Below are 57,671 nucleotides of genomic sequence, written 5' to 3'. Positions count from 1 at the left end.
GATTGCCACATGGGCGGGCAAATATATCCCCCTCGCGCCGCCCGCCCCGCCGCGCGGCGCCCCCGAAGGGGTGATCCGCGTCAGCGAGGCCGATCCGGACGGGTTCTTGCAAGATGTGCAAAACGGCCCCTATCACCATTTTCTGGCCGACGAGCCTTTGGCCTATGGCGGGGCCAATCGCGGCCCCTCGCCCTACGGGCTTTTGGGCGCGGGGCTGGGGGCTTGCACCTCGATGACCATCCGCATGTATGCGCGCAAAAAGAAATGGCCCCTCACCCATGTCAGCGTCGATGTGTGCCACGACAAGGTCCACGGGCAAGACAGCGCCCTTGGCGCGGGCGGCAAGATCGACAGCTTTCGCCGGTTGATCCGGCTGGAGGGGGATTTGACCGCCAGCCAGCGCACCAAGCTTTTGGAGATCGCGGATAAATGCCCCGTGCACCGCACGCTGGAGCGCAGCTCGCGCGTGGTGACCGAATTGGCCGATTAGGCGCGGCGCTTAGGTGAGGAGACGCGTGTAAGTGCTTGTCATCACGTAGTCTTTGCGCGGTCCTGTGACGCGCCATCTGGCGTGCCACTGCGGCGTGGGTGCGGGCTCGATCTGGCCCGCAGCGTCCCCCAGAGCCGTGAAATCATAGCCCACGTCATAGACATCAGGCGGGCAATCGTGATGGGCCACGGGCGCGCGCATCTGCGCATCAAAGCTGTGAAAATAGCGCCCGTCGTCAAACAGCACGTCAATCACGCTGCCCGCGCCCTGCCGCCATAAATAGCGCCGCGTGGCGGCAAAGCTTTGCGCGCCGATGCGCATCTGCCCCGCTTCGGTCAGGGCCAGCGCCGCGCCCTCCCATGCGAAATTCGCCTCGCCGTCAAATTGCGCATCCGGCCCCAGCGCATCCTTGATGCGCCGCGCGATGCGCCAGCGCCCAGCGAAATGCTGCAATCGAAGTGCTGCTTGTGCCATCTGCCCTCTTTTGCCCCTCTGCTGGCCTCTTCTGCGCTGTGCTTCCCTGTGCCGCGCCCGTCTCTTGCGCCTGCAAGGCGAGCTGCCCTTGCCGCGCCGCGCCCTGCCGTTTAAAGACACGGGCGAGACGCTGCCCGCAACCAAAATGATAGGTCTTTGCCCATGATCCCCCGTTATTCTCGCCCCGAAATGGTCGCCATCTGGTCGCCTCAAACCAAATTCCGCATCTGGTACGAGATCGAAGCCCATGCTTGCGATGCGATGGCCGATCTGGGCGTGATCCCGCGCGAGAATGCCGATGCCGTGTGGAAGGCCAAGGATGTGGAATTCGACGTGGCGCGCATCGACGAGATCGAAGCCGTGACCAAACATGACGTCATCGCGTTCTTGACCCATCTGGCCGAACATGTCGGCTCTGAAGAGGCCCGTTTTGTGCATCAGGGCATGACCTCGTCGGATGTGCTCGACACCTGCCTGAACGTGCAACTGGTACGCGCGTCGGATATTTTGATCAAAGGCGTCGAGGCGCTTTTGGAGGCGCTCAAACGCCGCGCGATGGAACATAAAATGACCGTCCGCGTCGGGCGCAGCCACGGTATCCACGCCGAGCCGACCACCATGGGCCTGACCTTCGCGCGCTTCTATGCCGAAATGGACCGCAACCTTGCCCGCCTCAAGGCGGCGCGCGAAGAGATTGCCACCGGCGCGATTTCCGGCGCGGTCGGCACCTTTGCCAATATCGACCCGCGCGTCGAAGAGCATGTCTGCGCCAAACTGGGCCTGTCGCCCGAGCCGATCTCGACCCAAGTGATTCCGCGCGACCGCCATGCGATGTTCTTTTCGGTGCTCGGGGTGATTGCCTCGTCGATCGAAAATGTCGCCATCGAAATCCGCCACATGCAGCGCACAGAAGTGCTTGAGGGGGCCGAGTTTTTCTCGATGGGTCAAAAAGGCTCCTCGGCGATGCCGCATAAGAAAAACCCCGTGTTGACCGAAAACCTCACCGGTCTGGCGCGTCTGGTGCGTATGTCGGTGATCCCCGCGATGGAGAATGTGGCGCTGTGGCACGAGCGCGATATCTCGCATTCCTCGGTCGAACGCGCCATCGGGCCGGATGCCACGATCACGCTTGATTTCGCCTTGGCGCGATTGACCGGCGTGATCGACAAGATGTTGGTTTTCCCGCAAAATATGCTCGACAATATGAATAAATTCCCCGGTCTTGTGATGAGCCAGCGGGTGCTTTTGGCGCTGACCCAAGCGGGGGTGAGCCGCGAGGCGGCCTATTCCATGGTGCAGCGCAATGCGCTCAAAGTATGGGAAGAGCGCACGGATTTCCGCGAAGAGCTTTTGGCCGATAAAGAGGTGGTCGAGGCGCTTGGCGTCGAGGCGATCAACGAGAAATTCGACATGGATTACCATACCAAAAACGTCGATGTGATCTTCAAACGGGTCTTTGGCGAAAGCTGATCCGCGCAAATACCGGCCGCCCTTTGGCGCCTCTTGGCCCCCGCGCAAGGAGACTTCGCGCGGGGGCTTTTTTGTGGTAGGATCGGCATAGAAACATGAGAAAGGACGCCGAAATGAAACTCCTGAAAGTCACGTTTTTCGCCTCTGTTCTGGCTGTGATGCCTGCTTTGGCCTCTGCCTGCGCCGCCTCCAAACAGGCCATGTCTTGCGCCGAGGGCATGGTTTGGGACGACAGCGCCCATAGCTGCATCAAACAGACCAACACCTGAACTCAACGGGCGGAGCGCGGAAATTTTCCCGCTCTTTTCGCCGCTGAGAAAGGAATAATTCACCCTTCCCTGCTTATCTGACGCAAACGTCTATGAGGGACAGGATGAACAACCTGACACCGCTGGCACAGCTGCCCTCGCCCGGAGCCTCGGGCGGCAAGGGACGGCTGACCCGCAAGCAGAAAGCTGCGATCATCGTTCGACTATTGTTGAACGAAGGGGCCGAAGTGCGGCTCAAGGATCTGCCCGAGGATATGCAGATTTCCTTGACGCAGCAGCTTGGCACGATGCGCCATATCACCCGCGATGTGCTCGCGGGGGTGATCTCTGAATTCGCCGACGAGCTTGACAGCATGGGGCTGACCTTCCCGCGTGATCTGGCGGGGGCGTTGGACCAGTTGGACGGGAAAATCTCGCCCCATACCGCCGCGCGTTTGCGCAAAGAGGCGGGCGTGCGCCAATATGGCGACCCGTGGGAGCGGATCAAAGGATTGGGCGTCGAGGCGCTTTTGCCGATTGTCGAAAACGAGAGCACCGAGGTGGCCGCCGTGATGCTGGCCAAGATCGACGTGTCGAAAGCCGCCGAATTGCTCGGCCGTCTGCCCGGGGCCAAGGCGCGGCGCATCACCTATGCGGTCTCGCTCACCGGTGCGGTGACGCCCGATGCGGTGGACCGGATCGGCCTGTCGCTGGCCGCGCAGCTTGATGCGCAGCCCGAGCGCGCCTTCTCCGACGGTCCGGTCGAGCGCGTCGGCGCGATTCTCAATTTCTCGCCCGCCGCAACGCGCGACGATGTGCTCGAAGGGCTGGATGAGGAAGATCAGGTTTTTGCCGATCAGGTGCGCAAGGCGATTTTCACATTTGCCAATATCTATCAACGGCTTGCCCCGCGCGACATCCCCAAGGTCATCCGCGAGATCGATCAGGCCGCATTGGTCACGGCGCTGGCGGCGGCCTCGGCGCAGGGCGGCGAAATGGCCAAATCAGCCGAGTTTGTTTTGGAAAACATGTCCAAACGCATGGCCGATTCCTTGCGCGAGGAAATCGAAGGCGCGGGCAAGATCAAAACCAAAGACGGCGAAGAGGCGATGACCGAGGTGATCAACGCGATCCGCGAGATGGAAGCCAAGGGCGAGGTCTTGCTAATCGCGGGGGACGAGGACGAAGAAGAGTAGCGGCGCGCGGGCCTGCGTCGTCAGCCGGCAGCAGCGGGCCGCTGGGTTTACTTGACGCGGGCCGCGGCAAGGATCGCACCAGGGCCGCGTTTGGCCACCTCTTGCACGATCACCACGGCGGGCGCATCACCGCCGATTTTCACATCCATCATCAGAGGCGCGCGCCCGTCCCACTCGCCGACACGGCTCCATTCGGTGACGATATTGGCGTAATCTACTGTTCTGCCTGCATTTTCCCCGCGCAGGATCTTGACCGAGGCGCTCGGCGTATAGCGCACCACTTGCACCACCATGGGGCGCGACGCGCGCAATGCGGGGGCCGACACCTGCATACGCGCGCCCGAGCGCGCGGCGCTCAGGGTCAGCGCGGGCGCTTTGGCGCCGTGGCGCGCGATGAGCGCGGCGACATCCTTGGCATGGGTGCCGACCACATGATCGGTGCCGCCGACAATCATCTGCGGCGTATAAATCGAGCGGTGTTTGGCTTGGCGTGCATAGGCGCGTTGGCGCGCGGTAAAGGCGGGATCGGCGAATTTGTCTTTCCAGCCGATGTAATCCCAATAATCCACATGCAAGGACAGGGCGATGACATCGGCGCGTTTGGCCAGATCGCGCATCAAGGCATCGGCAGGCGGGCAGGACGAGCAGCCTTGCGAGGTGTAAAGCTCGATCACAACGGGGCTGCGCTCTTGGGCGGCGGCGCGATCCGCGCCCCAAATGCCCCCTGCCGCGATCAGCGGCGCGGCCAGCGCACAAAGGCGCAGCATACCGGCCAGAACCGCGCGGCGCGATGCAAGCGCAAGGGTCGCGCTTTGCGGTTTGGACGAGGAGATGCGGTGGATCAAACCCATGAAGATGCGCCTTTATTCTTGTGGTCTTCTCTTCTTAGACAGGCGCGATTGAAATAACCAATCAAGGTTTCGAGAGAGCGCGTGCCTGCGGCGTGAGAGGCACAGGGGGGCCAAGCGCTGCGCTTGGAAATGTTTAATTTTCTGCTGCCTGCTGCCTGTGCAATCACGCTCAATAACGCCCTAAGTCTGAACAGGGGGTAAAAATTGTGTGCAATGGTATACAAAACCGCAATTCCCCTCTTGATTGCACCGCGCCAATACGGCAGAAGCGAGCCAGCACAACCCTGTTTCACACCGAAAGGGAGGCCAACCATGCCCATCACAGTCGGACAAGACACAGCCAAGACACGCAAAACGCTCAGTGTCGGCGGCTCATCCATTTCCTATTACTCGATCCCCGCCGCGCAAGAGGCCGGACTTGGCGATTTCTCGCGCCTGCCTGCTGCTTTGAAAGTGGTGCTGGAAAACATGCTGCGCTTTGAAGACGGCGGGTTTTCGGTTTCGGTCGATGACATCAAGGCTTTCGCCGAATGGGGTGCCAAAGGCGGCAAGAACCCGCGCGAGATTGCCTATCGCCCTGCCCGCGTGTTGATGCAGGATTTCACCGGCGTTCCGGCGGTTGTGGACCTTGCGGCGATGCGCGACGGCATCAAGGCCCTTGGCGGTGATGCGCAAAAGATCAACCCGCTCAACCCTGTTGATCTGGTCATCGACCACTCGGTGATGATCGACGAGTTCGGCAACCCGCGCGCGTTCCAAATGAACGTCGACCGCGAATATGAACGCAATATGGAGCGTTACCAGTTCCTCAAATGGGGTCAGGGCGCGTTCAACAACTTCCGCGTTGTGCCCCCCGGCACCGGGATTTGCCATCAGGTGAACCTCGAATATCTGGCGCAAACCGTTTGGACCGACACCGACCAGAACGGCGATGAAGTCGCCTATCCCGACACATTGGTCGGCACCGACAGCCACACCACGATGGTCAACGGTCTGGCGGTTCTGGGCTGGGGCGTTGGCGGGATCGAGGCCGAGGCCGCGATGCTTGGCCAGCCGATTTCGATGCTCATCCCCGAAGTCATCGGTTTTGAATTGACCGGCGCGATGGTCGAAGGCACCACCGGCACCGATCTGGTGCTCAAGGTTGTCGAGATGCTGCGCGAAAAAGGCGTTGTCGGCAAATTCGTCGAATTCTACGGCGCGGGTCTGGACCGTCTGCCTCTGGCCGACCGTGCGACCATCGCCAATATGGCGCCCGAATACGGCGCGACTTGCGGCTTCTTCCCGATCGACGGCGAGACCCTGCGCTACCTGCGCAACACCGGCCGCGACGAAGAGCGCGTGGCCTTGGTCGAAGCCTATGCCAAGGAAAACGGCTTCTGGCGCGATGCGGATTACAGCCCGATCTACACCGATACATTGACGCTCGACATGGGCACCATTGTTCCGGCGATCTCCGGTCCCAAGCGCCCGCAAGACTATGTCGCGCTGGATCAGGCCGCTGCGGCCTTCATGAATGTCGTCTCCGAATATCGCGGCACCGATGCGACCGCAGATGCGCAGGACATGGCCGCCGAAGGCCCTGCCCCGACCGCCCCTGCCGATCCGCGCAAATCCCACCCCGTCAAGGGCGAGGATTATGAGCTGACCGACGGGTCGATCGTGATTGCCTCGATCACCTCCTGCACCAACACCTCCAACCCCTACGTGATGATCGGCGCGGGTCTTGTCGCTCGCAAAGCGCGCGCATTGGGGTTGAACCGCAAGCCTTGGGTGAAAACATCGCTCGCCCCCGGATCGCAGGTCGTGTCGGAATATCTTGAGGCCGCGGGCCTGCAAGAGGACCTCGACGCGGTCGGCTTCAACCTTGTCGGTTACGGCTGCACCACCTGTATCGGCAACTCCGGCCCGATCCAGCCCGAATTGTCCGAAGCCATTGCCGCAGGCGATTTGATCGCCACCTCGGTTCTGTCGGGCAACCGCAACTTCGAAGGGCGCATCTCGCCCGACGTGCGCGCCAACTACCTCGCCTCGCCCCCCCTCGTGGTGGCCTATGCTTTGGCGGGCGATATGAATATCGACATCTCCAAGGATCCGATTGCGCAAAACGCCGAAGGCAAGGACATCTACCTCAAGGATATCTGGCCGACCAACCAAGAGATCGCCGATCTGGTCGAGCAGACCGTCACCCGCGAAGCCTTCATGTCGAAATATGCCGATGTGTTCAAAGGCGACGAGAAGTGGCAGGGCGTCGAGACCGTCGACAGCGAGACCTACAACTGGCCGCCCGAATCGACCTATGTGCAAAACCCGCCCTACTTCCAAGGCATGGGCGCCGAGGCCGGTGTGATCTCCGACATCTCGGGCGCCAAGGTTCTGGCGATCTTGGGCGATATGGTCACCACCGACCACATCTCGCCCGCAGGTTCGTTCAAGGACAGCACCCCTGCCGGTCAATATCTGACCGAACACGGCGTGCCGGTGCGCGAATTCAACTCCTACGGCTCGCGCCGCGGCAACCACGAAGTCATGATGCGCGGCACCTTTGCCAACATCCGCATCAAGAACGAGATGCTCGACGGGGTTGAAGGCGGCTATACCCATGGTCCCGACGGCGCGCAGACCTCGATCTTTGACGCCTCGATGGCCTATCAAGCCGCAGGCACGCCTTTGGTCATCTTCGCAGGTGAGCAATATGGCGCGGGCTCCTCGCGTGACTGGGCCGCCAAAGGCACCGCGCTTTTGGGTGTGAAGGCCGTGATCGCCGAGAATTTCGAACGGATCCACCGCTCCAACCTCGTTGGCATGGGTGTGATCCCCTTCGAATTCACCGGCGGCGACACGCGCAAATCGCTGGGCCTGACCGGCAAGGAAACCGTGTCGATTTCTGGTCTGGCAGGGGATTTGAAGCCTTTGTCCAACGTGCCTTGCGAGATCACCTATGCGGATGGCACGACCAAAACCATCCAGCTCAAGTGCCGCATCGATACAGCGCCCGAGATCGAATATGTCGAGAACGGCGGCGTGCTGCACTATGTGCTGCGTAACCTCGCCAAGTCGTAAGACAGTGACGTAAAAACAAAAGGGCCGCGTCAGAGATGACGCGGCCCTTTTTGTATCTATGCCGTGTATCTGCGCTCTGCATCTACGGCGCGCATCTGCGGTTCTGAAAGGCCCGCGCCTGACGCATGCGGCGCAGCCAGTTCTTCTTCAGGCACCTTTGCGGCGGCGCAGCCCAGCCAGCAAGCCAACCCCCGCGAGCAACATGCCGCCCGCTGCGGGCAAGGGCACGCCGCTGACCATGATGTCATCAATGCGCACATTGCCGCCGCCGCCATGGGACAGCGACAGTTGCACCGAGATCAAGGTCGGCGAGAGCGAAAGCGTCCCCGTCAACCCGTCTGCGGCGTAGATGGTGATCAGCGGGCCGACATCGGCAAAAACCGTGAAGGAATTGCCTCCGCCCGCGCTATTGAAGGCGTAGGACAGGCCGTGGAAATAGAACGCGCCATCCGCAGAGGTCATGGCAGCATCGCTATAGGCGCCATTGTTGAGCATCAAACAGGCCCCGCCGCCGGGGCAATTGCTGCTCTCGTTAAGATTGGCGCTGTCAAACGTGAAGCCATCCTCGGTATAGCTACCGGTGCCAGCCGATGTGCCAAAATCAATGGTTTCGGATGGAACGGTCAGAGCCGAAGCGCCCGTGGCAGAAAGGCTAAGCCCTGCCAAAAGCGCAGAAATAAGTGCAGTCTGTTTCATCTAAATTGTCCAAATATTGCAATATAATTGCCACAAATATAACATAATTTGAATAGGTCTGCAATTGCGCCCTATCGTGCCGCCCAAGCACCGATCCCCGCGTCAGAGGCCTGCCTGCTGCCAGTCCAAAAGTGAATAATTAACAAAATGTTAATGCCCGCGCGCGCCGGCACCAATTTCCCCAAGGTCAAAGACGCGGGGGGCGGCGGCAAGTCAGGATCGCCTGCCCCCGAAACCCGCCTGCCCGCTCGCGCGGTGCGCCCGCCGGAGAACCCGATTCGCTGCGGCTAAGGCTCAGTCTTGCGATGCCGCTTTGGCCGCCTCGATGGCGGGGCGGATTTGATCGGTGATGACCCTTTGGGTGATCGGTCCGGCAAAGCGCAGAACGATGCGCCCTTCGCCGTCGATCACATAGGTTTCGGGCACGCCGTAAACGCCCCATTCGAGCGCCATGCGCCCCGCGTCATCGGCGCCCACGGCCGCGTAGGGATTGCCCAGTTCGGCCAGAAATTCGAGGGCATTGCCTGGCTTGTCCTTATAGTTGACGCCGAAAATTTGCACCCCTTCGGCGGCCAGAGCCTCCAGATTGGGATGCTCCACACGGCAAGGCGCGCACCATGAGGCCCAGAAATTGACCAGATGCAGCCTGCCATCGCGCAGGTCCGCATCGGCAAAGGCGGGCAGATCGCCCAAGGGCACGGCGCTCACGGCGGGGGCCTGTTTGCCGATCAGGGCCGAGGGCAGCGCATCGGGGTCTTGGCGCTGCATCCCGACGTAGAACATCACGGCGAGGCCTGCAAAAATCAGCGGCGGGGCGGCCATCAGCGGCGAGAGTTTAGCCATTGCGCTTCACCCGCTCTTCGATCTGCGCCAATTGGCGGCGCGCGCGGCGGGCGCGGATCACGCTCATCGCGACCAAAGCCGCCAGCAAGGCGATGGACACCGCGTAAGAGGCCAGAACCTCGGTGGCATATTTTCCCAGATCAACCATCAGCCATCGAGCCTTTCACGCGCCATCAAAGCCCGCATCCGGCGGGCGCGAATTTCGGTTTGCGTGCGCAAGAACACCAGCGCCACAAAAAGCAAAACAAAGCCCGCGATGCACAAAAGCAGCGGGTAATAGAACACATCGGCGACATTCTCTTCCTTGTCGAGGCTGAGCGAGGCGCCTTGGTGCAACCCCTGGTTCCAGAAATTCACCGCATAGCGCGAGAGCAGCGCAAAGACCGAACCGACAAGGCACAAGATGCCGGTCAGATCGGCGGCGGTGTCGTCATCCTCGATCGCCGACCACAGCGCCATATAGCCAAGGTAGAACAAAAACAGGATCAAAAACGAGGTCAGCCGCGGGTCCCATTCCCACCATGTGCCCCACATCGGTTGACCCCAGATCGCCCCCGTGGCCAGCGCGATCACCGTCATCACCGCCCCCACCGGCGCGGCGGCTTTGGCGGCCAAGGCGCTGACGTGGTGGCGGCGGATGATCCAGACCAGCGAGGCCACCAGCATCATCATCCACGCGTTGATCGCCATCAAAGCGGCGGGCACATGCAGGTAGATGATCTTGACCGTCGATCCTTGTTTGTAATCATCGGGCGTGAAGAAAAACCCCCATACCAACCCGCCCACCAATGCGGCCAAGGCCAGCACCGACAGGGCGGGCAAAACACGGTCGGTGGTTTCGATGAATTTCTTCGGGTTCGCATAGGACCAGATCGATGCCATTCTTCCTCCTTGCCTGCGCCGCTCAGCGCAAGTTTACCCTCAATACCGCAGCCGAGGCAAAAGGCAAAAGCGCGATTGTGCCGCAGGTGATCCCCGCCAAAAGCACCAGCGGCGTGGCGTAATCCATGCCTGTCGCGCCGCGCCGCGCCGCCTCTGCGCCAAAGATCAGCGTCGGCACATAGAGCGGCAGCACCAACAGGCTCATCAGCAGGCCGCCGCGTTTGATCCCCACGGTGAGCGCCGCGCCAAAGGTGCCGATGACGCTGAGCGCGGGCGTGCCCAGCAACAGCGAGAGCAGCAGCGGGGCAAATCCTGCGGCGGGCAGGTTGAGCAGCACCGCCAAGAGCGGCGTGATCAAAACCAAAGGCAGCGCCGTGGTCAGCCAATGCGCCAAGGCCTTGAGCGAGACGATGGCCTCCATCGGCAAAGGCGCGGTGGCCAGCAGGTCCAGCGATCCATCCTCCCAATCCAGCGCGAAGAGCCGGTCGAGCGACAACAGGCACGCCAGTAGCGCCCCGATCCACAAGACACCTGGCGCGATGCGCGACAAAAGCGCGCTTTGCGGGCCGACGGCAAAGGGGATGAGCACCACCACAATGAGGAAAAACGCAAGCCCAAGGCCAAAGCCGCCCCCCGCGCGCACCGCAAGGCGCAGATCACGCATCAGCAGCGCCCTCACAAGAAGGCCTCGTCGAAATCATCCATGGCGGGGGCCTTGGCGCGGAAGGGCGCGACGTCGAGCACCCGCGCCTCGGCCAGCCCGAGGTCGATATGGGTCGCCATCAGCGCCATGCCGCCGCCCGCCAGATGGGCGCGCACCGCATTGGCAAAGAGCGCGACCGAGGCCGCATCAAGCGAGACCGTCGGCTCGTCCAATATCCAAAGCGCCCGCCCCGTCACCCTGAGCCGTGCAAGGCCAAGGCGGCGTTTTTGCCCCGCCGACAGCGTGCCGGCCAAGCGCTCCGCCAGCCCCTCAAGGTCGAAATCCGCCATGGCGGCGCCGACGCGGTCGCGGGCGGCGAAAATATCGGCCCAAAAGCGCAGGTTTTCCGTCACGCTCAGCGCCGCTTTGATCCCGTCGGAATGGCCCGCATAGGCCATGTCCTCGCGCTCCATGCTGATGCGCCCGCCAAGGGCGGGTTGCAATCCGGCGATGGTGCGCAAAAGCGTGGTCTTGCCGCAGCCATTGGGTCCGCGCAAAATCAGCGCCTCGCCGCGATCCAAGGTGAACCCCACCCCCTCAAGCACGGCCAGCCCGCCGCGCGCGACGGCGAGGTTCTCAACGCAAAGCTGGGTCGGTTGCATGTTCATGGCAGATGCTTAACCTATTGCAGCGACGCTGCAAACTGCGTCACACCGTCAACAGCGCCGCCGCCACGCGCCGCCCGTCATTGACGAGGACATTATAGGTGCGCGCGGCGGCGGGCGAATTCATCACCTCGGCGCCCAATCCGGCCGCTTCGAGACGCGCGCGCAGCGGCGCGGGGATATGGGCGATCTCGGCGCCGGTGCCGATGAACAGCACATCCACCTGCCCCGCCAGCGCCAGCAAAGCCGCCTCATCCTCCAGCCCGCCCCAAAGCCGCGCGCCGGTGGCTGTGACGATCACATGACCCATCAGCGCCTCGTTTTTGATGCGAAAGAACCCGGGGCCATAGCTGTCGATCGGCACGGCGTCCTTATAGGTGACTTCGGTGAGTTGCATGACCGCCCTCCTGCTTGTGCGCGCGTGGCTCAGGCGTCCACATCGCCGAACTGCGTGCCCGCCGCGCCGGTGTCTTGCTTGGACCAATCGCGCTTCACGCCGAGCCATTCCAGCACCGTCGAGGCCACAAAGACCGAGCTATAGGTGCCGACAAAGATGCCCCAGATCATCGCAAAGACAAAGCCGCGGATCACATCCCCGCCCAGCACAAACAGCGCGATCAGCGCCAATAGCGTGGTGACCGAGGTCATCATCGTGCGGCTGAGCGTTTCGTTGATCGACAGGTTGAGCACCTCGCGCAGGGGTTTGGTTTTGTATTTGCGCAGGTTCTCGCGCACGCGGTCAAACACCACCACCGTATCGTTGAGCGAATAGCCCACGATGGTCAAAAGCGCGGCAATGATCGCCAGATCAAAGCGGATTTGCAGCACCGCAAACACCCCGATGGTGAGCAAGACGTCATGCACCAGCGCCGCAACCGCCCCCACGGCGAATTGCCATTCAAAGCGCAGCCAGATGTAGAAGAGCACCGCCGCAATCGCCAAAACCACCGCCAAAAGCGCGGTCTGGATCAATTCGCCCGACACTTTCGGCCCGACCGATTCGACCGAGACGAATTTGATATCGGGCGCGGTCTCTTGCAATGCGCCTTCCACGGCGAGGATCATCTCTTGCGAGACGGATTCTTCGCCGTCTTGGGCCTGAATACGGACCATGGCGACGTTTTGATCGGCGTCGAAAGTCGGGTCAAAGACCTCGGTGATGGTCACATCGCCAAGGCCCAGCGTATCAATCGCCCCGCGATAGGCGGCGATATCGACCGGCGTCGCGCTTTGCGTGCGGATCGTGGTGCCGCCGCGGAAATCGATGCCGAAATTGAGCCCTTGGGTGGTGAAGCTGAAGGCCGAGACCAGAAGCAGCAAGACCGAGGCCCCGATGGTGATGCGCCAGCGGCGGAAGAAATCCCAATTGGTGGTCTCGGGCACCAGTTTGAGGCTGCGGCCGGTCAGCACCTGTTTGGGGCGCTTGCGCTCGAACCAATAGACCACAAACAGGCGGGTGACGAAGATGGCGGTAAAGACCGAGGTCATGATGCCAAGGCCCAGCGTGATGGCAAAGCCGCGCACAGGGCCGGAGCCGACCATATAGAGGATCAGCGCGGTGATGAAGGTGGTGATATTGGCGTCGACAATCGCCGAAAGCGCCTTTTCATAACCAAGCTCGATCGCGCGCGCCGCGCCTTTGGCGGTTTTCATTTCCTCGCGGATCCGCTCGAACACCAGAACATTGGCATCGACCGCCATGCCGATGGTCAAAACGATCCCCGCAATCCCAGGCAAGGTCAGCGTCGCGCCGATCATCGAGAGCAGGCCAAAGATCAGGGCAACGTTGGCCAAAAGCGCCAGATTGGCAAAGATGCCAAAGGTGCCATAGCTGAGCACCATGAACAGCAGCACGCCCGCAAAGGCCACGATACAGGCGATTTTGCCCGCCTCGATGCTATCGGCGCCCAATTCCGGCCCGATGGTGCGTTCTTCAAGGAAATCGAGCCCTGCAGGCAAGGCCCCCGCGCGCAAGAGCACGGCCAGTTTGGTGCTTTCCTCGACCGAGAAATTGCCGGTGATAATGCCCGACCCGCCCGCGATATGACTTTGGATCACGGGGGCGGAGATCACCTCGTTGTCGAGCACGATGGCAAAGGGGCTGCCGATGTTTTCGGCGGTGTAATTGCCGAATTTGCGCGCGCCGGTGGTGTCGAAACGGAAGTTCACCGCAGGGCGGCCATTCTCGTCAAAGCTGGGCTGCGCATCGACAAGGTCTTCGCCGCTGACGACAAAGGCTTTTTCGATGATGTAATAGGTGCCCGCGTCATCGACCGAGGGCAAAAGCACATTGCCGACACCGGCGCGGGTGTCGGGATCGGTGGTGCGGCTGACGACGGGATTGAAGGTCAGCTGCGCGGTGACGCCGATGATCTGTTTGAGCTCGGCCGCGCTGCCGATCCCGGGGACCTGAATCAAGATGCGGTCGCTGCCTTGGCGCTGGATCGTCGGCTCGCGGGTGCCGACCTCGTCGATGCGGCGGCGAATGATTTCAAGGCTTTGCTGCATGGTGCGCTCGTCGGTGGCGAGCTTTTCCGCCTCCGACAAGGTGACGACGATATCGGTGCCTTGCACCTCGACATCAATGTCCGAGGCCCCCGCGCCGGAAAGCGAGACAACAGGGCGGGCCAAGCCGCGCACCAATTCGGCGGCGCGCGCCGCGCCTTCGGCATTGCCGATGCGCACGCGCAGGGTATCGTCCGAGGCCGGTTGCAAACGGATGGTGCCGACGGTGGCCCGTTCGGCGCGCAAAACATCGCGGATTTCGGGCCACATGGCTTGCACGCGGGTGCCGTAAACATCGGTGAGCTTCACCTCGGCGAGCAAATGCGCCCCGCCGCGCAGATCGAGGCCAAGATTGACCAGACCGGAGGGCAGGAAGGAGGGCCAAAGCGCCGCATCCTCGGCCAGTTCGGCGTCGCTGAACTGCGGCTTGTCGGCGGCGCGATCGCCCGCGGCGCGCGCCTCGATGATGGCCACGGCGTCATTGTGCCGCTCCACGCGCGGGTAGAACCCGTTGGGCAGGGCCAAAAACAGCCCCAGCGCCACCAATCCCCAGATCGTGATGCGTTTCCACAGATCAATTTGCAGCATATCGCGGCCTTCCTCGTCTTACTGTTCTTGCAAAAGCGGCGGCGGCGCGGCGCCGATGTGCTTTCGTCCCTGCCCTTGCTGGCGCGGCCTTGACTTGACCCGTAGGTCGGATGTGGCGGCCAGCCCCCAAAGGGCGAAAAAGGGGCCGTAGCCCCCTTCCCTGATACTTGCCTTGCGGCCCTATGCGCCTGCGGCGGGTTCGGTTTTCGACAAAACCTGCGCGATGGTGCTTTGCACGGCGCGGACCTTGACGCCATCGGCCAATTCGATCTCGACCTCATTGTCGTCCTTGACCTTGGTGACCTTGCCGATCAATCCGCCTTGGGTGACGACCATATCACCGCGGCGCAGGGCGGCGACCATCGCCTGATGCTCCTTGAGCTTCTTTTGCTGCGGGCGGATCATCAGGAAATACATGATCGCAAAGATCAGGATCAGCGGAACAAATTGGGCCAGATTGCCACCTTGCATGGGGACGTCCTCTTTTTATGTTTGGCGCGGACACCCCCGCGCGGATTGTTGCGGAACCTATGTGCGGCGCGGCGTATTTGCAAGGCGTCACAGGCGGCAAATGCACGCTTTGCACGGCAAAAGCGCCGCCTCTTGGCGGGGCGGCGGCGCGGCGCGGCCTTTGCGGGCGGCGCGGGCGCGCGGATACGGTTCCGCCGCGCGGCAAAATCGGTCATAAGACGGGCCAAGTGATTCATTCCCAAGGATGCAACCCCATGCATGACATTCGCGCGATCCGTGACACCCCCGAGGCCTTTGACGCAGGGCTTGCCCGCCGTGGGGATGCGCCGATGTCGGCCCAGATTCTGGCCCTCGACGAGGCGCGCCGCGCCTTGATCCACGCCGCCGAAACGGCGCAGGCCGAGCAAAACAAAGCCTCCAAGGAAGTGGGCGCCGCCAAAGGGCGCGGCGATGAGGCCGAATTCGAGCGTCTGCGCGCCCTTGTCGGCGACAAAAAAGCCGAGATCGCCCGCCTCACCGACGAGGCCAAGGCCAAGGACGCCGCATTGACCGATATGCTGGCGCGTATTCCCAACCTGCCCGCCGCCGATGTGCCCGACGGCGCGGATGACGGCGATAACGTCGAGGTGGCCAAATGGGGCACGCCGCCAAGTTTTGATTTCGACGCCAAAGAGCATTTCGAACTGGCCTCGGTGGCGGCCTCGATGGATTTCGATCTGGGCGCGAAACTCTCGGGCGCGCGGTTTGTCGTGCTGCGCGGCGCGGTGGCGCGTCTCCACCGCGCTTTGGCGCAATTCATGATCGACACCCATGTCGATAAAAACGGCCTTGTCGAGCATAACACCCCCGTGTTGGTGCGCGACGAGGCGATGTATGGCACGGATAAATTGCCCAAATTCGGCGATGACAGCTATCAGACCACCAACGGGTGGTGGATGATCCCGACCTCCGAGGTCACGCTGACCTATTCGGTGGCGGGCGATATTTTGGACGAGGGGGCCCTGCCCCTGCGCATGACGGCGCATACTTTGTGTTTCCGCTCCGAGGCCGGATCGGCGGGGCGCGACACCTCGGGCATGCTGCGCCAGCACCAGTTCGAAAAGGTCGAGATGGTGTCGATCACCCATCCGGACGAGAGCGACGCCGAGCAAAAGCGCATGTTGCGCTGCGCCGAGGCGCTTTTGGAGGATCTCGGCGTGCCTTACCGCACCGTGCAGCTTTGCACCGGTGATATGGGGTTCGGGGCCAAACGCACCTATGACATCGAAGCCTGGCTGCCGGGGCAAAATGCCTACCGCGAGATCTCATCGGTCTCGACCACGGGCGATTTTCAGGCCCGCCGCATGAACGCGCGGTTCAAACCGGCGGGCGGCGGCAAGCCGGAGTTTGTCCACACGCTGAACGGATCGGGCCTTGCGGTCGGGCGCTGTCTCATCGCGATCTTGGAAAACGGCCAACAAGCCGATGGATCGGTCAAGCTGCCCGCGGTTTTGGCCCCCTATCTGGGCGGCAAAACCGTTTTGGGCGTGGATGGCGCGCTGGCGTGATCGCGGCGCGCGCGGCGCTGTGCCCGAGGCGGGCGCCGCTCTTCGCCGCGCCGTTATCCACAGAAGGCGCGGCTTGGGCCGCCGCATCGGCGCGCCCCCTTCGCGGGCGTATGGTGTTGTGCAAACATCGGCGGCGGCATGGAAATCCGGCGCAATCCCCTATATGGTATATTTGAAATCCATATTTGTGTTGAGATTTGTGTTAAGCAGGCCTTAACCAGTTTTCGCCATGCTCGATCAGCGCGCGGCGCATCGATCTGCGAGACGGCTCAGCACGCGTTCAACCGGCGCTGCAAGCGTCAGGAAGTCTTTGATGTCACATCGCTCTTGGAAAGCCTATCTGCTGCTCGTCGTGAGCTTGACCTTCGCCCTCTCGCCTCTGGTGACCAGCGGGTTCAACGGGTTCGAGCCCGATCAATTCCCCATTGCGCAAACCAATCCGCCCGCGCAGCCCGCCGGATATGCCTTTGCCATTTGGGGCGTGATCTATTTGGGGCTGATTGCCAGCGCGGGGTTTGGCCTGCTCAAGCGCCGCCATGATCCGTGGTGGGAGCAGACCCGCGCGCCGCTGATCGTGTCCTTGGCGGTCGGCAGCTTGTGGATCCCCGCCGCGCAGCAAGCGCCGCTGCTCGCCACGGTAATGATCTGGATTATGGCGCTCGGCGCGATTGTCGCGCTGTTGCGCGCGCCCGATGAAAGCCCTTGGGCCTTGGATGTGCCCTTGGGGCTTTATGCGGGTTGGCTGACGGCGGCGGCCAATCTGTCGGTGGCCTTGGTATTGGCAGGCTACGGGGTAGTGGGGCCGCAAGGCGCCGCGTTGATCAGCCTGTCGGCGACGGCCTTGATGACATTCTACGTATTGAAGCGCAAACCGATGAGCCGCGGATACGGGGCGGCGGTGGTTTGGGCCTTGATCGGGATCTGTGTCACCAATTCCGGCACGAGTTTGCAAAGCAGCAATGTCTGGGTGCTGGCGCTGTGCACCTTGGTGATCGGGGCGATCGCGGCGCAGCTGTCGAGCGCCTCCAAACCGCCCGCCCATGGCGCCGCTTGGGCGCAGCGGCGCGAATAGCGCCAAGGCTACGCCGCCCTTCAAGCAAAGGGGCGGCCGCTCAGCGCGCCGCCCCCTGAGGGTTTTGACCCTCTTGCATCCGGCGCGCATCTGCCGCGCACCGCCCAACGCCCGCGCTATTTCTCGGAGCGTCTGCTGCTTCCCATATGTTTGCGCAGCTTCGAGGGCGCGGCTTTTTTGCGGCCCTTGAAGGGGTTGGCATCGTTTTGCGAGCGCATATAGAGCCGGATCGGCGTGCCGGGCATATCGAAATCCGTGCGCAGCCCGTTGACCAGATAGCGCGTATAGCTCGCCGGCATTTTATCGGGATGCGAGCACATCACCACAAATCCGGGCGGGCGGGTTTTGGCTTGGGTCATATAGCGCAGCTTGATCCGTTTGCCCTGCGGCGCGGGGGGCGGATGCGCCTCGACCATGCCCGCCAGCCAGCGGTTGAGCTGCGCCGTGGTGATGCGGCGGTTCCACACCTCATAGGCGCGCTCGATCGCGCCGTGCAGCCGGTCGAGCCCCTTGCCGGTTTTGGCCGAAACGGTCACCAAAGGCGCGCCGCGCAGTTGCGGCAAGAGACGCTCGAAGCTTTCGCGCAGATCGCGCAGCTTGTTTTGCTTATCGCCTTCCAGATCCCATTTGTTCACCGCCACGATCACCGCACGGCCCTCGCGTTCGGCCAGATCGGCAATGCGCAAATCCTGCTGCTCGAAGGGGATCGCCGCATCGAGCAAAACGATCACGATCTCGGCGAATTTCACCGCCCGCAGCCCGTCGGAAACCGACAGTTTTTCCAGCTTATCCTGCACCTTGGCGCGTTTGCGCATACCGGCCGTGTCGAAGAGCTTGCACGGGATACCGTCCCAATCAAAGCGCAAGGAGATGGCATCGCGGGTGATGCCCGCCTCGGGTCCGGTGAGCAGACGGTCCTCGCCGATGATATGGTTGATCAGCGTGGATTTTCCCGCATTGGGGCGACCCACCACGGCGATCTGCAGCGGCTTTTTCTCGGTCGGCATCGGATAGGGCGGGATCTCTTCCGCGTCCCAATCCTCGTCCTCGAACTCTTCGGGCAGGTCGACATCGACCTCGGGCTCTTGCGCTTCGGCGCGCTCGGCAAAGGCGTCGTGCAGCGGCATCAACTCGACATAAAGATCATGCAGCCCCTCGCCATGTTCGGCCGAGAGGCGGATCGGCTCGCCCAGCCCGAGGCTATAGGCCTCGATCACTCCTGCATCGGCGGCGGCGCCTTCGGCCTTGTTGGCGGCCAAAATCACATGGGCCGAGCGTTTGCGCAAGATATCGGCAAAGACCAGATCGGAGGGCGTGATCCCCATGCGCGCGTCGATCATGAACAGGCACACATCGGCCATATCGACGGCGCGTTCCGTCAGGCGGCGCATGCGCCCTTGCAAGCTGTCGTCGGTCACCTCTTCGAGGCCCGCCGTGTCGATCACGGTAAAGCGCAGGTCGGCCAGTTTGGCCGCGCCCTCGCGCAAATCGCGCGTCACGCCCGGTTGGTCATCGACCAAGGCGAGGCGTTTGCCGACAAGGCGGTTGAAAAGCGTGGATTTGCCCACATTGGGGCGGCCCACGATGGCGAGAGTGAAACTCATGACTTGGCTCCGAGGAAGGTCAAGCGGGTCTCTTACATCTAATGCGGCGCGGCGCAAACCCCAAATTGGTTTTGGCGCGCGATGCGGCGCGCAGCGCGGTGTTGGAGCGCGGCGTGCAGGGGCGCGCAAGGGGCACAGGCACGGGCGCGCAGACCTGCGGCGCGGATCAGTCAAAGACGGCCCAAGCGGGATGCGCGGTCGAAGCCCCGTCCGCGCGGCGCGCGGGACAGGGGTCAAACGCGCGCAGCTATGCTGCGGCCCGCCGCGCGCGCCCTAGCGCAGCGCGAGAAGCTGGCCTTTGGTATTGACCACATAGGCGGTTCCGCCCGCAACGACCGGATCGGTGGTCGCACCGCCAGGCAGGTCGGTTTGCGCGACAAGATCGCCCGATTTGGGATCATAGCTGCGCAAAATCCCGTCCGAGGAGGCCACGAGCAAGCGGCCACCGGCCAGAACGGGGCCGTGATGGGCAAAAATCTCGCGCTGCCGCTTCGGGCGGCCTTTGGTGAAAAACGGCAGCTTGACGCTCCACACCCGCTCGCCCGTGGCGGCGGTCAGGCGGACCAATTCATTGCTGTCGTTGATGGCAAAGACATCGCCGCCCGCGACCCAAGGCGCGCTTTGGGCGCTTTGCTCGGCGGTCCACAAACGCTCGCCGCTGCCCAGATCAAGCGCGATGAGACGGCCCGAATTGGTGCCCACATAAACCGTATTGCCCGATATCACCGGATCGCCGGTGATGTCGGAGATTTCCGCGCGGGCGAAACCGGCGCGTTTGCCCGTGAGCAGCGCATCCCAACGGCGCAGCCCGCCTGCGGCAAAGGTCGCCTGCACCTCGCCCGAGCCAAAGGCGAAGAGCGCGAATTGGTCGGTCACGGCGGGGGCCGGAGCGCCCATGATATTGTTGATGTCGGGCGTCGCGTCGATTTGCCAACGCACACGGCCTGTGCGCCGCTCGATTGCCCAACCGGTCGAATCGCCCGCGACGAGATAGATCAGATCGCCTTTGACGGTGGGGGTGCCGCTGCCGGTGGCGTCGAGTTTTTGTTGCCAAAGCTGCGCGCCCGTGGCCGCGTCCAATGCGGTCAGGCGGCCAAAGCCCGAAGAGACGTAAAGCGTGCCATCCGCATAGGCCAGACCGCCGCCGGAGGCGTCTTTGCCGCTGTCATGTGCGGGGACAAGATCGGTGCTCCACAGCGGTACGCCAGCGGTTGATGTGGCGCTGACCAAGGCTTGGCTGTCGAGCGTATAGATGCGCCCGCCTGCGACGACGGGATCGGCGGTGATGCGGCCGCGGCGGCTGTCGCCTTGGCCGATATTGGCGCTCCATACCAATGCGGGGGTAGCCGACAAAGCGGCGTGATCGGTACGCGTTGCGGGGCTTCCGGGCCCTTGAGTCCAATCGCTGTTCTGGCGCATCGTGGGCAGGTTCACAGCGGCGACAGTGTTTTCGGGCAGGGCCACGTCGGTGTTTTCAACGCCGCCCAGAATGGCGCGCGGGTTCTCGCGCTTGCCTTGCAAGATGATCTCGCTCTCGTCGCAGCCGCTCAGAACGGTTGCGGCAAGCAGGCCGCCCATCAGCCCTGTGATCCACTTCTTTTGCATCGCTGCTCCTGACATCTATCGGGTCTGACTGCCCGTTTGTGCGCCGACCTTACCGCGATGCGCCGCGCGCGCCAAGTCCCCTCAAAGAACGGCGGCGCGGGGCTGCGGGGCGCATCGGCACGCGCGCCCCTTGGCCGTAGAGAGTGGCGGTAAGTGGCCGGTTAGTTCTCCAAGCGGGTATCGTCTGCGGTGCTGGCGCCAAGGCTGACCGGTGCGGCAGGCATCTCGCCGCCCAAGGCGATCACCAGCCCCGTCGCGCGGCGGCGCAGTCCGTTGCCGGTTTCGGCGTCTTGCAGCAAGTCCGAGAGCCGCGCCAAAGCGGCCTCGGTATCGCCCGCCTCGACATCCAAAAGCGCCAGCCGCTCTTCGGCCAGAAGACGCAGCGGCGCGCCCGCCACGGCCAGCGCCTCATATCCGGCGCGGCGCTCTTCGATGGAGAGCGTGGTATCTTGCACCGACAGGGCCTTGAAGGCTGCGATCTGGCGATAAATCTGCGGAACGTCCTGTTGCGCGGCCAAAGCCTTGAGCGCCTGCGCGGCCTGCTCGGGCTCGCCCGCCTTGTCGAGTTCGGACGCGCGCAGCATCGCAACCACCGCGCCGCTTTCGTCATTGTCGGGCGTGATCGCCTCCAACGCCGCCGCGCGCGCGGCGCTGTCGTCGCTTTGCAGCGCGGCAAAGATGCGATCGCCCAAGTCTTCCGCCGAGGCGCGGGCGCGGGCCTTGCTGATCTCGTTATAGGCGGCCCCGCCCACGATCAGCAAAACCGCCAGAACCGCGATCCAGCCATAGCGTTTCATCAAACCGAAAAGCCGGTCGCGGCGGACCTCTTCGGTCACTTCATCAATAAAGGAATCGGTATCGCTCACTGTGCTCGCCCCCCAAAGGTTTTGCCCCTCTTAACGCAGGGGGGTGCGCCTGCCAAGACCAAGGCCGCGCCCGACGTGTGCCGTGCGCGGCGTTGCGCCCCCGCACGCCCCCGCGCGCCGCAGGGCTTGGCAAGCGGGGCCAATCAATGTAAACACCGTAAACATTGCACCGCTTTGCCCCATTCTGCCCTTACTCTTGCGCGAGTTGTTTTGCACTATTTTGCAGCACGACGCCAAACACCGCCCCGCCCCAGCCGTGCCAAGATCGGCGCGCTTGCCCTGACCTACAGAAAGTCCTATTCTGAACCGAACAGTTTAGCACCCGCCGCCCGCTGGCCCCTGCGCCCGCGATCCCGATTCACCCGAGGCCACAGATGGCCGGTGCGCCAAGCGCACCAAGCCCGAAACGCAACCCAATTTCAAACCCCTTCCGATGCCGCGATCCGATGCGGCCTGACGATACCCGCAAATGCCCCGTCCGCCCAAGCTTTGGCCGTGCCAAGCTCCGTGGCGCATAGCGCGAGGCAGACGGGTTCAAAAGGACAGACCACCGATGCGCCCTATCCCGATCCTCACCGCCATTCTCGTGACGGCCTTTTTGTTCCTTGTGGTTCTCAAGCGCGACACGCTGATGGAATTCGCCGGTGTCACCCCAGCCGCCGCCGACACCGAGGCTGCCCAAGCAAAGACAGATGCCGCCCCCGAGAGCCGCGCGCCCACCGCCGCCTCGGGCAGCAAGGCCGTCGGCGTGATTGCGGTGCATTCCGCCGCCCAAGAGATCGGCAGCGCCGTGATTTTGCGCGGTCAGACCGAGGCCGCGCGCGAGGTAGAATTGCGCGCGCAGACCTCGGGCACGGTGATCTCCGAGCCATTGCCCAAGGGCACGGTGGTTGGCGAGGGGCAATTGCTGTGCGAATTGGATCCGGGCACGCGCGAAGCGGCGCTGTCGGAGGCCGAAGCCGCCGTGGCCTCGGCGCAGATCGAAATGACGCAGGCCGAGAAGCTGTCCAAAGACGGCTATGCCTCGCAAACCCGCCTCTCCAGCGCCCGCGCCGCGATGCAAAGCGCGCAGGCACGGCTCGCAGCGGCGGCCAAGGATATCGAGCGGCTTCAGATCGAGGCGCCTTTTGCGGGGCTGCTGGAGGCCAACACCGCCGAGCTTGGCACGCTTTTGCAAGCGGGCGGGCTTTGCGCCACGGTGATCCAGCTTGACCCGATCAAGCTGGTCGGCTTTGTGCCCGAAACCGAGGTCAACCGCGTGACGCTTGGCGCCATGGCGGGGGCGCGGCTCACCGACGGGCGCGAGGTCACCGGCACGGTGAGCTTCCTGTCGCGCTCTGCCGATCCGCAAACCCGCACCTTCCGCACCGAAATCGAGGTGCCCAATGCCGATATGTCGATCCGCGACGGGCAAACCACCGAGATATTGATCGCGGCGGCGGGGACCATGGCGCATCTGGTGCCGCAATCGGCGCTCACCTTGGCCGATAGCGGCGCCTTGGGCGTGCGCATCATCACCGAGGACAACACCGCCAAATTCGTGCCCACCCAGTTGCTGCGCGACACCGCCGAAGGCGTCTGGCTTTCCGGCCTGCCCGATCAGGCAGACGTGATCATCATCGGGCAAGAATATGTCACCGATGGTATCACCGTGCGCGCCAGCTTTGAGCCCGTCACATCGGGCAATGCTGCGGAGCTTCAACAATGATCGGGATCGTCGACTGGGCCGCACAGCGCGCCCGTATGGTCATCGCCTTTATCGCCCTGTCGATCCTCGTCGGGGCCTATGCCTATGCGACCTTGCCCAAAGAGGGCGAGCCGGACATCGAAATCCCCGCGCTGTTCGTCTCGGTCCCCTTCCCCGGTATTTCGGCGGCCGATTCCGAAACCGCGCTGGTCAAGGTGATGGAAACCGAACTGGCCGATCTGGACGGGCTGAAGAAAATGTCGGCCACGGCGGCAGAGAATTATGCCGGTGTGGCGCTGGAGTTCGAATTCGGCTGGGACAAGACCTCGATCATCGCCGATGTGCGCGATGCGATGTCCACCGCCGAGGCGCAATTCCCTGACGGTGTGGAAAAATACACGATCAACGAGATCAATTTCTCCGAGTTCCCGATCATCATCGTCAATATGACCGGCGCCGTGCCCGAACGCACGATGACCAAATACGCCAAGGACCTGCAAGACCGGCTTGAGGCGCTAGAGCCGGTGCTTGAGGCCGGTATCGCGGGCAGCCGCGACGAGATGGTCGAAGTGGTGATCGATCCTTTGCGGCTCGAATCCTATAACGTCACGGCGGCCGAATTGATCAGTGTCGTGCAAAACAACAACCAGTTGATCGCGCCAGGCGAGGTGGAAACCGCGCAGGGCACATTCGCGGTCAAGATCCCCTCTTCCTTTGACGAGCCGCGCGACATCTATGCGTTGCCGGTGAAAACCAATGGCGACCGCGTGGTGACCTTGGGCGATCTGGCGCAAATCCGGCTGACCTTCGAGGACCGTCTGGGCGCGGCGCGTTTCAACGGCGAGACGACCGTGGCGCTGCAGGTGGTCAAGCGCAAGGGGTTCAACCTTCTGGACACCACCGCATTGGTGCGCGCCACGATCGAGGAGGCGCGCGCCGAATGGCCCGCCGAATTGCGCACCGCCGTCGAAGTGGGCACCTCCAACGACCAAAGCCGCGTCGTCGGATCGATGGTCGAGCAATTGCAAGGCTCGGTGCTGACCGCCATTGCCTTGGTGATGATCGTGGTTCTGGCCTCCTTGGGCATGCGCCCCGCGCTTTTGGTCGGCTTTGCCATCCCGACCTCGTTCCTGTTGTGCTTTGCGCTTTTGGCGATGATGGGGATCACGATTTCCAACATTGTGATGTTCGGCCTGATCCTCGCGGTGGGGATGCTGGTCGATGGCGCGATTGTGGTGGTGGAATATGCCGACAAACGCATCGATGAAGGCTCCGGCCCGATGCATGCCTATGTCGAGGCGGCGCAGCGGATGTTCTGGCCGGTGGTCAGCTCCACCGCAACCACGCTTTGCGCGTTTTTGCCGATGCTCTTCTGGCCCGGGGTGCCGGGGCAATTCATGGGAATGTTGCCGGTCACCTTGATTTTCGTGCTCTCGGCCTCGCTTGTTGTGGCCTTGGTCTACCTGCCGGTTCTGGGCGGGGTCACGGGGCGGATGAGCCGCCTGTTCGGCAATGTCGCCGATAATTTGCGCGCCGCCGCGCCGTGGTGGCTTTGCGCAGCCTTGGTGCCGCCGTCGCTCTACCTGATCTTCATCGGGTTGATGCAATTGCTCAATCCGGCCTATTTGTTCGGCCCTGTCGGCACGGGGATTATCGCGCTTTTGCCTGGTGCGGTATTGACCATGCTGGGCACCACGGCCTCGTCGATCACGCTGAGCGCGGCGCGTATCGAGCGCAAGGCGAAACGCGTGCGCGGAGGCCGCCGCCGCACGCCCTTTGGCGTGTTCATCAAACTCATCGCGGGCAATCCGGTCATGCCCTTGGTCACCATCGCAGCGGTGATTTTTTTCGTGATGTCCGTGATGACCTATTTCGGCGCCAACAACAAAGGCGTCGAGTTTTTCGTCGAAAGCGAGCCGGAGCAAGCCATCGTCTATGTGCGCGCCCGCGGCAACCTGTCGCTTGAACAAAAGGACGCGCTGGTGCGCCGCGCCGAAGAGGTGGTTCTCGCCCATCCTGGCGTGCTCAATGCCTTTGCCTTTGCGGGCGACGGCGGGCTCAACAACAACACCGGCGGGGCGCAGCCGCCCGTCGATACCATCGGTCAGGTGCAGCTTGAAACCATCCCGTGGGAAGACCGCGCGGGCGTTGCCGAGCTTGACGGTGATGTGGTGATCGCCGAATTGACCGAACGCTTGGAACAATTGCCTGGCACCAAGATCGAAATTCTGGCGCAGGCGCGCGGTCCGGCCTCGGCCAAACCGGTGCATCTTCGGATCAAGGGCGACGATATGGACGCGCTTTTGGCCGCCACGGCCAAGGCCCGCGAACAGTTCGAGCAAACCGCCGGCCTGACCCTCGTTGAGGATACGCTGCCCCTGCCCGGCATTGATTGGCAAATCAACGTCGATGTCGAAAAGGCCGGACGCTACGGCGCCGATGTGGTCACCGTGGGCGCGATGGTGCAATTGGTCACGCGCGGCATTTTGCTCGATACGATGCGGGTGGACAGCTCGGACGAAGAAATCGAGATTCGCGTGCGCCTGCCGCAACAGGACCGCGTTCTATCGACCCTCGACACGCTCAAGGTACGCACCTCCGGCGGGCTGGTGCCCTTGTCGAATTTCATCACCCGCGAGCCGGTTGCCAAATTGGCCAAGATCAACCGCGTCGATCAAACCCGCTATTTCGACGTCAAGGCGGGCGTGGCCTCCGGTTTGGTCAAGCTGGTGGACAGCGCCGAGACGCCAAAAATGCTCGCCGTGGCGCGCAGCTATGAGACCGAGGCCGAAGCGCCCGCGGGGCATGATCTGGTGCAGATCGGCGGCGAAGGGCCCTATTTCGACCCGATCAGCTTTGCCGAAGGCAGCGATCTTGGCAGCCTCTCGCGCTTGGCGCAGGCGGGCGACGTGAGCGCCGTTCCGGTGACCCCGAACGAGCGGATCGAAACCCTCACCACATGGCTGCAAAGCGCCGATCTTGGCGATGGCATCTCTTATGAATGGACCGGCGATCAAGAAGACCAAGCCGAATCCGGTGCCTTCTTGATGAAGGCTTTTGCGGGGGCCTTGGGGTTGATGTTCATCATCCTGCTGGCACAGTTCAATTCGGTCTATAACTCGGTTCTGGTGCTTTTGGCGGTGGTGTTGTCCACGGCGGGGGTGCTGATCGGGATGCTGGTGATGGATCAAAGTTTTTCGATCATCATGACCGGCACGGGGATCGTCGCCTTGGCGGGGATTGTGGTGAACAACAACATCGTTTTGATCGACACCTACCAAGAATACAGCGCCTATATGCCCCGTATCGAGGCCGTGGTGCGCACCGCAGAGGACCGTATCCGCCCTGTTTTGCTGACCACCATCACCACGATGGCGGGGCTTGCGCCGATGATGTTCGGCCTGTCGCTCGATTTCAGCCAAGGCGGCTATAGCATCGACAGCCCCACCGCGCTTTGGTGGAAACAACTGGCCACGGCGGTGGTCTTCGGCCTCGGGATTGCGACGGTTCTGACCTTGGTGTTCACGCCTGCGATGCTGTCGCTGCGCATCTGGGCGGTGACCTATGTGGGATGGATCGCGCGGGCGCTCAAGGCGCTCTCCTTGGGCCGCGCCAGCAAGGCGGCGCAGGACCTCGCCCTGTCGCGCGCGGCGCGGCGCGTCAAGGCGCCCGAGCTGATCTGGGAAATCGAAGCGGCAGCGGGCGGGCCGGTGACGCCTGCGGCAAAGCCCGCTGCCAAACCCGCCTCGCGCGTCAAAGCCGCCGAATAACGCAAGCCGTTGGGCCCGCATGCCCCTCGCCCGCCCGCGCGCTCGCGAGCGGGTTTTTTGCGCATAAAGGCGCCTGCGGCCAAGCATACTTGACTTTGGCGCCATGCTGCGCAAGCATCATGCCATCGGACAACCGATTTATTTTAAAGACCTCGCCGCGATATTTCAGTCGGCCACTTACCAATATTCAAGACTGCGGGGCGGGTTACGTCCGGTTTTTGCACATCTATTTTCAGGAGTTTACTCATGACCATTAAGTCAATTTTTCTAGCGGCGACAATCACCTGCGCGGCCAGCGCCAGCCATGCGGCCAGCGTATCGGCAACCCTCACCAATGAAGGCGCAGCCCCAGGGGCGAGCGGCACAACGATGTTTCGCGCCGATCTCACCGGCCTTGGCCTGAGCGAGATTGCCGCCATCACGGTCACCGATTCCAACAGCGGCGTCGGCGGCTCTCCGGGGGCCTATTCCGGCTTTGATCTCGATGCGATCTTCCTTGATGTGGACGGCGATGCGACCACGGTGGGCGACCAATATTACGCCAGCGGCTTTACCTTCTCGGCGGGCACATTGCGCGCGGGCGGCTTGGCCTCCAACACCACCGGCCCGACCAACGGGTCGGCCTCGGCCAATAGCGTCGACGAAGCCTTTGCCACGCTCGACACCTTTGATGCGATCTTCTTTGGCGCCGGTTCGCTGACCTTGGGCGACGGGGGCGAATTGACCGCGCTCTTCGATCCCGAAATTCTGGTCGGGCCTTCGCTCTATCTGTTTGTCGGCGAGGTCGGGCTTGGCTCGGGCGAAAGCCTCGCGGCCTCGATCACCGTGGCCGATGTGGCCCCTGCGGTGCCGCTGCCCGCGCCGGCTTTGATGCTTTTGTCGGGGCTTGGGGCCATGGCCTTCGGCAAGCGGCGCAAAGCCAAAGCCAAAGCGGCCTGACGCGCGCAAAGACACCAAAGGCGGGCCCCATAAGCGGGCCTGCCTTATTGCGCGTGCATATGCTGCGCCGCAAAGCGCCTAGGCCGCCTCCTCATTGGCTTGGCGTTGCCACAGCTGCCAATAGCGGCCCTGACGCGCCAAAAGCTCGGCATGTGTGCCTTGTTCGGCGATCTCTCCGGCCTCCAGCACGACAATCTCATCGGCCTCGGCAATGGTCGACAGGCGGTGCGCGATGGTGATCACCGTGCGCCCCTGCCCCGCGCGCGCCAAGGCGCTTTGGATTTCGGTCTCGGTTTGCGTATCCAGCGCCGAGGTCGCCTCGTCCAAAAGCAAGATCGCAGGGTCTTTGAGCAAGGTGCGGGCAATGCCGACGCGCTGTTTCTCGCCGCCCGACAGCTTGAGCCCGCGCTCGCCCACTTGGGTGTCATAGCCTTCGGGCAGGGACATCACGAAATCATGGATTTGCGCATCGCGGGCGGCGGCGACGATCTCGTCTTGTGTCGCGCCATCGCGGCCATAGGCGATGTTATAGCGGATCGTATCGTTGAACAGCACCGTATCTTGCGGCACCACGCCGATGGCGGCGTGCAGGCTGTCTTGGGTCACATCGCGGATGTCTTGCCCGTCGATGCGAATGGCCCCGCCGGTGACGTCATAAAAGCGAAAGAGCAGCCGCCCGATGGTGGATTTTCCGCCTCCCGACGGCCCGACCAAGGCCAAGGTCTTGCCCGCTGGCACCGTGAGGGACACGCCTTTGAGGATCGGGCGCTCGGGGTCATAGGCAAAGCGCACATCCTCCAAGCTCACCGCGGCCCCGCCCACCTTGAGCGCACCTGCGCCGTCGCGGTCGGTGACTTCGGAAGGCTGGTCAAGCAGCAAGAACATATCGCCCATATCGACCAAGGCCTGCCGGATTTCGCGGTATACGGTGCCAAGGAAGTTCAGCGGCATGGTGATCTGGATCATATAGGCGTTGACCATCACAAAATCGCCGACCGTGAGCGTGCCCGCCTGCACCCCCATCGCCGCCATGACCATCACCGTGACCAACCCCGCCGTGATCAGCAGCGCCTGACCGAAATTCAAAAACGCCAAGGACAAAGAGGTGCGCACCGCCGCCTCGGCATAGCGCTCCATCGCCCTGTCATAGCGCGCCGCCTCGCGCGCCTCGGCGCCGAAATATTTCACCGTCTCGAAATTGAGCAAGCTGTCGATCGCCTTTTGGTTGGCGTCGGTGTCTTGGTCGTTCATTTCCTTGCGCAGTGCCACGCGCCATTCGGTGACCTTGAAGGTAAAGGCAACATAGGCGGCAATCACCCCCACGACGACCACCAGATACCAGATGTCGAAAACCACCGCCAAAACCGCGGCCACCATCACCAGCTCCAAAATCAGCGGCCCGATGGAGAAGAGCAAGAACCGCAACAGGAATTCGACGCCCTTGACCCCGCGCTCCATGATGCGGCTCAAACCGCCGGTCTTGCGGCTGATGTGATAGCGCATCGACAGGCGGTGGATATGGGTGAAGGTTTCAAGCGCCAGCATCCGCAAGGCCCGTTGCCCGACCCGCGCGAAAATCGCATCGCGCAATTGTTGGAACCCGTTGCCCATGAGCCGCGCCATGCCATAGGCCACCGTGAGCCCGACTGCGCCAAAGCCCAAAAGCATGCCCGCATCGGCGCTCTCGCCGCTCAAATGATCAACCGCGGATTTATAGAAAAACGGCGTGGCGACGATGATCAATTTGGCAATCACCAACATCGCCATGGCCAGCACCACGCGCTGTTTGACCCAAGGGGCCTCATCGGGCCACAGATAGGGCATGACCCGCCGCACCGTGCGCATGGCGTTTTTGGGGGCCTCGGTGGTGGTCAATGTGGCGTGGCGTCTGCGCATCTGGGATCTTTCGCAACTGGCGGGCTAGAGGGCTGTGCGGGTTGACCTGCGCCCATAAGGCGCGGGGTCCCGCTCACAGATAAGCCCCAAGGCGCGCAAAGGCCAGAGCCGCCCCGTGATTAGCACAGCTTCGCGTCGCCGCGCCTCCCGCGCGGCCCTTTTCGCGCGGCCTTATTCAACTGGGATGTCGAACACCTGCCCAGGATAGATGAGGTCGGGATCGCGGATCTGGGCGCGGTTGGCATTGAAAATACGCATATATTCGACGCCCTCCCCGTAGTTTTGCGACGAGATTTCCCAAAGCGTCGATCCAGGTTGAACGGTGACAACACGCAATTGCGTGGGCGCGGCGGCGGGTGCCGGAGCCAGTGTCGAGGCTGGTGTCGAGGCCGTTGTCGAAGCCGGTTTGGCCGTGGGGTCTTGGGCTGCGACGCTGGCCTGTTCTTGCTCGGGCTCTGCGGGCGGCGTTGCGGCCTGTTGCGCGCTGTTCTGGCCGCCCGACGCCGATACAGAAGCCGTCACGGGCGGGGTTTCGGGCGCATTTGCAGTCGCGGCGCTCTGGGTGTCTCCATCCCCCTCGCTCCTTGCCGTCGCGGCGCTTGTCGATGTTTGCGCGGTCTGCGCAGCTGCGGTTTGATCTTGCGGCGCCTGTGCGGGCGCGCTGCCCTCTTGGGCCGCGGCGCCCGCTGCGCCGGAGGCCTGCGACGTCTCTTGCGCGCTCTGCGGTTCGGCCCGCGTTGCTGCTTCGGCGGCTTGCTGCGCCGCGCTGGCGATGCGCGCGGGGGCTTCGCGTTTGAACGGGGTCTCGACGCGGCTGATCACCGTGCCATCCGCCGCCAGATGATCCACCCGCAGCGTATAAATCCCGCTATCAATGCCTTCGATATCCAATTGCCACGCGCCATCCCCGCCGATCTGCGCCTCGGCCACGGCGCGACTGTCGAGATAGACCCGCAGCCGCCCGCCCGCCGTGCCCTGCCCCGCAAGGCGCACCGCCCCGTCGTCGCGGTAGCTGATCACATCAAGCGAGACGCCGCTTTCGGGGCGCTCGGCCGGTTGCAACACGCGCAGCCCCGCCGCATCGGATATCAACACCGCCGGAGCGGTATCTGCGGGCGCTGCGCTTTGCTGCGCGCTTTGCTCGGGGCTGCCCTGCGCGCTCTGCTCGGCCGTTGGCTCGCCACCTTGCTCCGCGCTCGCACCGCCAGAGTTTTCGCCTTTCTTATCAATACCCTGAACGGCATTCCCTGCCGGACTTTCTGCCTGTGCCACCTGCGGCTGGCGCGGCGCGACGATCACCTGCCCCGCCGAGCGCAGCACCGATCCGCCACGCTCGACCTCCAGCCCGAGCACCTGCCCCGCCGCCATATCGGCGATCTGCGCAAAGGCGACAAAGCGGCCCGAGGCATCGGCGGTGACTTCGCTCAAGACCCTGTCGCCTGCCATGATGCGCAACACCTCGCCCGCACCCGCGCGCCCCGCGATCAAAGCCGCGCCGTTCGGCTCGATCCGCACCACATCAAAGGAAGGCGGCTGGGCGGATGCCATGCCCTTCTCCTCGCCGCCCTGCGCCGAAGTCTCGGGGGGCTGCGGTGACGCCTGATCGGGTGCAGTGGCCAGATCGCTTTGAGCTTGCGGCGCGGCGGATTGGCCCTGCTCTGTGCCCTCCTGCGCCGCAGTCGCCTCAGTCGCGTCAGATGCCGCGGCCTGTTCTGTGGCAGCGCCTTGCCCTGCATCTTGCGCGCTGCCCGCCGCGTTATCTGTCGTGCTATCTGTCGCGTTGTCAGTCGCGGCCTGCACGGTCTCGCTGGCGCTTTGCGCCGCAACATCGCTTTGTGACGCGTCGGGCGTAGCGCCGGATCGGGCGGATTGGGGCGGCGCGACTTGGCCGCTTGGCGCACCAGATTGCGCGCCGGTTTGCTGCGCCGGGACCGCCGCGCTGCGGCTTGCCTCGCGCGTGTCCTTCCCGAACAGCCAAAGCATCACGGCCCCCGATACGACCACAGCCACAATCGCCAGTTTGGTGCCCTTTGAGGGCGATTGCGCGCCGCCGGAGCCGCCCTTTGATCCGTCTGTCATATCGCCCGTCTCCCCCAAGATATTGTATTGCACCTGTTCACCGGCACCTCACTTGCGCTTTGCGCAGTTGAGCCAGCATAACAACAAGGCTATGAGCGGTCAAAAGCCATTTGTTTTCACATCGGCGCGCACCTCGCCGCGCCCCTCGCCCAAAGGATCACGCCATGTCGACAAAACCCGTCTTTTCCGTCTGCGTCTATTGCGGCTCGCGCAGCGGCGCGCGTCCCGAATATGAAACCGCCGCGACGGCAGTCGGCCAAGCGCTCGCGGCCAAGGGATGGCGTCTGGTCTATGGCGCGGGGGACGTGGGGTTGATGGGCGCGGTGGCGCGCGCCGCGCAGACCGGCGGCGGCGCAACCTTTGGCGTCATCCCGCAACATCTGTTGGATTGGGAGGTGGGGAAAACCGATCTGACCCAATATATCGTCACCGAAAACATGCATGAGCGCAAAAAGGTCATGTATATGAATTCGGATGCGATTGTCGTTTTGCCTGGCGGGGCGGGATCGCTCGACGAGTTTTTCGAAGTCCTCACATGGCGGCAGCTCGGCCTGCATTCAAAACCGATTTTCCTATTGAATACGGCAAGCTATTGGACGCCCTTGATGCAGCTTATGCAACATGTGATCGCCGAAGGTTTCGCCGATGCGTCACTTTTGGATTATGTCGAGGAGATGCCCGATGTTGCCGCCCTGAGCGCCGCTTTGGAGGCCCGTTCGCGGGAGATATTGGCGTAAGAGTAAAGCGCCAGCGCCAGCCAGATCACCGGAAAGGCCATGGCGTGCCAAAGGGTGAAGACTTCGGCAAAAAGCAACGTGGCGACAAGGAATTGCAAGGTCGGATTGATGTATTGCACCACGCCGACCGTGGACATGCGCACCCGCCGCGCCGCAAAGGAAAACAGCATCAAGGGCACACCCGTCAACGGCCCCGAGAGCATCAACATCACCGTATCATGCAGGTTGCCGCCAAAGGCGCCGCCGCCGCTGATCCGACCCGAATGCGCCAACCACAGCACCGCAATCGCGACGGGCGCAAGCAGCAAAACCTCGGCGGCGACCGAAACCACCGGACCAAGGTTTAAGCTTTTCTTAACAAGGCCGTAGAGACCAAAGGTGATGGACAACATGAAGGAAATCCAAGGCGCAACCCCAAGCCCCCACGTCAGCCCCGCCACCGCCAGAGCCGCCAAGGCCACCGCCGCCCATTGCAGCGGCGCAAGGCTTTCGCCAAACACCAGCCGCCCCAAAAGCACGGCCACCAGCGGAAAGATATAGTAGCCCAAGGAGGCCTCGGTCGCATGGCCCGCCCCGACGGCCCAGATAAAGCCGAACCAATTGGCCGAGATCATCAGCGCGGCAAAGCCGATGGTGGCGATCTGCCGCCGCCCGCGCAGCCCCTCGCGCAGCGTGCCCAAACGCCTCTGCAGCAGCAAGATGACCAAAAAGAACACCAAGGACCAAAGCGTGCGATGGGCCAGAACCTCGATGGGCGGCACATGGGCCAGTTGTTTGTAGTATATCGACGACAATCCCCAAATCGTGCAGGTCGCGATCAAGGCAAAGACGCCGGATTTGGCGGCGCGATCGGCGATTGGGTTGGGGGTCATGGGCGCTCCTTTTGCCCTACCGCTCTACCGCGCGGGGGCGGCAGGCCCAAGAAGAATCGCCATGGGACAAATACGGGGGCGCAGGCGCAAAAAACCCGCCAAAGCAACGCTCCGGCGGGTTTGAACATCTCGGTAGTGCAGGCTCACAGACGCGAGGCGACGTTGTCCCAGTTCACCAGCTTGTCCAAGAAATTGGACAGGTAAGCCGGACGTTTGTTACGGAAATCAATGTAGTAGCTGTGCTCCCACACATCGCAACCCAAGAGCGCGGTTTGCCCAAAGCACAAGGGGTTCACGCCGTTTTCGGTTTTGGTGACCTTGAGGCCGCCATCAGTGTCCTTGACCAGCCATGCCCAGCCGGAGCCGAATTGACCCGCACCCGCAGCGGCGAAATCGTCTTTGAATTTATCGACCGAGCCAAAGCTGTCGATGATGGCTTTTTCCAGCTCGCTGGGCATGGTGTTGCCACCCGGCCCCATCATTTCCCAAAACTGGGTGTGGTTCCAATGCTGCGAAGCGTTGTTGAAGATGCCGTTTTGCGCCACGGCGCCGGATTGATAGGTGCCCTTGACGATCTCTTCGACCGATTTACCGGCCCATTCGGTGCCCTCGATCAGCTTGTTGCCGTTGTCGACATAGGCCTTGTGGTGGATATCGTGGTGATACTCGAAAGTTTCCGCCGACATGCCAAGACCGGCAAGCGCGTCATGGGCATAGGGAAGATCGGGAAGTTCAAAAGCCATTGTTCAGGCCCCCTCTTTGAATGGTGTAAATGCGATATGCGTTAGATGGTAGTGCAGCGCCGGTGAGGTCAAGCCCCAATCGGGCGCAATTCCGATATGCGCGCAATTCCGAAGGGCAATGCGCAAAACGCCGACAAATGCATGATTTAGACAATTTTTCCCCTCAATAGTGAGGGTAAATTCGACCTATTCGTGCTATATAGAGAATCATTCGGGCGACTTCGACGGGGCAAAACACCCCACTTCGCTGCCGGTTTTCGCGGCATTCGCCAATAGGTCAAAGACATATTGTGCCACCGAGCGAAAGCAGATCACTTCGATATCGCCTTCGTCATTGATCCAAAACGCCGCAGGCACCTGCCCCAATTTCGAGCGGCGCACCGTGCCTTTGGCAAAGGCGTCGGGGCTCATGTCAACGGGGGTCAATTTGGCCAGAACCTCGCGCGCCTGCGGGCCGCTGACGATAAATCCCGCCCGCGCGTCCGAAACATTCTCGGCCAGATAGTGCTTTTTCTTCAAGGTCTTGGAGATTTGCACCAGCGCGGTCTCGACCTCGCCGTAGGGCATCATCAGCAAAAGCTCGTCCGGCGACATCCACGCAACCGCGCGCTCCTCGACAAGGTTGATGCCCAACTCGCCGGGCATATCGACGCCGCCGATCCCCGTGGCCACGTTTTTGACCGCCGAGGAGGACAAATCGCCGCGCAGCACAATCGCACCGCGCAATCCGATCTCTTCGACCCGCGCAAATCCGCGCGCCGAGGCCCCTTCAAGCGCGCTACGGGCTTGGCTTGCGTCAGACATTTTGCTTCTCCCCTGCTGGGTCATATTGCACGGGATCGACGATGCGCACCTGCTGCACCGTGCCGTCGAGCATCGGGAAGCCGATCACATCGCCCATGCGCTCGGGCCCGTTTTCGACCAATCCCATGGCGATTCCCCGCTTTAGCGTCGGGGAGTAATAGGTCGAGGTCACCCGCCCGATGGTCGTGCGTTGCCCATTGGCGTTGCGCCCCTGCGTTGCGGCATAGGCGCCATCGGGCAGGACCGACCCATCAAGCGTTTGCAGCCCCACCAGCCGCCAACGTTTGGGATCGCTCAGATGGCTGCGCATCTGTCCGCGCTTACCGATAAAGTCTTGTTTTTTCTTGGAAATTGCCCAATTCAGGCAAAGGTCTTGCGGCGTGACGGTGCCGTCGGTCTCATCGCCGATCATGATGAACCCCTTTTCGGCCCGAAGCACATGCAGTGCTTCGGTGCCGTAGGTGGTCGCGCCAAACTCTTCCCCACCCGCCAGCAACTCACTCCATATGGCGCGCCCAGTTCCAGCAGGTACAGCCACTTCATAACTCAACTCACCGGAGAAAGAAATTCGAAACACTCTCGCAGTGACGCGACCTAGCGTCACGTCTTTCCACGTCATGAAAGGAAAGGCCTCGGCGCTGAGGTCCGCGTCGGTGAGTTTCTCCAAAAGCTTGCGCGCGTTGGGTCCGACGACGGCGATTTGCGCCCATTGTTCGGTGACATTGGCGGTGTAAACCTTCCAATCCCACCATTCGGTTTGCAGCCATTCTTCCATATGGGCATGGATGTGATCGGCCCCGCCGGTGGTGGTGTGGCAAAGCCAAGTCTGCTCGTCGATGCGCGCCACGACGCCGTCATCGATCAAGAATCCGTTCTCGTTGCACATCAACCCATAACGGCATTTGCCGATGCCCAGAGTGCTCATCATATTGGTATACATCATGTCGAGGAACCGGCCCGCATCGGGGCCTTTGACGATGATTTTACCAAGGGTCGAGGCATCCAGAAGCCCGAGGCTGTCGCGCACGGTTTTGACCTCGCGGCTGACGGCATCGGCGGGGGTTTCCTCGCCCTTCAGATAGCAATAGGGCCGGCGCCATTGGCCGACCGGCTCCCAATGCGCACCGTTCGCCTCGTGCCAGTCATGCATCGGGGTGCGGCGCAGCGGTTGGAACAGATCGCCGCGCGCCTCGCCCGCAATCGCGCCCATCGAGATCGGCGTATAGGGCGGGCGGAATGTAGTGGTGCCGGTGGCGGGAATAGGTTGCCCAAGCGCATCCGACAAGACCGCAAGACCGTTGATATTGCTCAATTTTCCTTGATCCGTCGCCATGCCCAATGTGGTGTAGCGTTTGGTATGCTCGACGCTTTCGAACCCCTCGCGCGCGGCCAGTTGCACATCGGTGACTTTGACATCGTTCTGAAAATCCAGCCAAGTCTTCGCGCGCAGCTTCTCGCCCGCGCCTTCGGGCATATGCCACACGGGCAGGATCGGCGCATCGCCGGTTTGCTCGGCCTCGGGCGGGCCGCCGCGTTTGGGCTTATGGCCTGCGGCCTCGGCGGCCTTGCGGCCCGCGTAATCGGCATCGGCCAAGGCAATCGCGAGGTCCAGCGCGCCGTTGGCGCTGCCTGCGGCCAAGACAAATCCCTGCCCGTCCGCGCCAAGGGGCGGTCGGTCGGTGTCGGGGCGGAAAAACGCGTGATCGGCATCCCACGTCAGCTTGCCGCCGCAATGCGACCACAGGTGCACCACCGGAGACCAGCCCCCCGCCATGGCGATGCAATCGCAGTCGATCTCTTCGTCGACGCTGCCCGTGCCCGCTTGGGCGCAGATCGCCGCGCCGGTCACGCGCTTGCCGCCCAGCGCCTTGGCCACGGCCTTGCCGGTTTCGATCCGGATGCCGAGATTGGCCGCCTCGCTCGCCAATGCGCCGCCGCCCGCAGGGCGCGCGTCGATCACCGCAGGCACGTCAAGGCCGAGGTTTTTGAGCGCAATCGCGGTGCGATAGCCATCATCATTATTGGTCACAACCAAGGTGCGATCGCCAACGCTGACCCCGAAATTCACCGCGTAATCGCGCACAGCCGAGGCCAGCATCACACCGGGTATGTCATTGCCCGCAAAGGACAAAGGCCGCTCTATCGCCCCCGTGGCGGTGATGGTGCGGGCGGCGCGGATACGCCACAAACGGTGGCGCGGGCCCTGCGCATCAGGCGCATGATCGCCCAGCCGCTCATAACCCAGAACATAGCCGTGGTCATAGACCCCCGCGCCCATGGTGCGCAGGCGCAAGGTGACGTTCTCCATCGTCTCCAGTTCGGCAATCACATCGTCGATAAACGCGCCGACGGGTTTGCCATCGACCACGCCGCCATCGACGGGCGCGCGTCCGCCCCAATGGGCGCTCTGCTCGATCAGCAGAACCTTGGCCCCCGCCTGCCCTGCGGTTTTGGCCGCTTGCAGCCCCGCGATCCCGCCGCCGATGACCAAGACATCCACATGGGCGTGGAAATGCTCGTAGGTATCGGCGTCGCGGTCCTGCGGCGCTTTGCCAAGCCCCGCAGATTGGCGGATGAACGGCTCATAGACATGTTTCCAAAAGGCGCGCGGGTAGAGGAACATCTTGTAATAGAACCCCGCAGGCAGCACCCGCCCGAGGTATTTGTTCACCGCGCCGATGTCATAGTCGAGGCTCGGCCAATGGTTCTGGCTCTGACTTTCCAGCCCATCGAAAAGCTCGGTCGTGGTGGCGCGCTGGTTCGGCTCGAACGTCCCGTCTTTCCCCAGCCCGACCAAAGCGTTCGGCTCTTCGGCGCCGCTGGCGACAATACCGCGCGGGCGGTGATATTTGAACGAGCGCCCGACCAGCATCTGGTCATTGGCAAGCAAAGCCGAGGCCAGCGTATCACCGGCAAATCCCTGCATCTCTTTGCCGTTAAAGGTAAATGTCATCGGCCTGCCGTGATCGATCAGGCGGCCGCCAGTGGCCAGACGGGTGCTCATTGCTTGCATGCCTTCGGTCGGGAACGGGTTGGGTGCTGGGCGGCGGTCACGAGAACTCTCTCCACCGCCAGTCGGGGCGTTTTGCGCTGATCGCATCGCGGATCTCTTGCGGCGGCTCGGTGACCTGCGCGCTATAGGTGCCAAAGACCTCGAGCGTCATGGTGCAGCGCGCCGCATGAAACCACTTGCCGCAGCCATTGGCATGGCGCCAGCGCTCGAAATGCACGCCTTTGGGATTTTCGCGGGCGAACAGATAGGCTTCGAACTGCTCGGGCGTGCTGTCAGGGCCGAAGCGCTTGAGATGCGCCTCGCCGCCAGCGGAAAGCTCTGTCTCGTCGGCCATAACGCCGCAATAGGGGCATTTGAGGGTCAGCATGGGCGGGCCTCCTTGCGCGAGGGTTTGCCCGCATCCAGATCACAAGGTCGGGCGACAAAGCCGCAGGGGCCGGACCGTCTCACAATCGCGAACATCAATGTGCCACCCCCGCCGCGACGCTTTCGTCGATGAATTTGCCTTCGCGAAAGCGGAACATGGAAAATTCTTCGGTCAGGGGCGAATGGCCCTTGGCCATCAATTCCGCCATCGCCCATCCCGATCCGGGGATCGCTTTGAACCCGCCGGTGCCCCAGCCGCAGTTCACAAACACCCCCTCGACAGGGGTCTTGGACAGGATCGGCGAGCGGTCGCCGGTCATATCGACGATCCCGCCCCATTGGCGCAGCATCTTGAGCCGCGAGATCATCGGGAAGGTTTCGATCAGCGCGCGCACGGTTTCCTCGATATGGTGGAAGCTGCCGCGTTGGGTGTAGTTGTTGCACCCGTCGGTGCCGCCGCCGATCACCATCTCGCCCTTGTCCGATTGGCTCATATAGCCGTGGACCGTATTGGCCATGATCACCACATCCATGCAAGGTTTGATCGGCTCGGAAACCAAGGCCTGCAGCGCCAGCGATTCCACCGGCAAGCGAAAGCCCGCCATATCGGCCAGAACCCCCGAATGCCCCGCGACGACCAATCCCAATTGCCCGCAATCCATCGCGCCTTTGGTGGTGTCGACGCCGACCACCTTGCCGCCGTCCTTGCGAATGCCCGTGACCTCGCATTGCTGGATGATATCCATGCCCATATCTGAGCAGGCACGCGCATAGCCCCATGCCACCGCATCGTGGCGCGCGGTGCCGCCGCGCGGTTGCCACAGCCCGCCCAGAACCGGATAGCGCGGCCCGTCAAGCGAGATGATCGGGCATAGCTCCTTGACCTTATCGGGGCCGATGAATTGCGTCTCGACCCCTTGCAGGTTGTTGGCATAGGCGGTGCGCTGGTATCCGCGCACCTCGTGATGGGTCTGCGCCAACATGATCACCCCGCGCGGGGAAAACATCACGTTGTAATTGAGGTCTTGGCTCATGGTCTCATAGAGCGAGCGGGCCTTTTCATAGATCGCCGCCGAGGGGTCTTGCAGGTAATTGGAGCGGATAATCGTGGTGTTGCGCCCCGTATTGCCGCCGCCCAGCCATCCTTTTTCAAGCACCGCCACATTGGTGATGCCGAAATTTTTTCCAAGGTAATAGGCCGTGGCCAAACCATGCCCGCCTGCCCCGACGATGATCACATCATAGCGTTTCTTCGGCTCGGGCGAGCGCCACGCGCGCTCCCAACCGCTATGGAAGCGCAGCGCCTCGCGGGCAACGGCAAAGGCAGAATATCGTTTCATCGGCTCACTTTCCGAACAGGTCCCAAGCCGCAGCTTAGCGCATTTGGCGCCCGCTGCCAGAGGGCGCGCGCGTTTCTTCCTATCTGACGCGATGCGCCAAACCGGCCCCGTTTGCGAGCGCCCTTTTCTGGTCCAGTTGCGACATGGCGCAGCGCTGCGGCAATTTAGCCTTTTGCGCACGGCCCATGCAGATTAGATGGAAAGGACGGAAACGGAGGCACTATGACATTTTGGCTCATCTCGGCGTTGATCGCGGTTGCGGTCGCATTGGCCCTTATTGCGGCGATGCTGCGCGGGCGTGCGCTCGAAGGGGTCGAGGCCCCTGCGGCCTTTGACATCAACGTTTACCGCGACCAATTGACCGAGATCGACCGCGATCTGGCGCGCGGGGTGATCGGCGAGGAGGATGCCGAACGCACCCGCACCGAAGTCAAACGCCGCATTCTGGCCGCCGATGCCGCGCGACGCGCCCAATCGGGCGGCGCGGGCGGCGGCGCGCCCAAAGCGGTCAATATCATCGCGGGGGCCTTGGTCGCCGCCGGTATGATTGGCGGCTCGATCTGGATGTATCGGGCGATGGGCGCCGTGGGCGTCGATGATTTGCCGCTCAAGGGCCGGATCGAAGCGGCCAAGCAATTGCGCGAAAACCGCGACAGCCAAGCGCAGATGGAAGCCGCCCTGCCCCCCAGCCCGCCGATGAACCTGCCCGAGCGCGATGCCAAATTGATGGAGCAGTTGCGCAGCGCCGTCGCGGGCCGTCCTGGCGATTTGAAAGGGCATGAAATGCTCGCGGGCTACGAGGCCGCCTTGGGCAATTACACCGCCGCTTATCAGGCGCAAGAGCAGGTCCTGTCGATCAAGGGCGACACCGCCAGCGCCGAGGATTACACCACATACGGCGAATTGCTGTTCATCGCGGCGGGCAACCGCGTCTCGCCCGAGGCCGAGGCCGCCTTTCGCGCCGCTTTGGCGCGTGATCCGCGCAATGGCGGCGCGCGCTTCTATATGGGCGTGATGATGCTGCAAACCGGCCGCCCCGATGTGACCTTTCGCACATGGAGCGCCCTGCTCAACGACAGCCCCCCCGACGCCCCGTGGATCGCGCCCATCACGGCGCGGATCGAGGACATCGCCTTTTTGGCGGGGGTCGAATATACGCTGCCGCCGATGTTCAAAGAGGGCGGCGGCGCGCTCAAGGGACCAAGCGCCGAGGATGTGGAAGCGGCGGGCGATATGAGCGCCGAAGACCGCAACGAGATGGTGCGCGCCATGGTGGCGCAGCTTTCCAGCCGTCTGGCCACAGAAGGCGGCAGCCCCGCCGAATGGGCGCGGCTGATCTCGGCCTATGGCGTCTTGGGCGAGACGGCGCGCGCGCGCGCGATCTGGACCGAAGCGCAAAGTATTTTCGCCGCCCGCCCCGAGGCCTTGGAAGAGGTGCGCCAAGGGGCTCTGCGCGCCGGAGTGGCACAATGATTTGCGAAGAGATGCAAGAGTTTGCCGCCGCTTGCGGGCCGGTCGGCGCCCTTTTGGGCCTCGATTTTGGCGATAAAACCATCGGGGTGGCGGTGTCGGACGGGCTGCGCTCGGTCGCATCGCCGCTCGAGACCGTGCGGCGCAAGAAATTCACTGTGGACGCGGCGCGGTTGCAAGAGATTATCGCCCACCGCGCGATTTGCGGCATCGTTCTGGGCCTGCCGCGCAATATGGACGGCTCCGAAGGCCCGCGGTGCCAAAAAACCCGCGCCTTTGCGCGCAATTTCGCGCGGCTGAGCGATCTGCCGATCACCTATTGGGACGAGCGCCTGTCGACCGTTGCCGCCGAACGCGCGCTGCTAGAGGCCGATGCCTCGCGCGCGCGCCGCGCCGAGGTCATCGACAACATCGCCGCCTCTTATATCTTGCAAGGGGCGCTCGACCGTTTGGGACATCTGGGGGCAAGCCGATGAGTGATCCGAAGACCAGCAAAACCGTCTGGCAGCGCGAGCAGATCGCCTCGCCTTGTATCAATATCTGTGTGATCCATCCGGCAGAGCGGATTTGCACCGGCTGCCTGCGCTCGATCGACGAGATCACCCAATGGTCGCGTATGAGCCCCGAGGCGCGGGCGCAGGTCATGGAGGATTTGCCGACCCGCGCCCCGCGTTTGCAAAAACGCCGCGGCGGGCGCGCCGCCCGTCTCAAGGACCAAGGCTAGGCGTTTTTCGGCGGGCCTGCGGGCTGCGCGCCTAGGCGCCCAGCGCCTTGCGCAACATATTGAGCGCCACCAAAGTCAAGAACACCGCAAACACCCGTTTGAGCGGCTTGGGGTCCATCGCATGGGCGATTTTTACCCCCAAGGGCGCGGTCAAAAGCGTCATGGCGATCACCACCACAAAGGCGGGCATATTCACCGCGCCGATGGTGAAGGGCGGGCGCGCGGAAGGCTCCAGCGTGACGGTCAAAAATCCGATCACCGCTGGCACCGCAATGGTCACGCCAAAACCCGCCGCCGTGGCCACCGCGCGGTGGATCGCCACGCCGTGCAGGCTCATCAGCGGCACGCCGAAACTGCCGCCGCCGATGCCCATCAGCACCGACAAGAACCCCATGACCGGCGACATCACCGCGCGGCGGATGCCTTTGGGCATCGCCTCGGCGATGCGCCATTCGGCGCGGCCAAAGCCGAGGTAAAGCCCGATCACCACCCCAAGGCAGCCAAAGAGCATTTGCAAGGTGGCCGAGCGCAGGGACGCGGCCACCAACATGCCCGCGACCGCGCCCACAATGATCCCCGGTGCCCATGTGCGCAATATCTGCCAATCCACCGCGCCCTTTTTGTTATGGCTGAGAACCGAGCGCACCGAGGTCACGATGATCGTCGCCAAAGACGTCGCCAGACAGATTTGCATCAACTGCGGGCTGTCATAGCCAAGCGTTTGAAATGCATAGAAAAACGCAGGCACCAAGACGATGCCGCCGCCCACGCCCAAAAGCCCCGCCAAGACCCCCGCCAAAGCGCCGATGGCGAGCAAAAGCGCAAACATCATCATCAAGAGTGTGGGGTCTGGCATGGCGGTCTATCCGTATTTCGGCTGCAACGACGGACAGCCTTACACGTCCTGCGCCTGCGGCTCCAGTGCGCAAATGCGCGCCAAGGCCTCTTCGACGACTTGCGGGCCCGCATCCGGTTTTGCCGCGCCTTCCGACAGGCTGCGCCGCCATGCCCGCGCGCCTGCGCGTCCGGCAAACAGGCCGATCATATGGCGCGTGACCTGCCCCAATTTGCCCCCCGCGCTCAGATGCGCCTCGATATAGGGCAGCATCGCGCGCACGGCCTCTTCGGCGCCCATCCCCGTGGCTTTGCCGAAAATCCGCGCGTCGGCGCTGCATAGGATATCGGCGGGTTGGTGATAGGCGGCGCGCCCGATCATCACCCCGTCCAGCCCCCGCTCCAGCAGCATCTCGGCCTCGTCCAAGGAGGCTATGCCGCCATTGATCGACAGGTGAAGATGCGGAAACAGCGCCTTCATCTTCACCACCAGATCATAATCGAGCGGCGGAATATCGCGGTTTTCCTTGGGCGACAGCCCTTGCAGCCAAGCCTTGCGCGCATGGATCGTAAAGCGCCCGACGCCAGCGGCAGAGACGCGGGCGATGAATTCGGGCAGGACCTCTTCGGGCATCTGGTCATCCACGCCGATGCGGCATTTCACCGTCACCTCGCGCGGCTGCGCGGCCACCATCGCGGCGCAGCATTCGGCCACGAGGCTCGGGTCTTTCATCAAGATCGCGCCAAAAGTGCCCGATTGCACCCGATCCGAGGGGCAGCCGACATTGAGGTTGATCTCGTCATAGCCCGCCTCGGCCCCCAGACGCGCCGCCACCGCCAATTCCGCCGGATCCGAGCCGCCCAATTGCAAGGCGACCGGATGCTCTTCGACGTTATGGTCCAGCAAATGCAACGCCCCGCCGCGCACCAAAGCCGGCGCAGTGACCATCTCGGTATAGAGCAAGGCCTCGCGGCTCAGCAGCCGGTGCAGATAGCGGCAATGGCGGTCGGTCCAATCCATCATCGGCGCCACGGACAGGCGCGCCGCGCGATGGATTTGCGACAAAGTTGTGATCCCGCCTTGCGTCATACGATCCGAGTTCCTTCCTCGCCGCCCTGCCATTTTGATGCCCGATGGCACGCGCCGCGGCGGCTTTTGCGCCATGTAGCATAAGCCGCGCGCCTAGGACCAGACATGGCGTGCAGGTTCTACGCGCGGCGGCGCAATGCTCCGAATGCACGATGCCTCCCAAAATCGCGCATTCGCACATTGACCCACAGAGGAGCGATCACTAAAGTTCGCCCTGACACGCGTCAGGATTTGCGTGCGCCGCTTTGAGGAGGGCCGCGCGTGCATCGCCTGACGCCTGTCCGCAGCAACGCGGCACGGGGGGACGCGAGATGCACAGCACCGGCAAAATCGAGGCGCATCAAGGCGCGCATCGGGCGCGGCAAAACGCGGCTTTGAGCGTTGGCGCATCCTCGCACCCTTGCGGCGCCCCTGCCCGATGAGCGCGCCGCAAAACAGCAGCGCGCCGCAAATCGTCGCCCCCCTCAAGGCACATGTGATTGACGGCGAGGCTCTGGCCGCATGGCTCGCGCCGCATCTGCCCGAGGCGGCGCAGGGGCTGCATATCGGACAGTTTCAAGGCGGCATGTCGAACCCGACCTATCTGCTCACCACGCCCACGCGCCGCCGTTTGGTCTTGCGCAAAAAACCACCTGGAATTTTGCTGCCGCGCGCCCATGCAGTGGACCGCGAATATCGCGTGATGCGCGCGCTTGGCCCGACCGAAGTGCCAGTGCCCGAGATGATCGCCTATTGCGATGATCCCGAGGTGATCGGCGCGGAATTTTTCATTATGGATTATGTCGAGGGCCGCATTATCCCCGACCCCGCGATGGGGCCCGTGGCGCGCGCGGATCGCCCTGCCCTGGCCTTTGCGCTGATCGACACATTGGCGGCGCTGCACCTTGTGGATTGGCGCGCGGCGGGGCTTGAGGGCTTTGGCCGCCCCGAAAACTATCTTGGGCGTCAAACCACCCGCTGGGCCGCGCAATATGAAAGCGCCAAGCCCGATCTGCCCGATGATTTCGACTATAGCGATATGGACTGGCTGCGCGACTGGCTGGGCGAACATGCGGATGTAAGCGATGACGCCAGCATCGTGCATGGCGATTACCGGCTCGGCAATACGGTGGTCGATGCGGCCGCGCCGCGCGTGGCGGCGGTGCTCGATTGGGAGCTGTCGACCATTGGCCATCCTTTGGGTGATCTGGCCTATACCTGCCTGCCCTACCGCTTGCCGCAGGGCATCGCGGGGCGGATCGATCCGGCGGCGGACGCTCTGCCGCGCGAGGAGGAGATCATCGCGTGCTACTGCACCCGCACGGGGCGCGACGGCATTCCCGAATGGCCGGTCTTTCTTGCCTTTGCCTGTTTTCGCTACGCTGCGATTGTCCAGGGCGTGGCCGCCCGCGCCGCCAAAGGCAACGCCAGCAGCGCCAGCGCCGATCCGCAGCGCGACGGCGCGCGCGCCCGTGCGGTGGCGCGGATCGGCGCCGATATTGCGCGCCGCATGGACCGGCACAAAACCGAAATGTGACGCACCGCCGCCCGCCCCTCTCCCCAGCATGCCCAAGGACCGCAAGATGAGCCTCTCCTCCCCTCGCCCGATAACCAAGCTGTTGATCGCCAACCGCGGCGAGATCGCCCTGCGCATCGCACGCACCGCCGCCGAGATGGGGATCGAAACCGTGGCCATCGCCCCCGAGGATGACGCGCAAAGCCTGCACCTTGGCCGCTGCGACGGCTTTGTCCTGCTCGCGGGTGCAGGGCCGCGCGCCTATCTTGATATCGATGCGGTGATCGATGCGGCCAAACAAAGCGGCGCCGACGCTGTCCACCCCGGTTACGGGTTCTTGGCCGAAAGCGCGGATTTCGCCGCCAAGATCGAGGCGGCGGGGCTGACCTTTGTCGGGCCGACACCGCAAAGCCTCGCGCTTTTTGGCGACAAGCTGGCCGCCAAGGCCCATGCGCAACGCCTCGGCGTGCCGGTTCCGGAGGGGACCACGGGGCCGACCACATTGGCCGAGGCGGCCAAATTTCGCGCCGCCCTGCCGCAAGGGGCCTCGATGTTGATCAAGGCCGTGGCAGGCGGCGGCGGGCGCGGGATGCGGGTGATCGGCGCGGGTGATGATCTGGAGGCGGGCTATGCGCGCTGCACCTCCGAGGCCGAGGCGGCTTTTGGCAATGGCGCGGTCTATGTCGAGCGCTACCTGCCCGCCGCGCGCCATATCGAGGTGCAAATTCTCGGCGACGGCACCGGCGGCGTGATCGATTTCGCCGAACGCGAATGCACGCTGCAGCGCCGCCATCAAAAGCTGGTCGAGATCGCGCCCAGCCCCTCGCTGAGCGCGCAGATGCGCCAAAGCCTGACCGAAAGGGCCACGTGCCTTGCCCAAAGCGACGCCTATCGCTCGCTGGGCACATTCGAATTCTTGATGTCCGAGGAAGGGCTTGGCGGCGAGCAATTCTTTTTCATCGAGGCCAATCCGCGCATTCAGGTCGAACATACGGTGAGCGAGGAGCTGTTTGGCATCGACCTTGTGGCGCTGCAATTGCGCATCGCGGCGGGGGCCTCTTTGGCCGATCTGGGCCTTGATGCGCCCACCGCAATGCCCGCCGGTTGGGCGATCCAGACGCGGATCAATATGGAGCGGATGGATGCGCAGGCACAGGCCTTGCCCACGGGCGGGCGCATCGCCGTCTATGAGCCGCCGACCGGCGCGGGGCTGCGCACCGACGGGTTTGCTACGGCGGGCTATGAGACCTCGGCGCGCTATGACAGCCTTCTGGCCAAGCTGATCACCCATTCCAAAGCCCCCGATTTCGCCGCCGCCCTCGCCAATGCGGGGCGCGCCTTGGGCGAGTTTCGTATTGAGGGCGTCGAGACCAATATCCCATGGCTGCGCGGCCTGATCGCCCATCCCGACGTCATCGCCAACCGGATCACCACGCGGTTCATCGACGATCACGCGGCGGCGCTTTTCGAGACCGCTGGTGCATATATGGCGGATGATGCCGGGGCGCCCGCTCCCGCCGCGCATAACTCCGCCGATCTTGCCCGCGCGCCGATCCCCGAGGGCAGCACCCCCGCAAACGCGCCGATGCAAGCCACGGTGATCGCGGTTCTGCCCGCTGCGGGCGACAGAGTGCAAGCGGGCCAAGAGATCGCCATTCTCGAAGCGATGAAGATGGAGCATGTGATCACCGCAGAGGTGAGCGGACGCATCAGCGCGATTTGCGCGCAGGCCGGACAAACCGTGATGGAAGGCGCGCCGGTCCTCGCCATCGCGCCCGAAGAGGGCAGCGCAGCCGAGCAGGCGGTGCAAGAGCACGTGGATCTTGACCATATCCGCCCCGATCTGGCCGAACTGGAGCAAAGGCGCAGCTATGGCAGGGATGAAAACCGCCCCGAGGCCGTCGCCAAACGCCATGCCCGCGGGCATCAGACCGCCCGCGAGAACATCGCGCAGGTCTGTGATGCGGGCAGTTTCAAGGAATACGGCGAATTTGCCATCGCCGCGCAAATCCAGCGGCGCAGCATGGAGGATCTGGTCGAGAACACCACAGGCGACGGCATCTTGACGGGGCTGGGGCAGGTCAATGGCGACCAGTTCGGCGATGATCTGGCGCGCTGCGCCTTTGCGGTGGGCGATTATATGGTGCTCGCTGGCACCCAAGGACAGCGCCACCACCGCAAGCTTGACCGGATTTTGAAAGTGGCCGAGGAATGGACCATCCCCTTGGTGCTCTTTGCCGAAGGCGGCGGCGGGCGGCCCGGCGATACCGAACGCTTTGTCTATTCGGGCATGTCGACGCCGACCTTCAGCCAATTGGCCAATCTGTCGGGCAAAGTGCCTTTGGTGGGCATCGTTTCGGGGCGGTGTTTTGCGGGCAATGCGGCGCTTGTGGGGTGCTGCGACGTGATCATCGCCGATGAGAGCAGCAACCTCGGCATGGCGGGCCCTGCGATGATCGAGGGCGGCGGTTTGGGCATTTACCCGCCCGAAGAGATCGGCCCCATAGACGTGCAATCGGCCAATGGCGTGGTCGATATCCGCGTCAAGGACGAGGCCGAGGCCTGCGAAGTCGCGCGCAAATACCTGTCGTATTTCCAAGGCGCGACCACGGATTGGACCGCGCCGGACGCGCGCGCGCTGCGCCATGTGGTGCCGCAAAACCGGCTGCGCTCCTACGAGGTGCGCGATGCGATCGAGGGAATGGCCGATGTGGGATCGGTGCTTGAATTGCGCCGCGAATTCGGCGTCGGGATTGTCACGGCCTTTATGCGTATCGAGGGGCGGCCTTTTGGCGTGATTGCCAATAATTCCAAACATTTGGGCGGCGCTATTGATGCTGATGCCTCCGATAAGGCGGCGCGGTTCATGCAGCTTTGCGATGCCTTTGACATCCCGATGATCTCGCTATGCGACACGCCAGGATTCATGGTCGGACCCGAGGCCGAACGCAGCGCCTTGGTGCGCCATGTCAGCCGCATGTTCGTCACCGCCCGCTCGCTCAGCGTGCCGGTTTTCGCGGTGGTTTTGCGCAAATGCTACGGGCTGGGCGCGATGGGCATGATCGGCGGCGGCACATATGACAACTTAATGTCGGTGTCTTGGCCGACGGGCGAATTTGGCCCGATGGGGCTGGAGGGCGCGGTGACCTTGGGCTTTCGGCGCGAGCTGGATGCGGTCACGGACGCAGGCGAGAAGAAGGCGCTCTACGACAAGCTCGTGGCGCAGATGTATGAGCAAGGCAAGGCGATCAAAGTGGCGCAAACTCTGGAGATCGACGCGGTGATCGATCCGGCCGAAACGCGCGACTGGCTGTTGGCGGGGCTGCGATCGGTGCGGCTTCGCCCGCCCATGTCGGGCCGTAAACGCCCCATGGTCGACCCGTGGTGAGGACCTGTGCGCCCATGATATAAAGGCCTGTGCGCTCACGAAAAAATGCCGCAGCGTCGCGGGCGGGCCGCCCCATTGCAGCGGCGGTTTTTTGGATCGACACTGTGCCAACAGACAAAGGAGAGGACCCCCATGTCACCCAAAGATAGTGCCGCAAAGCGCAGCCCCGATACATTGTTCCGCCCGATCACCATCGGCTCGATGCAGCTTCCCAACCGGATCGTCATGGCGCCGATGACGCGCAATATGGCCAAAAACGGCATCGTCAGCGAAGACAACGCCGGATACTACCGCCGCCGCGCCGAGGGCGGCGTCGGCTTGATCTTGTCGGAGGGCACGGTGGTCGACCGCCCCGCCTCGCGCAACCTTGAACATGTGCCGTTCTTTCACGGCGAGGCGGCGCTGGCCGGTTGGAAAGAGGTGATCGACGCGGTCCATGAGGCAGGCGGCAAAATGGGGCCGCAAATCTGGCACACCGGATCGACCGACGGCTCGACCGAGTGGAACCCAGAGGCCGACAAGGAAAGCCCCTCGGGCAACAATGGCGCGGACAAACCGCGCGGCCATGCGATGAGCGATGAAGACGTCGCCGACACCATCGCCGCCTTTGCCCGCGCCGCCGCCGATGCCGAGCGGCTCGGCTTCGATATGACCGAAATTCACGGCGCCCATGGCTATTTGCTCGATCAGTTCTTGTGGGATGTGACCAACCAGCGCAGCGACAAATGGGGCGGCGAAACCCTGCCCGAACGGGCGCGGATCATGGTCGAACTGGTCAAGGCCGTGCGCGGCGCGGTCAGCGCGGATTACCCGATTTTCTTGCGCTTGAGCCAGTGGAAACAACAAGATTACAGCGTGCGCCTTGCCCCCACCCCTGCCGAGCTTGAGGCATGGTTGATGCCGATCAGCGAGGCAGGCGTTGACGTTTTCCATTGCTCGCAGCGCCGTTTTTGGGAGCCTGAATTCCCCGAAGTGGACGGCGAAGAAGGCCTCAATTTCGCGGGCTGGGCCAAGAAGATCACCGGCAAGGTCACCTGCTCGGTCGGCTCGGTCGGGCTCAACGGCGATTTCTTCAAAGCCTTCCGCGGCGAGGGCGCAGAAGGCGCGAGCATCGACGGATTGCTCGACCGGATGGAGCGCGACGAATTCGATCTGATCGCCATTGGCCGGATTTTGCTCAGCGAGCCTAATTGGGTCAATATGCTGCGCGCGGGCGAGGACCTGCCCGGATTTGACGGCACCGCCATGGGCAAGCTGGCTTAACCAAAGCGGCCGCAAAGGTAAAAAGGGCCGAGGCGGATCATCGCCTCGGCCCTTTCGCATTTTATCGGGTCAAATCCGCGATTTACGGACCATCAAAAATGTTGCCCCCGCCGGTTTCGGATTTGGCGGCAGCGACGCGCTCGTTGGAGTCTTCGAACTCCTTGCGCTCGGCGCGGGCGATCACATGATGGTGGACCTCATCGGGACCATCGGCAAAGCGCAAGGTGCGCTGTTTCATATACATGGAGGAGAGCGGCGACCATTGGCTGATGCCCGTCGCGCCATGCACTTGCATTGCGTCATCGATGATTTTGCAGGCTTTTTCCGGCACCATGGCCTTGATCTTCGACACCCAGATACGCGCCTCTTTGTTGCCCAGAACGTCCATCGCCTTGGCCGCTTTGAGAACCATCAAACGCATGGCGTCGATCTCGATGCGCGAGCGCGAGATTGTCTCCATGTTCTTGCCCAGATCGATGATCTTCTTGCCAAAGGCCTCGCGGGTCAGACCGCGATAGATCATCAGATCAAGCGCCTTTTCCGCCGCGCCAATGGAGCGCATGCAGTGGTGGATACGGCCTGGCCCAAGGCGGACCTGACTGATTTCGAAACCGCGCCCTTCGCCCCACAGGATGTTGGCTTCGGGCACGCGCACGTCGGTGAAACGGATTTGCATGTGGCCATGCGGCGCATCGTCGTGGCCAAAGACATTCATCGGACCGACGATTTCCACACCGGGTGTATCCATCGGCACGAGGATCTGGCTTTGCTGGCGGAACGTATCCGCGTCTGGCGAGGTTTTCACCATGACGATCATGATCTTGCAACGCGGATCACCGGCGCCCGAGATATAGTATTTCTCGCCGTTGATCACCCATTCGCCGTTCTCCAGAACCGCGCGGGTGCCGATGTTTTTCGCGTCCGACGAGGCGACATCGGGTTCGGTCATCGCAAAGGCCGAGCGGATTTCACCGGCCAGAAGCGGCTTGAGCCATGTGTCTTTTTGCTCTTGGGTGCCGACACGTTCGAGCACTTCCATATTGCCCGTGTCCGGCGCGGCGCAGTTCATCGATTCCGCCGCCAAGGGGTTTTTGCCCAGTTCAAAAGCGATATAGGCATAATCGAGGTTCGACAGGCCTTCGCCGGTTTCGGCATTGGGCAAGAAGAAGTTCCAAAGACCGGCTTCCTTGGCCTTGGCCTTCAGGTCTTCGATGATTTCAAGCTGACCCGGGGCATATTCGAAACGCGAGGGTTTCTTGTCTTCGAGCGCCTCATAGGCCACATGGGCCGGATCGCAATTGTCGCGGATGTGCTTGACCACGCGGTCGAGCAGCGGCTTGGCGCTCTCCGACAGCCTCAGGTCGTGCAACTCGTCGTTTACATTTACCATTCTTCTCTTCTCTCCTTGGGTTGTGGGATGCGGGCGGCGCGATGTGCGCCCTGCCCGCAAATTGGGGCCCTAGCGGTTTTTCCACTCGGGCTTGCGTTTCTCGACAAAGGCGGTGACGCCTTCCTTGAAATCTTCGGTCTCGCGCAGGTCCATGATGACTTGGCGGCTATAATTCAGGCTCGCCTTGAGGTTTTCAAGCTCGTCCATCGCGTTGAGCACGCGTTTCGTCGCCTTGACCGCCGAGGGCGAGACGGCGGTGATTTCTTCGGCCTTGGCGATGGCGGCGGCCATCAATTGATCCGCGGGCACGATCTGGTTCACAAAGCCCAATTCCTTGCCCTCATCGGGCATCACATGGCGGCCGGTGAGCATGATATCGACCGCCGGTTTGCGCCCGATCTGGCGGCTCAACAGTTGCACGCCGGAGGCGGCGGCAAAAAACCCGACCTTGACCTCGGGCAGCGCGAATTTCGCCGTTTCCGAGGAAATGATGATATCGCAGTTGAGCGCCATCTCGAACCCGCCGCCCATGGCAAATCCGTTGACCGCCGCGATCACCGGTTTTTCCAGATCAAAGCGCATCGCCATGCCGCCAAATCCGGTTTCAGGCGGTTTGCCCTTGCCGCCCTGCGCGGTGTATTTGAGGTCGTTGCCCGCGCTAAAGGCCTTGTCGCCCGCCCCTGTCAGGATCGCCACCCATAGGTCGGGATCGGCGGCAAACTCGTCCCAGATTTGCGACATCTCGTTGTGCATCGGCGCATGGACGGCGTTATACACTTCGGGACGGTTCATCGTCACGATCAGGATATTGCCGCGGCGTTCGGTGGTTACAAATTCATAAGCCATTGTCTTGAAATCCTTTTATGCTTTGGTCGCTTTGGTTTTCAGACCGCCAAGGTCCAGATCGGTGAAACGCCCGCCCTCGGCGGCGAGCTTTTTGAGCGTTTCGGCAGGGGCAAAAGCGGGGTCTTCGGCGCCGAGCTTTTCCATCCGCGCCAGAACCGCTTTGGCCCCGACCATATCGCCATAGAACATCGGCCCGCCCTTTTCTTGCGGCCAGCCGTAGCCGTTGATCCAGACCACATCGATATCGGAGGGGCGCTGTGCCTTGTTCTCTTCGAGAATTTTCACCGCCTCGTTGATCATCGGGAAAATGCAGGTCTCGATGATCTCGTCCTGGCTCATGGTCGAGGCCTCGGCGCCGGTGATCTCGCGCACGATTTTCGCGGTCACATCGGAGGGCGTCGGCCTGCGGCTCTCGTCATAATCGTAATAGCCCGCTTTGGTTTTCTGCCCGCGACGGTCCAGCTCGCACAGCGCATCGCGGATCGGGTTTTGGGTTTTCGCGCCCTTGGACCATCCGATATCCAGACCGGCCAGATCGGACATCTGGTATGGCCCCATGCGAAAGCCGAAGGCATTGATCGCCGCATCCACATCCCAAGGCATCACGCCTTTGTAGAGCAGTTTATTGGCCTGCGCCTGACGGGCAAACAGGATGCGGTTGCCCACAAATCCGGGGCAAACGCCGACCAGCGTGGCGATCTTGTTGATCTTTTGCGCCAGATCCATCGAGGTCGCCACAACATCGTCCGCCGTATGATCGGCGCGGACAATTTCCAACAATTTCATGACGTTGGCAGGCGAAAAGAAATGCAATCCGATCACGTCTTGCGGGCGCGAGGTGGCAGCGGCGATCTCGTCGATATCGAGCGCCGAGGTATTGGTCGCCAAAATCGCGCCCTGTTTGACCACGCGGTCGAGATTGCCGAAAATCTCTTTCTTGATGTCCATGTTTTCAAACACGGCCTCGATGACCAAATCGCAATCGGCCAGATCGTCAAAATTCAGCGTGCCGGTCAAACGGCCCATCCGCGCTTCGACTTCCTCTTGCGGGAAACGTCCCTTGTCGGCGCTGCGCTGGTAGTTGCCGCGCACGACGCCAAGCCCGCGATCTAGTGCCTCTTGCTTGGTTTCGACCATCACCACCGGATAGCCCGCCGTGGCAAAATTCATCGCGATGCCGCCGCCCATAGTGCCCGCGCCGATGATCCCGACCTTGGCAATCGGGCGCAGCGTGGTGCCAGGAGCAAGGCCGGGAACCTCCCATGCCAATTTGCCGGAGGTGGCCAGATAGGTTGCGACATCTTGCTGCGAATTGCTCATGATCATTGGTCCTTCATTGGGCGTGGCCTTGCGGTCGGGCCCTGCCTAGGGGCAAGGCGCAGGTGGCAAAGCCTTGGATCTGCGTCAAAAAAATACGCGCAGGCCCCATGCGGGCTGCGCGGTGAATAGGGGGAGTTGTGAGGCGGCGCGCGCCGCGGATCGGGCGGCGCGGCGGCAATATAACTTGCGCCGCGCGCATGGTCGCGGGTCCGGTCGCGGTGTCGGCGCCGCAGGGCGCGCCACACAAGATGTTCCTCACTGGCCTCACGTGTCATCCGGCCTCCCCACCGGCAGTCAAAAGCGCGCCCGATCTGGCGACCGGCCGCTCCCTGACACTTGTCAGAGATAGGTAGAACCCTTCGCCATATGAGGTCAAGGGTGATCGCGCGCCGCCCGTTTCGGACCCTGCGTCAAATTGGCGAATTATCACGCTGCCGCAGGGGATTATGCGCATTTTGCTGTGCCCGCGATATTTGCCGCTGCGCGGATATGACGCTCTAGGCGCCGCGCGCGGGGTCGCCGATCAATTCGCGGATCATCGCCGCTGCGCCCGCCGCGACGGTGCGCACGACGGTTTCCTCTGGCACGCCTTTGATCAACCAATCGCGCATCGGCCCGAAGGCGGCGAGGAAGATCAACACATTGGCCAGAATATCCATTTCGGCATCATCCACCTCGCGCCCCGAACGTTTGCGCAATTGCTCGGCAAGGTCTTGGATCAAGGCCATATCGCGCGCCCGCATGGCCTTGCGGTCTTCGTCGAGCAGATGCGGCACCGAGCGGTAGACGAGCAGCGTGCCCTTGCGCTTGATGCGCCATGTCTGGCGGAAATACTGCGCGCAAACCTCTTCGAGCGACAGGCTCTCATCGGCCAGAAGCCGCGGCAGGGGCTGCACGTCCTGACCGAACCAAAGCTGGTTCAACAGACGGCGCAGGATGTCGTTTTTATTGGCGATATAGTCATAGATGCTCGCTTGATTGACGCCGGAGCGGGCGCAAATATCGCGGATGGTGGTCGAGGCAAAACCCTTTTCCAAGAAGAGTTCGAGCGCCGCATCGCAAATCTGTTCGCGCCGCGCGGTGACAAGATCGGCGTTTTGCACGCTCGATATCTCGGCCTCTTGCAAATAGACCTTTTGCACCGCGTCCAGATGCTTGCTCCCCTCGCCTGATGACACCGCATTTCCTTTTCGCTTTGCGCTGCGGGCGGGCCGCGACCGGCGCCGCCGCCCCGCATGCCACCTGCTGCCCCCAAATGCGGGAGCGCCTGTTCGTCGTGGCGCTCACGCTAACCGCCCCGCCGCCGCGCGACAAGCTTTGTTGCGCCTGCCGCGCACCGATCGGGCGCGGGCGCGCGATCAAAAAGACGCCCCGTCACGGCCCGCCGCGCCTCTTGACCGGTCAGGGCGTGCGCCATAACCTGACAAGCGTCAGTGCAGCCGCGCGCCGCAAAACCATATGCGCGCAGGTGCCATCAGGAGGAGGCCTCACAGAGCCATCACAGCGCAGCACAGTAAAGTGCGTTACGGTGCAGCGCGTGACTTGCGTTCGAAACACGGCGCGACAAAAACCCGCCCTCCACGCGCGGATTGGCGCCGCCGCTCCCTCTCACATGATTTACCACCCTAGAAATAAAGGAAACCGCATGCCGGATGCGCTGAAAAAAGACCTCCAAGACGGGCTATTGATCCTCACGCTCAACCGCCCCGAGGCGCGCAATGCGCTCAATCTGGAGCTGACCGAAGCCCTGCGCGATGCGGGGCATGAGGCGATGTATGATCCGGCGGTGCGGGCGGTGATGCTGATCGGCTCGGGCGGGCATTTTTGCGTCGGCGGCGATGTAAAGGCGATGAACGAGGGCAAGGGCCGCGATGCGCCTTATGGGCTGCGCCGTCACGGGCTGCGCGACCGGATGGATATCTCGCGCGCCCTGCACGAGATGCCCAAACCCACCATCGCCGTGGTCGAAGGCTCTTGCGCGGGGGCGGGATTGTCGATGGCCATGGCTTGCGATTTTCGCATCTGCGCCGAGGACAGCAAAATCACCACCGCCTTTGCCAAGGTCGGCCTGTCGGGCGATTACGGCGGCACCTATTTCATGACCCATATCCTTGGCGCGGCCAAAGCGCGCGAGCTTTACCTGACCTCGCAACTGCTCAGCGGGAGCGAAGCCGCCGCGATGGGTCTGTTCTCGCGCGCCCTGCCTGCGGGGGATGTGGCTTCGGCGGGGCTCGAGATGGCGCGCGCATTGGCGGCGGGGCCGACGGGGGCCCTTGGCCGCATCAAGCGCAATATCGCCTTGGCCGAACAGGGCGGCACATTGGGCGAGTGCATGGATATGGAGGCCACGCATTTTTGGGAATGCACCGAAACCGCCGATCACAAAGAGGCCGCGGCCGCCTTTGTCGGCAAACGCAAACCGGTGTTTACGGGGCGCTAGGCGCGCAGAACGGTCCAAAGAGGCATGGCCCAAACAGACATGCCCCAAACAGGTATCGCCCACAGGAGAGCATAGCCATGAAATTCACCAAACTGTGCGAGGGATTGGAATTTCCCGAGGGCCCGATTGCCATGGCCGACGGGTCGGTGATTTTGGTCGAGATCAAGCGCCAGACCCTGACGCGGGTCTGGCCGGACGGGCGCAAGGAGGTGATCGCCGAGTTGCCCGGCGGGCCGAACGGCGCGGCGATCGGCCCCGATGGCGCGGTCTATGTGTGCAACAACGGCGGGTTCAATTGGTATGAGCACGACGGGCTGGACCTGCCCCATGGCGCGCCCGAAGGCTACACCGGCGGCTCGATCCAGAGGGTCGATCTGGACACGGGCGCGGTGACGACGCTTTATTCCGAGTGCGACGGCGCGCCGCTGCGCGGGCCTAATGATTTGGTGTTTGATGCGGCGGGCGGGTTTTATTTTACCGATCTGGGCAAATCGACCCGCACCCATATGGACCACGGCGCATTCTATTACGCCCAGCCCGACGGCAGCCATATCCATCGCGTTTACGGCCCGATGATCACCACCAATGGCATCGGCCTCGGGCCGCAAGACAAATCGGTCTATGTCGCCGAAACCCGCACGGGGCGGGTTTGGGGCTTTGACATCACCGCGCCAGGACAGATCGAAAAGCCCAAAGGATTGGTGCCGGGGCGTTTGCTCACCACCCTGCCCGATTATCAACTGCTCGACAGTCTTGCCATGCAAGCGGACGGGCGGGTCTGCGTCGCCACATTGATCAGCGGCGGCATCACCATTGTCGGCGAGGATCATTCGACCGAGTTCATCAAAGTGCCGGATGACCCCTATGTCACCAATATCTGTTTTGGCGGGGCGGATATGCGCGATGCGTGGATCACCGCCTCGGGCACCGGCACGCTTTATCATTGCCGCTGGCCTCATGCGGGGCTCAAACTGCATTTCAACGGCTGACGCGAGGGGGCGGATATGCGCGAGCGGAAAATCACACTGACAGCGGGCGAATTTCACCTGCGCGAATGGGGCGAGAGCGGTGCGCCCAAGCTGTTGATGCTGCACGGGTTTCCCGAATATTCCGGCGCATGGAGCGAGGTGGCCGAGCGTTTGGCCGATCGCTATCATTGCATTGCGCCGGACCAGCGCGGCTATGGCCAAAGCCCCGCGCCCGCCGATCCGCAGGCCTATAAGGCGGCGCATCTGGTGGGGGATCTGGCCGAATTGATCGCGGCGCTTGGCGGCGGGCCGATCATCGTGGTCGGCCATGATTGGGGCGCGGCGGCGGCCTATGCTTTGGCGATCTCCAATCCGCAACTGGTCGAAAAACTGATCATCCTCAACGGCGTGCATCCGG

Annotated in this window: 48 protein-coding genes (2 of these 48 only partly in view); 20 read left to right on the top strand and 28 right to left on the bottom strand. The window is 62.8% G+C overall.

The annotated features are described in order from the left end of the window. On the top strand, positions 1-490 hold the 3' portion of the coding sequence (locus tag ABWV64_RS12315; protein ID WP_353345625.1) for a bifunctional alpha/beta hydrolase/OsmC family protein. 737 nt of this gene lie to the left of the window's left edge; the window shows 490 of its 1,227 coding nt (coding positions 738-1,227); its start codon lies beyond the left edge, outside the window; its stop codon occupies positions 488-490. A gap of 9 nt (positions 491-499) precedes the next feature. Here ABWV64_RS12315 and ABWV64_RS12310 read toward each other — a convergent pair whose 3' ends face one another. After that, complete coding sequence (locus ABWV64_RS12310) at positions 500-964, bottom strand: DUF6314 family protein (protein ID WP_353345623.1); 465 nt, start codon at positions 962-964, stop codon at positions 500-502. A 162-nt stretch (positions 965-1,126) separates the two neighbouring features. On the opposite strand from ABWV64_RS12310, the gene purB reads away from it, so the two are divergent. The 3 genes from purB to ABWV64_RS12295 all read left to right on the top strand — a co-directional run bounded on the left by purB (position 1,127) and on the right by ABWV64_RS12295 (position 3,878). Beyond that, positions 1,127-2,434, top strand: a complete 1,308-nt coding sequence (gene purB / locus ABWV64_RS12305; protein ID WP_353345621.1) for an adenylosuccinate lyase — start codon at positions 1,127-1,129, stop codon at positions 2,432-2,434. A 113-nt stretch (positions 2,435-2,547) separates the two neighbouring features. Next, positions 2,548-2,703: a hypothetical protein gene (locus ABWV64_RS12300; protein ID WP_353345619.1), complete on the top strand. Its 156-nt coding sequence runs from the start codon at positions 2,548-2,550 to the stop codon at positions 2,701-2,703. 104 nt (positions 2,704-2,807) lie between these two features. After that, a complete protein-coding gene (locus ABWV64_RS12295; RefSeq protein ID WP_353345617.1) occupies positions 2,808-3,878 on the top strand; it encodes a flagellar motor switch protein FliG in 1,071 nt (356 codons plus the stop codon). Positions 3,879-3,925: 47 nt separating this feature from the next. On the opposite strand, the gene ABWV64_RS12290 is transcribed toward ABWV64_RS12295, so the two are convergent. Further along, on the bottom strand, positions 3,926-4,729 hold the full coding sequence (locus ABWV64_RS12290; RefSeq protein WP_353345615.1) for a DUF1223 domain-containing protein: 804 nt from the start codon (positions 4,727-4,729) through the stop codon (positions 3,926-3,928). A gap of 312 nt (positions 4,730-5,041) precedes the next feature. Between ABWV64_RS12290 and acnA the strand changes: the two genes are divergently transcribed. Beyond that, the gene (gene acnA, locus ABWV64_RS12285) at positions 5,042-7,792 is read left to right on the top strand and encodes an aconitate hydratase AcnA (RefSeq protein WP_353345613.1); all 2,751 of its coding nucleotides are present in this window, start codon (positions 5,042-5,044) and stop codon (positions 7,790-7,792) included. 147 nt (positions 7,793-7,939) lie between these two features. On the opposite strand, the gene ABWV64_RS12280 is transcribed toward acnA, so the two are convergent. The 9 genes from ABWV64_RS12280 to yajC all read right to left on the bottom strand — a co-directional run bounded on the left by ABWV64_RS12280 (position 7,940) and on the right by yajC (position 15,085). Beyond that, on the bottom strand, positions 7,940-8,488 hold the full coding sequence (locus tag ABWV64_RS12280) for a VPLPA-CTERM sorting domain-containing protein (RefSeq protein ID WP_353345611.1): 549 nt from the start codon (positions 8,486-8,488) through the stop codon (positions 7,940-7,942). A gap of 294 nt (positions 8,489-8,782) precedes the next feature. Beyond that, a complete protein-coding gene (locus ABWV64_RS12275) occupies positions 8,783-9,331 on the bottom strand; it encodes a DsbE family thiol:disulfide interchange protein (protein ID WP_353345609.1) in 549 nt (182 codons plus the stop codon). Beyond that, the gene (gene ccmD / locus ABWV64_RS12270) at positions 9,324-9,479 is read right to left on the bottom strand and encodes a heme exporter protein CcmD (RefSeq protein ID WP_353345607.1); all 156 of its coding nucleotides are present in this window, start codon (positions 9,477-9,479) and stop codon (positions 9,324-9,326) included. The genes ABWV64_RS12275 and ccmD overlap by 8 nt, the downstream gene beginning before the upstream one ends. After that, positions 9,479-10,213 carry a heme ABC transporter permease gene (locus ABWV64_RS12265; RefSeq protein ID WP_353345605.1) on the bottom strand — a complete coding sequence of 245 codons (735 nt, stop codon included), beginning with the start codon at positions 10,211-10,213 and terminating at the stop codon, positions 9,479-9,481. Before ABWV64_RS12265 ends, ccmD begins: the two co-directional genes overlap by 1 nt. 22 nt (positions 10,214-10,235) lie before the next feature. Then, positions 10,236-10,892 (bottom strand): heme exporter protein CcmB, encoded by a 657-nt coding sequence (gene ccmB, locus ABWV64_RS12260; RefSeq protein ID WP_353345603.1) that lies wholly within the window; start codon positions 10,890-10,892, stop codon positions 10,236-10,238. Next, positions 10,889-11,524, bottom strand: a complete 636-nt coding sequence (gene ccmA, locus ABWV64_RS12255) for a heme ABC exporter ATP-binding protein CcmA (protein WP_353345601.1) — start codon at positions 11,522-11,524, stop codon at positions 10,889-10,891. Before ccmA ends, ccmB begins: the two co-directional genes overlap by 4 nt. A gap of 40 nt (positions 11,525-11,564) precedes the next feature. Then, positions 11,565-11,918, bottom strand: a complete 354-nt coding sequence (locus ABWV64_RS12250; protein ID WP_353345599.1) for an Mth938-like domain-containing protein — start codon at positions 11,916-11,918, stop codon at positions 11,565-11,567. Positions 11,919-11,947: 29 nt separating this feature from the next. Continuing rightward, complete coding sequence (gene secD, locus ABWV64_RS12245; protein ID WP_353345597.1) at positions 11,948-14,614, bottom strand: protein translocase subunit SecD; 2,667 nt, start codon at positions 14,612-14,614, stop codon at positions 11,948-11,950. 180 nt (positions 14,615-14,794) lie between these two features. After that, positions 14,795-15,085, bottom strand: a complete 291-nt coding sequence (gene yajC / locus ABWV64_RS12240) for a preprotein translocase subunit YajC (protein ID WP_353345595.1) — start codon at positions 15,083-15,085, stop codon at positions 14,795-14,797. Positions 15,086-15,339: 254 nt separating this feature from the next. On the opposite strand from yajC, the gene serS reads away from it, so the two are divergent. Then, the gene (gene serS / locus ABWV64_RS12235; protein ID WP_353345593.1) at positions 15,340-16,632 is read left to right on the top strand and encodes a serine--tRNA ligase; all 1,293 of its coding nucleotides are present in this window, start codon (positions 15,340-15,342) and stop codon (positions 16,630-16,632) included. A gap of 313 nt (positions 16,633-16,945) precedes the next feature. Continuing rightward, positions 16,946-17,704 carry a TspO-related membrane protein gene (locus tag ABWV64_RS12230; protein ID WP_353345591.1) on the top strand — a complete coding sequence of 253 codons (759 nt, stop codon included), beginning with the start codon at positions 16,946-16,948 and terminating at the stop codon, positions 17,702-17,704. Between the two features lie 116 nt (positions 17,705-17,820). Here ABWV64_RS12230 and der read toward each other — a convergent pair whose 3' ends face one another. The 3 genes from der to ABWV64_RS12215 all read right to left on the bottom strand — a co-directional run bounded on the left by der (position 17,821) and on the right by ABWV64_RS12215 (position 21,779). Further along, the gene (der, locus tag ABWV64_RS12225; protein ID WP_353345589.1) at positions 17,821-19,308 is read right to left on the bottom strand and encodes a ribosome biogenesis GTPase Der; all 1,488 of its coding nucleotides are present in this window, start codon (positions 19,306-19,308) and stop codon (positions 17,821-17,823) included. Between the two features lie 273 nt (positions 19,309-19,581). Further along, entirely contained in the window at positions 19,582-20,913 is a 1,332-nt protein-coding gene (locus tag ABWV64_RS12220; protein WP_353345587.1) for a PQQ-binding-like beta-propeller repeat protein, read from the bottom strand. A 161-nt stretch (positions 20,914-21,074) separates the two neighbouring features. Next, positions 21,075-21,779 carry a tetratricopeptide repeat protein gene (locus tag ABWV64_RS12215; RefSeq protein WP_353345585.1) on the bottom strand — a complete coding sequence of 235 codons (705 nt, stop codon included), beginning with the start codon at positions 21,777-21,779 and terminating at the stop codon, positions 21,075-21,077. A 553-nt stretch (positions 21,780-22,332) separates the two neighbouring features. Here ABWV64_RS12215 and ABWV64_RS12210 point away from each other — a divergent pair. The 3 genes from ABWV64_RS12210 to ABWV64_RS12200 all read left to right on the top strand — a co-directional run bounded on the left by ABWV64_RS12210 (position 22,333) and on the right by ABWV64_RS12200 (position 28,175). After that, complete coding sequence (locus tag ABWV64_RS12210) at positions 22,333-23,487, top strand: efflux RND transporter periplasmic adaptor subunit (RefSeq protein WP_353345583.1); 1,155 nt, start codon at positions 22,333-22,335, stop codon at positions 23,485-23,487. Next, on the top strand, positions 23,484-27,236 hold the full coding sequence (locus ABWV64_RS12205; RefSeq protein WP_353345582.1) for an efflux RND transporter permease subunit: 3,753 nt from the start codon (positions 23,484-23,486) through the stop codon (positions 27,234-27,236). The genes ABWV64_RS12210 and ABWV64_RS12205 overlap by 4 nt, the downstream gene beginning before the upstream one ends. A gap of 246 nt (positions 27,237-27,482) precedes the next feature. After that, positions 27,483-28,175, top strand: a complete 693-nt coding sequence (locus tag ABWV64_RS12200; protein ID WP_353345580.1) for a hypothetical protein — start codon at positions 27,483-27,485, stop codon at positions 28,173-28,175. A 78-nt stretch (positions 28,176-28,253) separates the two neighbouring features. On the opposite strand, the gene ABWV64_RS12195 is transcribed toward ABWV64_RS12200, so the two are convergent. Both ABWV64_RS12195 and ABWV64_RS12190 read right to left on the bottom strand, forming a co-directional pair. After that, on the bottom strand, positions 28,254-30,071 hold the full coding sequence (locus tag ABWV64_RS12195) for an ABCB family ABC transporter ATP-binding protein/permease (protein WP_353345578.1): 1,818 nt from the start codon (positions 30,069-30,071) through the stop codon (positions 28,254-28,256). Between the two features lie 171 nt (positions 30,072-30,242). Further along, complete coding sequence (locus ABWV64_RS12190; protein ID WP_353345576.1) at positions 30,243-32,150, bottom strand: LysM peptidoglycan-binding domain-containing protein; 1,908 nt, start codon at positions 32,148-32,150, stop codon at positions 30,243-30,245. 164 nt (positions 32,151-32,314) lie between these two features. Here ABWV64_RS12190 and ABWV64_RS12185 point away from each other — a divergent pair, with 164 nt between their 5' ends. Continuing rightward, on the top strand, positions 32,315-32,887 hold the full coding sequence (locus ABWV64_RS12185; RefSeq protein WP_353345574.1) for an LOG family protein: 573 nt from the start codon (positions 32,315-32,317) through the stop codon (positions 32,885-32,887). Here the strand turns inward: ABWV64_RS12185 and rarD are convergent. The 6 genes from rarD to ABWV64_RS12155 form a co-directional block, all read right to left on the bottom strand. Next, positions 32,812-33,759 (bottom strand): EamA family transporter RarD, encoded by a 948-nt coding sequence (gene rarD, locus ABWV64_RS12180; RefSeq protein ID WP_353345572.1) that lies wholly within the window; start codon positions 33,757-33,759, stop codon positions 32,812-32,814. The genes ABWV64_RS12185 and rarD overlap by 76 nt on opposite strands. Positions 33,760-33,902: 143 nt before the next feature. Continuing rightward, positions 33,903-34,502, bottom strand: a complete 600-nt coding sequence (locus tag ABWV64_RS12175; protein ID WP_353345570.1) for a superoxide dismutase — start codon at positions 34,500-34,502, stop codon at positions 33,903-33,905. A gap of 207 nt (positions 34,503-34,709) precedes the next feature. Next, entirely contained in the window at positions 34,710-35,306 is a 597-nt protein-coding gene (locus ABWV64_RS12170; RefSeq protein WP_353345568.1) for a sarcosine oxidase subunit gamma, read from the bottom strand. Then, the gene (locus tag ABWV64_RS12165; RefSeq protein ID WP_353345566.1) at positions 35,299-38,310 is read right to left on the bottom strand and encodes a sarcosine oxidase subunit alpha family protein; all 3,012 of its coding nucleotides are present in this window, start codon (positions 38,308-38,310) and stop codon (positions 35,299-35,301) included. Before ABWV64_RS12165 ends, ABWV64_RS12170 begins: the two co-directional genes overlap by 8 nt. Before the next feature lie 46 nt (positions 38,311-38,356). Then, positions 38,357-38,686, bottom strand: a complete 330-nt coding sequence (locus tag ABWV64_RS12160) for a sarcosine oxidase subunit delta (RefSeq protein WP_353345564.1) — start codon at positions 38,684-38,686, stop codon at positions 38,357-38,359. Positions 38,687-38,780: 94 nt separating this feature from the next. Then, a complete protein-coding gene (locus ABWV64_RS12155) occupies positions 38,781-40,025 on the bottom strand; it encodes a sarcosine oxidase subunit beta family protein (protein WP_353345562.1) in 1,245 nt (414 codons plus the stop codon). Between the two features lie 222 nt (positions 40,026-40,247). On the opposite strand from ABWV64_RS12155, the gene ccmI reads away from it, so the two are divergent. The 3 genes from ccmI to ABWV64_RS12140 are packed head-to-tail and all read left to right on the top strand — an operon-like array spanning position 40,248 to position 42,219. Further along, complete coding sequence (gene ccmI / locus ABWV64_RS12150) at positions 40,248-41,498, top strand: c-type cytochrome biogenesis protein CcmI (protein WP_353345560.1); 1,251 nt, start codon at positions 40,248-40,250, stop codon at positions 41,496-41,498. Next, entirely contained in the window at positions 41,495-41,971 is a 477-nt protein-coding gene (gene ruvX / locus ABWV64_RS12145; protein ID WP_353345558.1) for a Holliday junction resolvase RuvX, read from the top strand. The genes ccmI and ruvX overlap by 4 nt, the downstream gene beginning before the upstream one ends. Continuing rightward, complete coding sequence (locus ABWV64_RS12140; protein WP_353345556.1) at positions 41,968-42,219, top strand: DUF1289 domain-containing protein; 252 nt, start codon at positions 41,968-41,970, stop codon at positions 42,217-42,219. Before ruvX ends, ABWV64_RS12140 begins: the two co-directional genes overlap by 4 nt. Before the next feature lie 31 nt (positions 42,220-42,250). Here the strand turns inward: ABWV64_RS12140 and ABWV64_RS12135 are convergent, their stop codons facing one another. Both ABWV64_RS12135 and dusA read right to left on the bottom strand, forming a co-directional pair. Further along, entirely contained in the window at positions 42,251-43,075 is an 825-nt protein-coding gene (locus ABWV64_RS12135) for a sulfite exporter TauE/SafE family protein (RefSeq protein WP_353345554.1), read from the bottom strand. A gap of 39 nt (positions 43,076-43,114) precedes the next feature. Further along, entirely contained in the window at positions 43,115-44,143 is a 1,029-nt protein-coding gene (dusA, locus tag ABWV64_RS12130) for a tRNA dihydrouridine(20/20a) synthase DusA (protein WP_353345552.1), read from the bottom strand. Positions 44,144-44,561: 418 nt separating this feature from the next. Here dusA and ABWV64_RS12125 point away from each other — a divergent pair, with 418 nt between their 5' ends. The 3 genes from ABWV64_RS12125 to ABWV64_RS12115 all read left to right on the top strand — a co-directional run bounded on the left by ABWV64_RS12125 (position 44,562) and on the right by ABWV64_RS12115 (position 50,289). Then, the gene (locus ABWV64_RS12125) at positions 44,562-45,659 is read left to right on the top strand and encodes a phosphotransferase family protein (RefSeq protein ID WP_353345550.1); all 1,098 of its coding nucleotides are present in this window, start codon (positions 44,562-44,564) and stop codon (positions 45,657-45,659) included. A 46-nt stretch (positions 45,660-45,705) separates the two neighbouring features. Further along, positions 45,706-49,026 carry a carboxyl transferase domain-containing protein gene (locus ABWV64_RS12120; RefSeq protein ID WP_353345548.1) on the top strand — a complete coding sequence of 1,107 codons (3,321 nt, stop codon included), beginning with the start codon at positions 45,706-45,708 and terminating at the stop codon, positions 49,024-49,026. A 132-nt stretch (positions 49,027-49,158) separates the two neighbouring features. After that, positions 49,159-50,289, top strand: a complete 1,131-nt coding sequence (locus ABWV64_RS12115; protein WP_353345546.1) for an NADH:flavin oxidoreductase — start codon at positions 49,159-49,161, stop codon at positions 50,287-50,289. Between the two features lie 82 nt (positions 50,290-50,371). Here the strand turns inward: ABWV64_RS12115 and ABWV64_RS12110 are convergent, their stop codons facing one another. From ABWV64_RS12110 to ABWV64_RS12095, 4 genes are all read right to left on the bottom strand, one after another. Continuing rightward, positions 50,372-51,679 (bottom strand): acyl-CoA dehydrogenase family protein, encoded by a 1,308-nt coding sequence (locus tag ABWV64_RS12110; RefSeq protein WP_353345544.1) that lies wholly within the window; start codon positions 51,677-51,679, stop codon positions 50,372-50,374. Between the two features lie 69 nt (positions 51,680-51,748). After that, the gene (locus ABWV64_RS12105; RefSeq protein WP_353345542.1) at positions 51,749-52,525 is read right to left on the bottom strand and encodes an enoyl-CoA hydratase-related protein; all 777 of its coding nucleotides are present in this window, start codon (positions 52,523-52,525) and stop codon (positions 51,749-51,751) included. A 15-nt stretch (positions 52,526-52,540) separates the two neighbouring features. Then, a complete protein-coding gene (locus ABWV64_RS12100; RefSeq protein WP_353345540.1) occupies positions 52,541-53,845 on the bottom strand; it encodes a 3-hydroxyacyl-CoA dehydrogenase in 1,305 nt (434 codons plus the stop codon). 497 nt (positions 53,846-54,342) lie between these two features. Beyond that, entirely contained in the window at positions 54,343-55,023 is a 681-nt protein-coding gene (locus tag ABWV64_RS12095) for a TetR/AcrR family transcriptional regulator (protein ID WP_353345538.1), read from the bottom strand. A 467-nt stretch (positions 55,024-55,490) separates the two neighbouring features. On the opposite strand from ABWV64_RS12095, the gene ABWV64_RS12090 reads away from it, so the two are divergent. The 3 genes from ABWV64_RS12090 to ABWV64_RS12080 all read left to right on the top strand — a co-directional run. Further along, entirely contained in the window at positions 55,491-56,285 is a 795-nt protein-coding gene (locus ABWV64_RS12090; protein WP_353345536.1) for an enoyl-CoA hydratase, read from the top strand. A gap of 77 nt (positions 56,286-56,362) precedes the next feature. Then, on the top strand, positions 56,363-57,274 hold the full coding sequence (locus ABWV64_RS12085; protein WP_353345534.1) for an SMP-30/gluconolactonase/LRE family protein: 912 nt from the start codon (positions 56,363-56,365) through the stop codon (positions 57,272-57,274). 15 nt (positions 57,275-57,289) lie between these two features. Next, positions 57,290-57,671, top strand: the start of a protein-coding gene (locus ABWV64_RS12080; protein WP_353345532.1) for an alpha/beta fold hydrolase. Its footprint extends 494 nt past the window's final position; the window shows 382 of its 876 coding nt (coding positions 1-382); the start codon lies at positions 57,290-57,292; its stop codon lies off the right edge, out of view.

It is taken from the genome of Litorivita sp. NS0012-18 (assembly GCF_040371945.1).
Lineage (GTDB): Bacteria > Pseudomonadota > Alphaproteobacteria > Rhodobacterales > Rhodobacteraceae > Litorivita.
Note: the sequence above shows the minus strand (reverse complement) of the source record. Positions and strands in the feature narration are given on the sequence as shown.

Coding starts and splice junctions, on each gene's coding strand:
- ABWV64_RS12310 (WP_353345623.1), bottom strand. CDS start 964: ATGGCACAAGCAGCACTTCGATTGCAGCATTTCGCTGGGCGCTGGCGC.
- purB (WP_353345621.1), top strand. CDS start 1,127: ATGATCCCCCGTTATTCTCGCCCCGAAATGGTCGCCATCTGGTCGCCT.
- ABWV64_RS12300 (WP_353345619.1), top strand. CDS start 2,548: ATGAAACTCCTGAAAGTCACGTTTTTCGCCTCTGTTCTGGCTGTGATG.
- ABWV64_RS12295 (WP_353345617.1), top strand. CDS start 2,808: ATGAACAACCTGACACCGCTGGCACAGCTGCCCTCGCCCGGAGCCTCG.
- ABWV64_RS12290 (WP_353345615.1), bottom strand. CDS start 4,729: ATGGGTTTGATCCACCGCATCTCCTCGTCCAAACCGCAAAGCGCGACC.
- acnA (WP_353345613.1), top strand. CDS start 5,042: ATGCCCATCACAGTCGGACAAGACACAGCCAAGACACGCAAAACGCTC.
- ABWV64_RS12280 (WP_353345611.1), bottom strand. CDS start 8,488: ATGAAACAGACTGCACTTATTTCTGCGCTTTTGGCAGGGCTTAGCCTT.
- ABWV64_RS12275 (WP_353345609.1), bottom strand. CDS start 9,331: ATGGCTAAACTCTCGCCGCTGATGGCCGCCCCGCCGCTGATTTTTGCA.
- ccmD (WP_353345607.1), bottom strand. CDS start 9,479: ATGGTTGATCTGGGAAAATATGCCACCGAGGTTCTGGCCTCTTACGCG.
- ABWV64_RS12265 (WP_353345605.1), bottom strand. CDS start 10,213: ATGGCATCGATCTGGTCCTATGCGAACCCGAAGAAATTCATCGAAACC.
- ccmA (WP_353345601.1), bottom strand. CDS start 11,524: ATGAACATGCAACCGACCCAGCTTTGCGTTGAGAACCTCGCCGTCGCG.
- ABWV64_RS12250 (WP_353345599.1), bottom strand. CDS start 11,918: ATGCAACTCACCGAAGTCACCTATAAGGACGCCGTGCCGATCGACAGC.
- secD (WP_353345597.1), bottom strand. CDS start 14,614: ATGCTGCAAATTGATCTGTGGAAACGCATCACGATCTGGGGATTGGTG.
- yajC (WP_353345595.1), bottom strand. CDS start 15,085: ATGCAAGGTGGCAATCTGGCCCAATTTGTTCCGCTGATCCTGATCTTT.
- serS (WP_353345593.1), top strand. CDS start 15,340: ATGCATGACATTCGCGCGATCCGTGACACCCCCGAGGCCTTTGACGCA.
- ABWV64_RS12230 (WP_353345591.1), top strand. CDS start 16,946: ATGTCACATCGCTCTTGGAAAGCCTATCTGCTGCTCGTCGTGAGCTTG.
- der (WP_353345589.1), bottom strand. CDS start 19,308: ATGAGTTTCACTCTCGCCATCGTGGGCCGCCCCAATGTGGGCAAATCC.
- ABWV64_RS12220 (WP_353345587.1), bottom strand. CDS start 20,913: ATGCAAAAGAAGTGGATCACAGGGCTGATGGGCGGCCTGCTTGCCGCA.
- ABWV64_RS12210 (WP_353345583.1), top strand. CDS start 22,333: ATGCGCCCTATCCCGATCCTCACCGCCATTCTCGTGACGGCCTTTTTG.
- ABWV64_RS12205 (WP_353345582.1), top strand. CDS start 23,484: ATGATCGGGATCGTCGACTGGGCCGCACAGCGCGCCCGTATGGTCATC.
- ABWV64_RS12200 (WP_353345580.1), top strand. CDS start 27,483: ATGACCATTAAGTCAATTTTTCTAGCGGCGACAATCACCTGCGCGGCC.
- ABWV64_RS12195 (WP_353345578.1), bottom strand. CDS start 30,071: ATGCGCAGACGCCACGCCACATTGACCACCACCGAGGCCCCCAAAAAC.
- ABWV64_RS12190 (WP_353345576.1), bottom strand. CDS start 32,150: ATGACAGACGGATCAAAGGGCGGCTCCGGCGGCGCGCAATCGCCCTCA.
- ABWV64_RS12185 (WP_353345574.1), top strand. CDS start 32,315: ATGTCGACAAAACCCGTCTTTTCCGTCTGCGTCTATTGCGGCTCGCGC.
- rarD (WP_353345572.1), bottom strand. CDS start 33,759: ATGACCCCCAACCCAATCGCCGATCGCGCCGCCAAATCCGGCGTCTTT.
- ABWV64_RS12175 (WP_353345570.1), bottom strand. CDS start 34,502: ATGGCTTTTGAACTTCCCGATCTTCCCTATGCCCATGACGCGCTTGCC.
- ABWV64_RS12170 (WP_353345568.1), bottom strand. CDS start 35,306: ATGTCTGACGCAAGCCAAGCCCGTAGCGCGCTTGAAGGGGCCTCGGCG.
- ABWV64_RS12165 (WP_353345566.1), bottom strand. CDS start 38,310: ATGAGCACCCGTCTGGCCACTGGCGGCCGCCTGATCGATCACGGCAGG.
- ABWV64_RS12160 (WP_353345564.1), bottom strand. CDS start 38,686: ATGCTGACCCTCAAATGCCCCTATTGCGGCGTTATGGCCGACGAGACA.
- ABWV64_RS12155 (WP_353345562.1), bottom strand. CDS start 40,025: ATGAAACGATATTCTGCCTTTGCCGTTGCCCGCGAGGCGCTGCGCTTC.
- ccmI (WP_353345560.1), top strand. CDS start 40,248: ATGACATTTTGGCTCATCTCGGCGTTGATCGCGGTTGCGGTCGCATTG.
- ruvX (WP_353345558.1), top strand. CDS start 41,495: ATGATTTGCGAAGAGATGCAAGAGTTTGCCGCCGCTTGCGGGCCGGTC.
- ABWV64_RS12140 (WP_353345556.1), top strand. CDS start 41,968: ATGAGTGATCCGAAGACCAGCAAAACCGTCTGGCAGCGCGAGCAGATC.
- ABWV64_RS12135 (WP_353345554.1), bottom strand. CDS start 43,075: ATGCCAGACCCCACACTCTTGATGATGATGTTTGCGCTTTTGCTCGCC.
- dusA (WP_353345552.1), bottom strand. CDS start 44,143: ATGACGCAAGGCGGGATCACAACTTTGTCGCAAATCCATCGCGCGGCG.
- ABWV64_RS12125 (WP_353345550.1), top strand. CDS start 44,562: ATGAGCGCGCCGCAAAACAGCAGCGCGCCGCAAATCGTCGCCCCCCTC.
- ABWV64_RS12120 (WP_353345548.1), top strand. CDS start 45,706: ATGAGCCTCTCCTCCCCTCGCCCGATAACCAAGCTGTTGATCGCCAAC.
- ABWV64_RS12115 (WP_353345546.1), top strand. CDS start 49,159: ATGTCACCCAAAGATAGTGCCGCAAAGCGCAGCCCCGATACATTGTTC.
- ABWV64_RS12110 (WP_353345544.1), bottom strand. CDS start 51,679: ATGGTAAATGTAAACGACGAGTTGCACGACCTGAGGCTGTCGGAGAGC.
- ABWV64_RS12105 (WP_353345542.1), bottom strand. CDS start 52,525: ATGGCTTATGAATTTGTAACCACCGAACGCCGCGGCAATATCCTGATC.
- ABWV64_RS12100 (WP_353345540.1), bottom strand. CDS start 53,845: ATGAGCAATTCGCAGCAAGATGTCGCAACCTATCTGGCCACCTCCGGC.
- ABWV64_RS12090 (WP_353345536.1), top strand. CDS start 55,491: ATGCCGGATGCGCTGAAAAAAGACCTCCAAGACGGGCTATTGATCCTC.
- ABWV64_RS12085 (WP_353345534.1), top strand. CDS start 56,363: ATGAAATTCACCAAACTGTGCGAGGGATTGGAATTTCCCGAGGGCCCG.